Below are 56,986 nucleotides of genomic sequence, written 5' to 3' on the forward strand. Positions count from 1 at the left end.
CACCAGTTCGAACGTGGCACAGACGGCCCGAAAGTGATCGTCTCCGGCCTCGACGGCTCCGATTCCTCCATGCGTGCCGCCGCGTACGCGGCGGGCCTCGCCCGTCGGCAGGGGGCCGTGCTCGCCCTCGTCTACGTCCAGCCCGTGCTGCCTGCGGGGGCCGCGCTCGGCGCACCCGTCGCCGATGCGACCGGCGAGGTCGCGGAGGAGCTGGTGAACGAGATCCGGCAGGCGACGGAGCGGATGAAGGACATATGGGATGTGCGCTGGGAGTTCCACACCTTCCGCGGTGACCCCTACAACGGACTCGTGACGGCGGCGGACGAGCTGAAGGCCGACGCCGTCGTGGTGGGAGCGTCGGAGTCCGCCGGGCACCGGTTCATCGGTTCGGTGGCGATCCGGCTGGTGAAGGCGGGCCGCTGGCCCGTCACGGTGGTCCCGTAGCCGTCGCGGAATCGTCACCTCCGCCCGACGGCACGCCGTCTTCCGCACCGGCCCCGGCTGGGCCATCATGAGCGCCCGTCAGGGACAGCCGTCAGCGGAGAGGTGACTCATGGCTAGGCTCCGAGTGGGCGAGGGTGTACTGCGCCGCAAGCCGATCGAGCAGATCGACGAGAAGGGGCCGGCGGGGGACGTCACCACCCAGCTCACCAGAACGCTCGGGTTGTGGCAGCTCACGGCGATCGGCGTGGGCGGGATCATCGGCGCGGGCATCTTCACCCTCGCCGGCACGGTGGCGAACGGCACCGCCGGGCCCGCGGTGCTCGTCTCCTTCCTGATCGCGGGTGTGGCGAGTGCGGCGGCCGCCTTCAGTTACGCGGAGTTCGCGGGTCTGATTCCGAAGGCCGGTTCCGCGTACACCTACGGATACGCGGTGCTCGGCGAGCTGGTGGGCTGGTTCATCGGCTGGGACCTGCTGCTGGAGTACACGGCGATCGTCGCCGTGGTCGCGATCGGGATCTCCGGCTACTTCAGCTTCCTGCTCGGGGAGATGGGGCTCGACGTGCCGAAGTGGATGCTGGGCGCGCCCGGCACCGGGGACGGCCATCGGGTGGACCTGTTCGCCGCGCTGCTCTGCCTGCTCGTGGCGTACCTGCTGACCCTCGGCATCAAGAACGCGGCCCGCTTCGAAACGGTCGTGGTCGTCCTGAAGGTGCTGGTCGTGCTGCTGGTCATCGGTGTCGGCATGTTCCACATCGACACCGCCAACTACCACCCCTTCTTCCCGTTCGGGGTGAGCGGCGCGTTCACCGGTGCGGCCACCGTGTTCTTCGCGGTGTTCGGGTACGACGCCATGTCGACGGCGGCCGAGGAGTCCAAGGACGCCCAGCGGCACATGCCGAAGGCGATCCTGTACTCCCTCGGCATCTCCATGGTGCTGTATGTGGCGGCTTGTCTCGTGCTGACGGGGATGCAGAGCTACAAGGAGATCAATCCGGAGTCCGGTTTCTCCACGGCCTTCAAGTCGGTGGGGCTCAGCCGGCTCGCCGATGTGATCGCGGTGGGTGCGATCATCGGCATCCTCACCGTGATGTTCACCTTCATGCTCGGCGTGACCCGGGTGTGGTTCTCGATGAGCCGCGACGGGCTGCTGCCGAAGTGGTTCGCCAAGACCCACCCGACCCGCCACGTGCCGACCCGGGTGACCTGGATCGTCGGCGCGGCATCGGCCGTGATCGCCGGGTTCCTCCCGATCGGTGAGGCCGCCGAGCTGACGAACATCGGCATTCTGCTGGCGTTCGTGGTGGTGTGCATCGCGGTGATCGTGCTGCGCTACAAGCAGCCCGAGCTGCCGCGTACGTTCCGCACCCCCGGCATGCCGTTCGTACCGGCTCTGGGTGTGGTCTTCTCGATCTGGCTGATCACCTTCCTCCAGTGGCAGACGTGGGTGCGGTTCGTGGTGTGGTTCCTGGTCGGTCTCGTGATCTATTTCGGCTACTCGTACCGGAAGTCGGAGATGGCGAAGACACCGGAGGCGGGTACCGGAACGGGAACGGGCTGACCGGGCGCCCGCACCGGCACCGCACCGCCCGCTGCCCGCCCCGAACGGGCGACGGCCCCGGCAACCGCCCGACCGTTCACCGCACCATTCGCCGCACCGTGCGACCGCTCGTCGCACGGTGCCGCCCCCCGCCTGTTCCCCGGCTCCGCGATGCGTTCGGATACGGCAGTCGGCAGCGAAGCGGCAGGGGCCTCCGCGGAGAAGGGCGTTCACGATGACCACGACGACCGACGAGCGGACCCTCGCGGATCTCCAGCGGGAGCACGGCCCCGCGCTGTTCCACTTCTTGCTCGGGCTGACCTTCGGCGACCGGCAGCGGGCCGAGGACCTCCTCCAGGAGACGCTGGTGCGGGCCTGGCAGCATCCGGAGGCCTTCGACGCCCCGTACGAGTCGATGCGGCCCTGGCTCTTCACCGTCGCGCGGCGTCTCGCGATCGATGCGCGCCGGTCGCGGCAGGCCCGGCCGGCCGAGGTCGGCGATGCCGTGCTGGAGGCCGCCGCGAGCGAGGAGGACACCGCCGAGGCCGCGGTCTCGGCCCTCGACGTGCGTGATGCGATACGCACCCTCAGCCCGGAACACCGTGCGGTCCTCGTCCAGATGTATTTCCGCGGGCTGAGCGTGGGCGAGACGGCTCGGGCTCTCGGTATTCCGGCGGGCACGGTCAAGTCCCGGTCCTACTACGCGCTGCGTCAGCTCTCCCGCAGCCTGCCGGGCTACTCCAGCAGGTCCTGCTCGCCCAGCAGGGCGAGGAGCGAAACGGCTTCCGCGACCTCCACGTAATCGGCGGCGCAGCGGTCGCAGCCCAGCAGGTGGCGGGAGACCGCGCGGGTCTCGCCGACCGTGAGCGCGTCGAGCACATAGGCGCCGAGCAACTGCCGCACGTGCGGGCCCTCCCCGGGATCGGCCGTCATCGCATCCTCACGTCGTGGACGGATCCGGTCGTGACGGATCCTGTCCTTCTGGCCACGCGGAGCGCGCTCCCCCGGTTCAATGCTCCGTGAAGCCCGGTGCCGAGAAGAGGAAGGGGCGGGACGGGATGCGCCCGGAACGTCAGGACGGAACCAGTGGGGGCGGGCAGCTGCTGGTCCCGATGGCCTGGATGTACGCCGAGTACCTCGCCGACGAGCTGCTGCGGACGGGCGATCTGATGGAGCCCTCCACGCTGGAGTACCGCGCGGGCCGCGACGCGCTCGCGCTCACCATCTTCCTCTCCGACGACGGGGTGGACGCCGCGCTGCCCGCGGCCCGGATGGACGAGCTGCGGCTGCTGACGGCGTACGGGGCGGCCTGGCGCGGCTGGGTCTGCGAGCGGCTCGATGCGCCGGGGGCGGCGGGGCCCGCGCCCCGTAGCACGGATCCCGACCTGGCGCTGGCCCGCGCCGCCTGGCGGTGGCTGGAGGAGACCGAGCTGCTCGCGGCCGACCTCGATGCGCTGGGTCCGCCGCGCTGGGAGCCGGTGGGCGAGGGGACGGAGGCGGAGGAGGCGGCCCAGGTGTGGACGCCGGCCTGGCAGCTGGGGCTGCCGCTCGGGCATCTGGCGGTCCATCTCCACTGAGCGCCCCCGGCCGTCCGGTCAGGAACCGTGCACTCCCGCACGGTACTTCGGCAGCCGTACGGTGATCTTCATCCCGGCGCCGATGCCGGTCTCGATGACGAGCCCGTAGTCGTCCCCGTACACCTGGCGCAGCCGTTCGTCGACGTTCAGCAGCCCGATTCCGGTGGAGTGGCCGCCCTCTCCGCGCAGGATGTGGCGCAGGCGTTCCGGGTCCATCCCGGTACCGTCGTCCTCGATGACGACCTCGGCCTCGGAACCGGCGTCGAGAGCGCTGATGGTGATGCGGCTGCGGGTGACGGCTCCTTCGAGGCCGTGTTTGACGGCGTTCTCGACGAGGGGCTGGAGGCAGAGGAACGGCAGGGCGACGGGCAGCACCTCGGGGGCGACCTGGAGGGTGACGGCGAGCCGTTCGCCGAAGCGGGCCCGTACCAGTGCCAGGTACTGGTCGATGGAGTGGAGTTCGTCGGCGAGGGTGGTGAAGTCGCCGTGGCTGCGGAACGAGTAGCGGGTGAAGTCGGCGAATTCCAGCAGGAGTTCGCGGGCCTGCTCGGGGTCGGTGCGGACGAACGAGGCGATGGCGGCGAGTGAGTTGAAGATGAAGTGCGGGGAGATCTGGGCCCGCAGGGCCCTGATCTCGGCCTCGATGAGCTGCGTGCGGGAGCGGTCGAGTTCGGCGAGTTCCAACTGGACGCAGACCCAGCGGGCCACCTCTCCGGCCGCTCTGGCCAGTACGGCCGATTCGCGCGGGGCGTAGGCGATGAGGGTGCCGAGGACCCGGTGGTCGACGGTGAGGGGTACGGCCACGGCCCAGCGCAGCGGGCAGTCGAGGTCGTCGCAGTCGCTGGAGAAGGCGGTGTCGCGGCCGCTGGCGAGGAGGCCCCGCACCTGGTCCATGACATGACGGCCGTGGTGTTCGCCCGTGCCGTCCCAGACGAGCACCCGGTCGCGGTCGGTGAGGCAGAGGGCTTCGGTACCGAGCAGGGAGCGGAGCCCGCGGGCGGATTTGCGGGCGCTTTCCCCGGTGAGTCCGGCGCGCAGCGGGGGCGCCGCGAGCGAGGCCGTGTGCAGCGTCTCGAAGGTGGCGTGCTCGACGGGTGTTCCGACGTCGCTGGTGCGGACCGGGCGGACGGTGCGGCGGCCGAGCAGGAGTCCCGTGCCGAACAGCAGGACGGCGAGCAGGACGAGTACGGCGCACCCGGCCCCGGTCATCGGTGCCTCCCGGAAGTCAGGGCTTCCGGCAGGTGGAAGCGGGTCATCGCGGCGTTCGTGCCGGGCGGTATCCGGCCGGGGGTGGCGAGGGACACCAGGACCATGGCGAGGAAGCCGACCGGAACCGACCACACGGCGGGCCAGGCGAGCAGGGCGTGCGGCCAGCCGGGCGGTCGGACCGCGCCGCTGACGGTGATGGCGACGGACAGGAACGCGGAGCCGCCGCCGAGCAGCAGTCCGGCGATCGCACCGGGCGGGGTGAGCCGCCGCCACCAGATGCCGAGGACCAGCAGCGGGCAGAAGGAGGACGCGGAGACGGCGAACGCCATCCCCACCGAGTCGGCCACCGGCACCCGGCTGACCACCAGCGAACCGGCCAGCGGTACGCACATGGCGAGGACGGTGGCGAGCCGGAAGTGCCGCACCCCGCGCGACGGGAGCACGTCCTGGGTGATGACGCCGGCGACGGCCATCGTGAGCCCGGAGGCGGTCGACAGGAACGCGGCGAAGGCGCCGCCCGCGATGAGCGCGCCGAGCAGATCCCCGCCGAGCCCGCCGATCACCCGGCCGGGCAGCAGCAGCACGGCGGCGTCGGCTTCCCCGCCGTGGATGAGTTCCGGGGCATACAGCCTGCCCAGCGCGCCGTAGACCGGCGGCAGCAGGTAGAAGGCGCCGACGAGGGCAAGGACGGCGACTGTCGTGCGGCGGGCGTCGCGGCCGTTGGGGCTGGTGTAGAAGCGGACGACGACATGGGGCAGGCCCATGGTGCCGAGGAACGTCGCGACGATCAGTCCGTAGGTGGCATACAGCGGATGGTCGGCGCGGAAGGCGGAGAGCTGTTCGTCGAAGGTGACGCGGGGCTGCCCGTCGCCGTGCCAGGCGAGCACCAGGAAGACGGCGGGGACGAGGAGTGCGGTCAGCTTCAGCCAGTACTGGAAGACCTGCACAAAGGTGATGGACCGCATGCCGCCGGCGGCGACGGCGATGACGACGACGGCCGCGACGAGCACATCGCCGAGCCGGCCGGGCGCGCCGGTGAGGATCTTGAGCGTCAGTCCCGCGCCCTGGAGTTGCGGGACGAGGTAGAGCCAGCCCGCCGCGACGACGAACACGCTCACCAGTCTGCGCACCTGCCGCGATTCCAGCCGTCCCTCGGCGAAGTCGGGCAGGGTGTACGCCCCCGAGCGGCGCAGCGGTGCGGCGACGAAGACCAGCAGCACCAGGTAGCCCGCGGTGTATCCGACCGGGTACCAGAGCATGTCCGGGCCGTGCACGAGGACCAGGCCCGCGATGCCAAGGAAGGAGGCGGCGGAGAGGTATTCGCCGCTGATGGCCGCGGCGTTGAGCCGGGGCCGTACGGTGCGCGAGGCGACGTAGAAGTCGGAGGTGGTGCGGGAGATGCGCAGCCCGAAGCCACCGACGAGGACGGTCGCGACCACGACGGCGGCGACGGCCGAAACCGCGTACGTACGGCTCACTGTGCGGGGCGGCCTTCCACGAGCCGGGCGAAGTCGCGCTCGTTGCGCTCGGCTCTTCGCACGTACCACCAGGCGGTCAGGGTCAGTGGCGGATAGGCGGCGAACCCGAGGACCGCCCAGACGAGCGCGGCGCTGTGCAGGGCCTCGAAGACCAGCGGCAGCGTGCCGACGACCACGGCGAGGACGGTGAACGCGGTCAGTCCGGCCCGCAACTGACTGCGCATCAGTGAACGGACGTACGCACCGCCCAGTGCGGTCTGCTCGTCGATCTCCGACTGGGTGCGGTAGCGCGGCAGCGGGCGCACCCGCCGGGGCTCCCCCGTCACCACTTCGCGCCGGGGCGTTGGCTCTGCGGACATGGGCCCGGAGTGTACGCAGCACCGGACCACCCTGGGAAGAGGTTTCGAGCGCGGGTACTCCCTGGTCAGCGGCCGGTCCGGCGCATCAGCAGATCGCGCAGCGCGCGGGCGTGGCGACGGCTCACGGCGAGCTCGGCGGTGCCGATGCACACGCTCATGCTGCCCGCGTCGAGGCGGAGTTCGTCGATCCGGCCCAGGGCGACGAGATGGCGCCGGTGGATGCGTACGAAACCGCGCGAGCGCCAGCGTTCCTCCAGGGTGGTGAGGGGGACGCGGACGAGGTGGCTGCCGGTGGCGGTGTGCAGCCGGGCGTAGTCGCCCTGGGCCTCGGCGTAGGCGATGTCGTCGATCGGGATGAACCGGATCACCCCGCCGAGCTCCACCGGTATCTGGTCGTTCGCGGTGTCGAGTACGGGTGCGGAGCGGTCGCCGACCTGTTCGGCGACCCGGCGGACCGCTTCGGCGAGGCGTTCTCGGCGGACCGGTTTGAGGACGTAGTCCACGGCTTTGAGGTCGAAGGCCTGGACGGCGAAGCCCTCGTGCGCGGTGACGAAGACGATGAGCGGGGGTGCGGCGAATCCGGCGAGCAACTGGGCTACGTCGAGGCCGGTGAGGCCCGCCATGTGGATGTCGAGGAAGACGACGTCGATGGCCGACGGGTCGTCGGGGCCCGCCTCGACGGCGCTGCCGATCCGGCGCAGCGCCTCGGTGGCCCCGGTGGCGCCCTCGGCACTGCGGATGCGGGGATCGGCGCGCAGGAGGTAGAGGAGTTCCTCCAGGGCGGGTTCTTCGTCGTCGACGGCGAGTACGCGCAGCATGGGCCGGAGTTTAAGGTCTGCCGGGGGTGGCGGGCGGCGGTTCGCGCGGTCGGCGGCCGCGCTGCCCGTGGTGGACGGCGGCCGCTGGGGCCCACCCGCCGGACCGGGCTACTTGAGCAGTCGGGACAGGCGCCGGTCGGCCAGCAATCTGCCACCGGTCTGGCAGGTCGGGCAGTACTGGAGCGAGGAGTCGCTGAAGGACACCTCCCGGATGGTGTCCCCGCAGACCGGGCACGCCTCGCCGGTGCGTCCGTGGACCCGCATCCCGCTCTTCTTCTCCGCCTTGAGCCTTCCGGCCGCCGGTCCGCAGGAGCGTGCGACCGCGTCGCGGAGTGTCGTGCGCAGCGCGGTGTGGAGCCGGGTGATCCCGTCGTCGGTGAGGTTCGCGGTGAGCAGGTACGGCGACATCTTCGCGGCGTGCAGGATCTCGTCGCTGTAGGCGTTGCCGATGCCCGCGATCAGGGACTGGTCGCGCAGGGCTCCCTTGATCCGGCGGCGTTCCCCGGAGAGCAGTGCGGCGAAGGCGTCCCGGTCGAAGGAGTCGTCGAGGGGGTCGGGGCCGAGGCGGGCGATGCCGGGCACCTCGGCCGGGTCGTGCACCAGGTGCACGGCGAGGCGTTTGGTGGTGCCCGCCTCGGTGAGGTCGAAGCCGTCGCCGCCGGTGAGGACGGTACGCAGCGCCAGGGGTCCCTTGCCGGGACGCGGCGGCGCGGCGGGGAAGCTGTCCTTCCACCGCAGCCGGCCGGCCCGGGCGAGATGGGTGATCAGGTGCAGCGGGCCGACGCCGATGTCCAGGAACTTGCCGTGCCGGGCGATGTCCGTGACCGTTCCGCCGTGCAGGGTGGTCAGCGGTGGGTCGTACGTCTTGAGGACGCTGACGGTGAGCGGCAGGACGCGGTCGATCTCCCTGCCGACGAGATGGTCGTCGAGGAAGACCCGCAGGGCTTCGACTTCCGGCAGTTCGGGCATGGTTCCAGACTGCCGGATGCGTCGGCGGGGCGCCTGTCAGAGGCCGTACACCCGCTCGGCGGTGGCGGCGAGGACGCGGTGCCGCTCGTCCTCGGTGAGGCTGTCGGTCAGGGTGCGCGCCGTGTCGACGACCTCCGCGTACGTCGCGGCGAGCCGGCACACCGGCCAGTCCGAGCCGAACATCAGCCGGTCGGGCCCGAAGGCGTCCAGGACGGTGTCCGCGTACGGGCGCAGATCGTTCACCGTCCAGGACCGCATGTCGGCCTCGGTGACCAGACCGGAGAGCTTGCACACGGTGTTGGGGCGGGCGGCGAGGGCCCGCAGGTCGTCGGCCCAGGGGTGCAGTTCACCGGAGGCGACGGGTGGTTTGCCGGCGTGGTCGAGCACGAAGGTCAGTCCGGGCAGCAGGGCGGCGGCCTGGACGGCGGCGGGCAGCTGGTGGGCCCGGACGACGAGGTCGTAGACGAGCCCCGCGTCGGCGACGGCGCGCAGTCCGCGCCGGACGTCGGGGCGCAGCAGCCACGCCGGGTCGGGTTCGCCCTGGACCTGGTGGCGGATGCCGACGAGCCGGTCGCCGCCCGGGAGTTCGCGCAGCGCGGCGAGGGTCTCGCCGACGTCCGGCGCCGTCAGGTCGCACCAGCCGACGACGCCTGCGACGAGATCGCTGCCGTGGGCGAGGGCCAGGAATTCGGGGGTTTCACCGGGGACGGTGACGGTCTGGACGAGGACGGTGGCGCAGACCCCCGCGGCGCGGGCCTCGGGCTCCAGGTCGGCGAGGGCGAAGGTGCGCCGGAGCGGGGCGAGTTCGTCGCCGGTGATCCAGTCCTGGTCGCGTACCGACAGGTCCCACACATGGTGGTGGGCGTCGACGATCCGTTGCCGGCCGGTCATGTCACAGCTCCCAGGCGACCGGGAGACCGGCTTCGGTACCGTCGGGCGAGTAGTCGTGCGCGACATCGAGGAGCTCGGCCATCCTGGCCTGCCAGGCGACGTTGACCGGGAGTTTCTCCAGTTCGGCGAGGAGTGCGGCGTAGTCCTCGCAGTCGATGACGTGGAAGAGGTCGGTGCCGCTGCGCCAGATCGTCCAGGAGGTGGCGCCCGCCGCGCGGATCGCGGTGGTGAGCTCGTCGGGGACCTCGCGGTGCGCGGCCTCGTACTCCGCGACGCGGTCGGCGCGGACCTTGGTGTGCAGGGCGATTCTCATGTCAGTGTCCGTCCTCGGTCAGCAGGCCCTCGGCGCGCAGTTCGTCCCAGAGTTCGTCCGGGATCCCGCGGCGCAGCAGGGCGGCGGCGTCGCGCACCTCGTCCGGGGAGCGGGTGCCGACGAGCACCCCGGCGACGGCCGGGTGCGCGAGCGGGTAGTGGAGGGCGGCGGCCCGGAGCGGGACGCCATGGCCCTCGGTGACGGCCCTGATCCGCAGCGCCCGGTCCAGCAGGGCGAGCGGCGCGGCCGTGTAGTCGTACGTGGCACCGGGGCGCGGGTCGGCGAGCAGTCCGGAGTTGAAGACGCCGCCGACGACCACGCTGCGGCCGCGAGCGGCCGCCTCGGGCAGCAGCTCGGCGAGGGCGGACTGGTCGAGGAGGGTGTAGCGGCCCGCGCAGAGCACCACGTCGACGTCGGTGTCGCGCAGGAAGCGGGTGAGCATCGCGGTCTGGTTCATGCCGGCGCCGATGGCGCCGATCATCCCCTGTGCGCGCAGCTTCTCCAGCTCCGGGTAGGCGTCGCGGAACGCGGCCTCCGCGTGGTCGTCCGGATCGTGCAGATAGGCGATGTCGATGCGGTCGAGGCCCAGCCGTCGCAGGCTGTCCTCGATGCTGCGGCGTACGCCGTCGGCGCTGAAGTCCCAGCGGCGGCGGTGGGTGGCCGGCACGGCGAAGCCCTCGGAGAGCCCGTCGCACACGCTCCCCGCGGCGGTGGCGGTGTCGGCGGTCGACGGGTCCAGCACCCGTCCCACCTTGGTGGACAGGACATACGCGTCGCGGGGTCTGCCGCGCAGGGCCTCGCCCAGCCGCCGTTCGGAGAGGCCGAGTCCGTAGTGCGGCGCGGTGTCGAAGTAGCGGATGCCCTCGTCCCAGGCGGCGTCCACGGCGGCCGCCGCCTGCGCGGGGTCGACGGCGCTGAAGAGATTGCCGATGGCGGCCGCTCCGAAGGACAGCTCGGTGACCTCGACCGCACTGCTTCCCAGCCTGTTGCGCCGCATGCTTCCGCCGCCCTCCCCAGTGATCACTTCCTGCACACAGCGAATATTCATCGGATCACTTGGGCACGTCAACACTCCGGACACCACGAACTGCGGCAATTTTCCGGGGAGCTATCCGATCTATGGCCGATCGGGACGTGGACCGCTCAGCAGGTCGGCAGCAGGGCGAGCAGGTCCGCCACCTCGTCACCGGCGCAGTTCGCCAGCCGCTCCAGATCGGGCAGCGCCTTGCCGTCGGCCACCAGCCCGACCTGGACCCGGCCGCCGTACGTGGACAGGGCGACGGCCAGGGACTGGCCGCGGGCCAGCGGCGCCATCGGGTAGACGGCGCGCAGCGGGCAGCCGCCGAGCGAGAGCGCCGAGCGCGGCAGGGGCACGCTGGTGACCAGGACGTCGAAGAGCATCCTGGCCGCGTTCCCGGCGATGGGCGCGCCGAAGCGGTGGGCCAGCGAGGGCAGTTGATCGGCGAGCACGGCCACCGCCCCGGCACCCCGGAAGGGTCCCGCGGACTTGTTGCGGTCCATGGCGGTACGGACGGCGCGGAGCCGATTCCAGGCATCGGGTTCGGAGACGGGGAGTCCGAGCAGGTAGGCGGAGAGCTTGTTCCCGGTTGCGGCGGCCTGGCCCGGTCTGCGGCGGGAGACCGGCACCAGGGCGCGCGGGTCCTCGGCCGGCAGCGATTCTCCGCGCTCCAGCATCCAGCGGCGGAGCGCCCCGGCGACGACCGCGAGCAGGACGTCGTTGGTCGTCCCCCCGGCGGTGCGGCGGATCCGCTGGATCGCGTCGAGGTCCAGGTCCGCGGTGGCCAGCCGCCGGGTTCCGCTGGAGCTCGCGGTGAGCGCGGGCGCGCCGCGCAGATCGAGACGGCTGGCCCGCACCATGGAGGCACCGACGCCGAACGCCCGCCCGAGATCCTCGATCCGGCCCAGCGCGAGCCCGGCGACCTGGCGCGGGCCCGGCATCCAGGAGCGGGGCGGGACCGCGCGCGCCCGGCGGGTGGGCATGCCGCTGCGGGCACGTCCGGCGACGGAGGCGATCTCGTCGAAGATCCCGGCGCCGATGGCGACCGCGCGCATTCCGTCGGCGAGAGCGTGGTGGAGCTTGACGAGTACGGCGAAGGGGCCGCCGCCGGCGCCGCCGATCACGTACATCTGCCAGGGCGGCAGCCCCCGTTCGAGTGGCCGCTCCATCAGCTCGCCCGCGAGCCGGGTGGCCCCCGCCATGAATCCGTCGTCCCCGCCGCCCGACTCCGCCCCGGTCAGCCGCGCCCACGCGATGTGCCGCCGCACATCGAAGTCCTTGTCCGCGAACCAGGCCGCGCCGCCGACCGGCAGCAGGACGTCCCTGACCCGCATCCGCAGCCGCGGAATCACGGCAGCGCGGCTGCCCAGCAGTTCCAGCACGGTCTCCGGGCCGACGCGGTGCGCCGGGTCGGGCGCCGGGGAGAACACGGCGAGCGCACCGAGGTGCATGGGATGGGCATCGGATTCAAGGTGCCAGAAGGCCAGGTCGAGGGGGGTCAGCAGCTCAGTGCCCAACGGATCCTCATGTCATCGAAAGACAGAACTGACGGAGTCGCAGTCAATCGCTTGCGATCGGTTACGGTCAAGCACAGACATGTTACGTTCTGTTACTGTCGAGTAGTGCTCAGCCCCCGTCGGACAGCGCTCGGCATCCCGCCATCCGAGCTCGCCGTCCCGTCATTCGCGCTCGGAATCCAACGGCATTCGCGTTCGGCATCCGTCATTCGCGTTCGGGAATGACGAATTCGCACCACACGCACTTGCCGCCGCCCCGCGACTCCACACCCCAGAGATCCGCCAGCCGGTCGACCAGCATCAGCCCCCGCCCGGAGACCCCGGCCTTCCCCGCGTCCCGGCGCCGGGGCAGCGCGCTGGAGCGGTCCTCGACGTCGACCCGCAGGCGCCGCTCGGGCCCGGTGAGCGCCCGGATCGTGACGATCGCCCCGCCGTCGGTGTGCATCAGCGCATTGGTGATCAGCTCGTCGGCGGCCAGCTCGACCTCGTCGGCCCTCGTCCGGGCGCCCCAGGCCCGTACCGCCGCCCGGATCATGTGCCGCGCGGCGCTCAGCGCCTCGGGATCCCCCTGGGCGACGTGCTGCTGGAGCCTGCCGCCCGGCTGGGGTGCGTGAGCGACGTTGCGGCCCAGCAGGAGGACCGCCACGTCGTCCTCGCCGCCGCGCCCGTCGACCTCTTCGCAGAGCCGGTCGGCCAGCTTCTGGAGGTCCCGCGGGCCGTTGCGCACCATGGACGTCAGCAGGTGGATCCCCTCGTCGAGATCCGCGCCGGGCAGCTCCACCAGCCCGTCGGTGAACAGCACCAGCGTCTGACCGGGGTCCAGCTCGATCGTGCCGACCGGGTACTCCAGCCGCCCGAACTCGGCGGAGAGCCCCAGCGGCAGCCCGCCCTCCGCGAACAGCCTGCGGCAGCCGCCGTCCGCCTCGCGCATCAGCGGATCGACATGACCGGCCCGGACCAGCTGCACCACTCCGGTCGTCAGGTCCACCTCGGCATAGGTGCAGGTGGCGAAGCGGTCGGTGTCCAGCTCGTGGAGGAAGACGGAGGCACGGGCCATCACCGTGGCGGGGCTGTGCCCCTCGGCCGCGTACGCCCGCAGCACGATGCGCAGCTGTCCCATGACGGCCGCCGCGTGTGTGTCGTGTCCCTGCACATCCCCGATGACGGCTCCGACCCGGCCGCCGGGCAGCGGGATGACGTCGTACCAGTCGCCCCCGATGTCCCGGCCCAGCCGGGCCGACCGGTACCGGACGGCGACCTGGGCCCCCGGCACCTCGGGGATCCGGCGCGGCAGCATGGCCTGCTGGAGGCCCTCGGCGAGATCGTGCTCCTGCTCGTACAGCATGGCCCGCTGCAGGCTCTGGGCGATGGAGCTGCCGAGCGCGACGAGCAGATTGCGTTCGTCGCCGGTGAAGCCGTCCTTGTCGCTGTAGAGCAGCCCGAGCGCGCCTATGGGCCGGGCCTGGGCGATCAGCGGCAGATACGCGGCGGACGTGATGCCGAGGTGGCTGATGTGCGGCCAGAGAATCGGGTACGAGGCGGCGAAATCCGTGGCGGACTCGATGAAGCGGGGCGCGAGCGTGCGCACCACCTCGCTCATCGGGTACTGCTCGTCCGTCCGGGTGTACCGGGTGCCGGGGACGAACGAGCCCTCCGGCCCGTCCGCGACCAGGTGGATGCGCCCGGCCTCGATCAGCCCCACGACCAGGCTGGTCGCACCGAGATGCGCCAGGCCCCGGGAGTCCTTCAGCACCTCGATGACGTCCCCGACGGTCCGGGCGTGGGCGAGTGCGGCCGTGGTGCCCTCCACCAGGCTGGTACGGCGCTGCCGCTCCATGTCCAGTTCCCGGCGGGCCGTCGAGTCGGCCAGCTCCTGGGTGGCGTCGCGGACGATCCCGATGATGCGATGGGGGCGGCCGGTCCCGTCGCGCCGGATGAAGCCCTGGGTGTGGGTCCAGCGCAGCGTGCCGTCCCGTCTCAGGATCCTGAAGTACGCGCCGTAGTTCCGCTGCCCGCTCTTGAGCGCCTGCGCGACCATGGCATCGAGCCGGACGCCCTCGTCCGGCGGCACCCGCGGCGCGATCGACTCCGGCCGGTCGTCGTACTCCTCGGCCCGCAGGTCGAACACCTCGAGCGCGGGACGGTCCATGTGCATCAGGCCACTGTCGAGGTCCCAGTCGAAGCTGCCCATACGGTTCAGGGCGAGACTGAGATCCGGGTGGGCGGGCCAGTCGTCCGGGAGTGACAGGGCACCCACTACCCGATCATCCATGTGGGTCACTCTGCCATCATCTGTCCGATTCTTCGAGCGAACCCGGCGCCGTCGGGAGATTCCGGCGCCACGCGTTCGGGGACGCTCCACGCCCCGTGCCGGGCACCGGGCGGCGCCGCTCGGGAGCGCCCGGAGGGGCGCCCGCCCGGAGGGCGCAGGTCAGCAACGGTTACCGTGTCTCGTGGAGCACGGTAAGCCCATCCTTACTTCTACCCTGCGCCGCACTGCCCGCGTCAGCCCGTTCTAAGGACCTGCAACTCCATGACCCGCCCCGTCCGCGTCGCCATAGTCGGAGCCGGCCCCGCCGGAATCTACGCTGCGGACGCGCTGCTGAAATCCGAGGCCGCACAGGACCCGGGTGTCTCGATCGACCTGTTCGAGCGGATGCCCGCCCCCTTCGGCCTGATCCGCTACGGGGTGGCCCCCGACCACCCCCGGATCAAGGGCATCGTCCAGGCGCTGCACCAGGTGCTGGACAAGCCGCAGCTCCGGCTGTTCGGCAACGTCGACTACCCCGCCGACATCGGCCTGGACGACCTGCGGTCCTTCTACGACGCGGTGATCTTCTCCACCGGCGCCGACGCGGACCGCGCGCTCGACATCCCCGGCAGCGGCCTGGACGGCTCCCACGGCGCGGCCGACTTCGTCTCCTGGTACGACGGGCACCCGGATGTGGCACGCACCTGGCCCCTGGAGGCGGAGAAGGTCGCCGTGCTCGGAGTGGGCAATGTGGCCCTGGACGTGGCGCGCATACTCGCCAAGACGGCGGACGAACTGCTGCCGACCGAGATACCCGCGAACGTCTACGAGGGCCTGAAGGCCAACAAGGCCCTGGAGGTGCACGTCTTCGGGCGCCGCGGTCCCGCGCAGGCCAAGTTCAGCCCGATGGAGCTGCGCGAGCTGGACCACTCGCCGAACATCGAGGTCATCGTCAACCCCGAGGACATCGAGTACGACGAGGGTTCGATCCAGACCCGGCGCGGCAACAAGCAGGCCAACATGGTCGCCTCCACGCTGGAGAACTGGGCCATCCGCGACGTGGGCGACCGGCCGCACAAGCTGTTCCTGCACTTCTTCGAGTCCCCGGCGGAGATCCTCGGCGAGGACGGCCGGGTCGTCGGTCTGCGCACCGAGCGGACCGAACTGGACGGCACCGGGAACGTCAGGGGCACCGGGTGCTTCACCGACTGGGACGTCCAGAGCGTCTACCGCGCGGTCGGCTACTACTCGCAGGAGCTCCCGAAGCTCCCCTTCGACGTGGCCTCCGGCACCGTCCCGCACGCCGCGGGGCGGGTCGTCGACGGCGCGGAGCACCTGCCGTCGGTGTACGTCACGGGGTGGATCAAGCGCGGCCCGATCGGCCTGATCGGCCACACCAAGGGCGACGCCAACGAGACGGTCGCCTGCCTTCTGGAGGACCACGCCGCGGACCGGCTCCCCACCCCGGAGCGACCCGAGCCGGAGGCTGTCACCGCCTTCCTGGAGGAGCGCGGCGTCCGCTACACCACCCGCGACGGCTGGTACCGCCTGGACGCGCACGAGCGGGCGCTGGGCGCGGAGCAGGGGCGCGAACGGATCAAGGTCGTGGAGCGCAACGCCATGCTGGACGCTTCCGAGCCCCGCTCCTGACGGGACGGACCGACGGACCGACCGGCCCGCCGCCGCGGCGGCGGGCCGCAGGCGCGGCTCCGCCCGCCTCGGCGGAGCCGCCCGGCTCGCGATGCGTTCAACGGCCCTGCAACGCCTTGACGTTGTCCCCGAACGTCCACCCCTTCGACCCGTCCCAGTTGAGGGACCAGGTCATCAGGCCCTTGAGGCCGCCGTTGTAGTGGTTCCACGCCTGCGACACCTGACTCGGCGCCAGGTAGCCTCCTCCGGCCCCCGGTTGGGCCGGAAGTCCCGGCACCTGCTTGTCGTAGGGGACCTTGATGGTGGTGCCCTGGACGACGAGTCCCTTGTTGAGGCAGTCCGTCTGCGCGGTGAACCCTTCGACCGTGCCGGCGGAGTACGAGTCACCCGCGCACCCGTACATGCTGCCGTTGTAGTACTGCATGTTCAGCCACCACAGGCGGCCGTTGTCCGCGTACTTCTTCACGATCGGCAGGTAGGCGCCCCAGATCGAGCCGTACGTGATGCTCCCGCCGGTGACATAGGCCGTCTCGGGCGCCATCGTCAGACCGAAGTTCGAGGGCATCCGCGCGAGCACACCGTCGATGATGCGGATGAGGTTGGCCTGTGCGGTGGACAACTGGTTGATGTTGCCGCTGCCGGTCAGCCCGGTCTCGATGTCGATGTCGATGCCGTCGAAGTTGTACTTCTTCAGGATCGGGACCACCGTCTCGACGAACCGGTCGGCGACGGCGCTGGAGCCGAGGTCGATACCGGCGGTCGCGCCGCCGATGGACATCAGGGTGGTGAGTCCGGCACCCTTCGCCGCGCACATCTCGGCCGGGGTCGGAACCTTCACCGTCGAGTCCATCCCGTCCTCCCACTGGACGGTGCCGTCCGAGAGGATGACGGGGAAGGCCGCGTTGATCACGTTGTAGCCGTGGCCCGCGATGCGGCTGTCGGTGACCGGGATCCAACCGAGGGGCGGGTGCACGCCGTTGGACGCGCCGTCCCAGTTCTCCCAGTACCCCTGGAGCACCTTTCCCGAGGGCTTCGACTTGACCGCGCAGGTGTCCTCCTGGGCGGCGCTCGATGTCGCGCCGACCAGCATCTGCACGACACATGCCGCCGCGAGGCCGAGCCCCAGCAGGCGCGATGTCCGACCGATCATGGTCCGTTCCCTTCCGGACGAAGCGGTGAATGTCATGATCCTGACAAATTCTTCGAACATGAGGCCGCGAACGTCCGCATGCCGCGATCCGCCCAACGTAGGTTGGTCCAGACCTTTCGTCAATGGGTCTGGACCAAAGGCGGATGCCGCTCGACGGAGGCCACTCGATGGAGGCCGGCTGCGAGTGACGCCGCGGCCGGCGACGACCCCCCGGCACGGCATCCCGTCACCGACGTTCCTCCATCCCCGCCCCACGGCCTCTCTTGAACACGTTCAAGAGAGGCCGTAGAGTCATCGCCGAGCACACTTGAACGCGTTCAAGTCGGGGGAATGCCGATGTCGGTCCTTGTCAATGCCATCGTGATGCTGGGCATGCTCGTGGTGATCCCCGCGGGGCTGCGGCTGGTCGGGGCCTCCGAGCTGGACCGGATGCGCCGTCTGTGGCCGCTCTTCGCCGTGCCCGGCGCCGTCGCCCTGTGGCTGCCGCGCGGCCTGCCCGCCACCGCCCTGGCGGTCTGCTACGCGCTCGGGGCCGTGCTCCTCGCCCTGCACGCTCCGCCCCGGCTGCTCCGCAACCTCATGACGTCCGCGGTCCGCGCCGCGGCACCTGCCGAGATCGCCCTGCTCACGGCCCTGGTCGCCCCCTCGATCGCCGCCACCGCACTGGTCGCGGAACGCTCGGGGCACACACTCTTCGGCTTCGGGCTCGGCATCCTCGCGCTGACCGTGCCGCACTTCCACTTCGCCGGGTTCGCCGCCGCGCTGGTCGCGGGACTCGTCTGCCGGGTCGCCGACAGCGCCGCGGGAAGATTCGCCGCGCTGAGCGTGCCCCTGGGCACCCTGTCCGTCCTGATCGGCTACTTCGTCGGGGACTGGGCCGAACTGGCCGGAGCGGTCGTCCTGACCGCGGGAATGTGGACCGTCGCCCTCCTCACCTGGCGATCGATCCGCGGCGGACGACAGGACCGGATCACCCGGCTGCTGCTCGCCACCTCGTCCGCCGTGCTCGTGGCCACGATGGCGCTCGCGCTGAGCTGGGCCCTCGGCGAGGCCACCGGGCTCCCGCACCCCACACTGACCTGGATGGCCGCCACCCACGGCCTCGGCAACGCCCTGGGCTTCGCACTCTGCTCGGTGCTCGCCCTGCAGCGGCTCCAGAACCGTACCGATCACGAAGGCAGGACCGCATGAGCGCCCTCACCTATCCCGAGGTCGGAGCCACCCGCCTCGGCCCGCTCCCCGACGGATACCACCACCTCCACCACCGGGCCCGGGTCGGGCGCGGCCGTGCCGACTTCGAGGCGGCGGGCGCGGCGGTCACCGGCTGGCGCATGCACCGGATCAGCGGGGCTGCCGTCCGCGCGTCGGCGGCGCGCGCCGAGGCCGGGGTCCGCGTCCGGGTGTCGCTGGGCGTCGGCCCGATCCGGTTCACCGCGCCCTGCCGGGTCGTCTGGGCGGCGTACGAGCAGGACCGCATCGGTTTCGCCTACGGGACCGAGGTCCGGCACCCGGAACGCGGCGAGGAGTCCTTCGTGGTGGAGCTGGCGGACGACGGGACGGTGTGGTTCACCGTCATGGCGTTCAGCCGCCCGGCCGCGTGGTACACCCGGCTTGCGGGCCCCCTCGTACCGGTGGCTCAGCGGTGGTACGCCCGGCGGCTCGGCACCACACTGCGCCGCATCGTCGGCGAGGGCCGCACCGAGCGCGTCTGAAGGGCCGGGCCGGGCCACCGGGCCGATACTGGAAGCGATGGAGTGGTTCACCGCAGACGGGTACTGGCTCAGCCGGCTGATCTTCCAACGGGCTCTCGCCGGTGTCTATCTGTTCGCCTTCCTCACCGCCGTGCTCCAGTTCCGGGCGCTGATCGGTGACCGCGGCATGCTGCCCGTACCCGACTTCCTGCGGCGCACCGACTGGCGCAGTGCGCCCGGCCTCTTCCGGCTCCACTACTCCGACCGCTTCTTCGCGCTCGTCTGCTGGACCGGCTGCGCGCTCGCCGTCGCCCTGCTCGCGGGGTTGGACTCGTACGTTCCGCTCTGGGCCGCGATGCTGCTCTGGGCGCTGCCCTGGGCGCTCTACCTCTCGATCGTCCAGGTCGGCCAGACGTGGTACAGCTTCGGCTGGGAGTCGTTGCTGCTGGAGACCGGCTTCCTCGCCGTGTTCCTCGGCAACGCGCACACGGCCCCGCCCGTCCTGGTGCTCTGGCTGCTGCGCTGGGTGCTGTTCCGGGTGGAGTTCGGCGCCGGGATGATCAAGATCCGCGGCGACGAGTGCTGGCGCAGGCTGACGTGCCTTTACTACCACCACGAGACCCAGCCGATGCCGGGACCGCTGAGCTGGTTCTTCCACCGGCTGCCGGGGCCCGTCCACCGGGTCGAGGTGGCGGCGAACCACGTCACCCAACTCCTGGTGCCGGTGCTCCTCTTCACTCCGCAGCCGGTGGCGAGCGCGGCCGCGGGGCTGATGATCGCCACCCAGCTGTGGCTGGTCCTCTCGGGGAACTTCGCCTGGCTGAACTGGGTGACGATCACCCTCGCGCTGTCCGCCGTCGACTGGTCCCTGTTCACCCGGCCGCCGGCGCAGTCCGCACCGCCCCTCTGGTACGAGATCGTCGTCCTCGCGGTCACGGCGCTGGTGGTGTTCCTCAGCTACCGCCCGGCACGCAACCTGGTCTCCCGGCACCAGGTGATGAACCGCTCGTTCGACCCGCTGCATCTGGTCAACACCTACGGCGCGTTCGGCAGCATCAGCCGGGTCCGGCTGGAGGTCGTGGTCGAGGGCACGGACGAGCGGGTGCTCCACGACGGCACGGTGTGGCAGGAGTACGGCTTCCGCGGCAAGCCGGGCGATCCGCGCCGGCTGCCCCGTCAGTTCGCCCCGTACCATCTGCGGCTCGACTGGCTGATGTGGTTCGCGGCGCTCTCCCCCGCGTACGCGGCCCCCTGGTTCGGCCAGTTCGTGGAACGGCTGCTGGAGAACGACCGGGACACCCTGCGGCTGCTGCGGCACAACCCGTTCCCCGGCACCCCGCCCGCGCATGTCCGCGCCAGGGTGTACCGCTACCGGTACACGACCTGGCGCGAACTGCGGGCCACCGGATGCTGGTGGCACCGCACCCGTGTGCGGGACTTCATGCCCCCCGTCTCGCTCGGCCCGTCCTGGCTCAGCCCGACCGGGCGACCTTGAACACCCAGGCGTGCTGTCCGGTCCTGCGGGCCGCCGCCGGTACGTCGATCACCAGCGAGCCGCCCGTGGTGCGCCAGCTGAGCGGCCGGTCGTGACCAAGCAGGGTGACCCGGTCACCGCTGCGGATCGGCACGGGGGCCTCGACGGTGAGGGTCGCGCCCGGTCGCGCCAGCGAGTGGATGTAGAACGCCTTGCCGGGCCGTACGGTGAACCGGAGATCCTCGCCCAGCTGCGGCATCCGCGCCCAGTAGGTGGTGTCGTAGACGGCCTCCCCGTTGGTCCTCAGCCACTCCCCCGTCTCGCGCAACCTGCGCTGCATGAGGGCGGGGATCGTACCGTCGGCCTTCGGGCCGATGTCGAGCAGGAGATTGCCGTTCTTGGAGACGATGTCGACGAGCGAGTGCACGATCTCCTCGGCCGTCATGTACTTCTCGTCCGGCGTCTGGGCGTTGTAGCCGTAGCTGAACGGGTCGAGGCCGCGGCTGGACTCCCACTTCGCGGTGACGATCCGGTCGTACGTCGTGTACTCGGGCGTGGTGAAGTCGTGCGGTCCGATCCCGGAACGGTTGTTGACGGTGACGTCGATCGGGCGGGCCCGGTTCTTGGCGTGGTTGAAGTACTCGGCCAGTACCCGGTGGCTGTCGTTGTCGCCGCCGATGTCGCACCAGAGGATCTCGGGGTCGTAGCCGTGGACCAGCTCCAGCATCTGCGGGCCCTGGAACTCGGTGACGTAGTCCTTGCCCGCGGTGTGCCCGGTGTACGGGACCGGCTCCAGGGTGTACGGGTTGCGCGGCGCGTGGCCCATCCACGGGTGGTCGGGGTTGAACCACTCGGGCATCGAGAAGTACAGCCCCCGGTGGAGTTCGGGGGTGTAGCGGCGCGAGGCGTCGAACAGTTCCTTGACGAGGTCTCGCTTCGGTCCCATCTTCACCGCGTTGCGGTCGGAGAGCTTGGTGTCCCAGAGCGCGAAGCCCTCGTGGTGCTTCGAGGTGAGGACGTGGTACTGGGCGCCGGCCTCCCGGAACAGCTCCACCCAGGAGCGCGGGTCGAAGCGCTCGGCGCGGAACCGCGGAATGAAGTCGTCGTAGGCGAAGGACTCGCCGTAGGTGTCGCGGTGATGGGTGTACGTGGGGTTGTTGGGATCCTGCATCTGGTTCCAGTACCACTCGGCGTACTGCGTGCCGACGGGTGCCCAGGCGGGTACGGAGTAGACCCCCCAGTGGATGAAGATCCCGAACTTCGCGTCCTGGAACCAGTACGGCGCCTGGTGGGTGGAGAGGGAGCCGTCCGTCGGTGCGTAGTCGGGGACGCCGAGGGTGAGCGAGCGCCGGACGGCGGCGGCCCGCTGCCCGCGCCCGTGTGCGACAACGTTGCCGTCCCGGGCGGTGCCGGGTGCGGTGCCGGGCCTGTTGCGGATGCCGATGCGGACGCGGGCCTCGTCGCCGGGGGCGAGCCGGGTGATACGGGCGGGGGCGACGGTCCGCGCCCCGGGCACGTCCACGGCGAGGGTGAGGCCGTCGGCGGCGAGGATGCCGACCGTGCCCGCGTTGACGACGGTGGCCTCGACGCTCTGGGCTCCGGAGTCCAGCAGCGACGTGGTGGAGTGGGCGTCGCGCAGCGCCAAGGCCCGTCCCTGGGCAGCCGGTTGGAGGGAGAGCGCGAAGACGTGCAGGGACGGCTTGCCGGCCTCGGCGGGCTGGGTGGCGGGAAGGGTGAGCGCGACGGCTTCCCTGGACGGGTCGAGCGCGATCTCGCTGACGGCGATGGAGACCTGGTGCTGGTCCTTGCCGCCGTCGGCCGTGTAGCGGTACGCGGCGGTGACGGCGCCGCTTCCGGCGTACCAGTCCGGGCCGCCGAGGACCGGGGTCGAGGTGGTGCCGTCGGCGTAGTGGACCGTGGCCCTGCCGGACGCTTCCCCGTAGCTGCACGCGGTGAGGAAGAGTCCGGAGAGATACCGGCCCGGCGGAAGGCCGATGCGCTGGCCGAGGGCGACGATGTTGTTCTTGGCACCTGCTCCCGAGGCGGGGAAGAGGAACGCGGTGCCGTTGATCTCCCGTTCGCCGGCCGGGAGTTCCTCACCGGGAAAGGTGTAGCCGGAGCCGTCGAAGTCGCCGCCGCGGGCGTCGGCGGTGTCGATGCCGTCGTTGTCGAACCACTCGTCGAGGGGCACGGGGACGGCCGCGGGGACGGTGCCCCAGTCGCCGTCGGGAGCACCGGTCTCCGTGTGCGCTTGTACGGCTCCGGTTCGCGGAGCCGCATCGGCGGTGGCGGGGGTGAGCAGGGCGGCGCCGACTGCCGCCCCTGCCGTCATTCCGAGTACATGGCGTCTGGGAAGTTCGGTCATGACATCCGATGATTGGATCGCGTCACGAACCTGTCAATGGAATCTTCCAGACGGAACGAAACTCTTTTCCCTCAACCATCCGATGACTGGGCGGAGTTGCTGTAGGGAACGACCAATCGGCCCAAAGCCCCGGACCGGGGCCTCACTTGGATTCCTCGCGGGCCCGCAGCAGTCTGGTGACCTGTCTGACGAGCTCGTCGTCGCTGGTCACGGCCTTGCCGGGAACCAGGGCACCGAGACGCTCCGCGGTCTTCTGCAGCTCGGCGTCGGCGCGGGGGTCGGGCTCTCGTTCGCCGGGGCCGCGGTGGCGAAGGCGGTGCTCTGAGCGGCGGATGCCCCGGAACGGCCGGACTCCGGCCCGCCCCTTGCGGGAGGCGGGCCGGAGTCCGTGGGTGAAGCGCTCAGTCGATGCCGGGCAGGATGTGCGGCTCTGCGAGGTCGTCCTCGTAGCCGGCCAGCCGGATCGGTGCGGACCTGGCCCAGACTTCGATGTTCCGGAGCTTCTCGGGACCGCGGGCCCGCTCTCCGTGGCGTTCGGCCGGTCGTTTCTCTTGCTTCGTCAGTTCTGGTGTCGTCACCGCGCACTCCTTTGTGTCGCGTAACCCCGGGCGTCACCGACGCCCGGCCTCACAACCGGGGGTCGACCACCCGCGAGGGCAAGGGCAAGATCAGTTCGGTCGCGGTGGCGCCGGATACGGGGCGGGACGGCGACTCGGTTGACAAGCCTGTCCCAGGACGGCCGAGGAGGGTTTGTGGACTCCCCGGTGACGTCCGTTCGCATCAGAGTAACCAAATGAGCGCGTTCCTGCTCGATGGAACGTATGCCGTAGGTCACTTTCAGCCATCTCATACGGAAAAGACCTGGCCAGGAGCGATGCTCCGGCCAGGTCCACGGCGCCGCACGCACGGTTCGACCGGTCGACTACCAGTTCGCGGGCGCGTAGTCCTTGAGGAAGCAGCCGTACAGGTCCTCGCCCTCCTCGCCGCGCACGATCGGGTCGTAGACGCGCGCGGCGCCATCGACCAGGTCGAGCGGGGCGTGGAAGCCCTCCTCCGCGAGACGGATCTTGTCGGGGTGCGGGCGCTCGTCGGTGATCCAGCCGGTGTCCACGGCCGTCATCAGGATGCCGTCCTTCTCGAACATCTCCTGTGCGCTGGTGCGGGTGAGCATGTTCAGCGCGGCCTTGGCCATGTTGGTGTGCGGGTGGCCCGCGCCCTTGTAGCCGCGGCTGAACACCCCTTCCATCGCGGACACGTTGACCACGTAGGAGCGCTCGGCGGCGGTTGCCGCCATCGCCGGGCGGAGCCGGCTGATCAGGATGAACGGCGCGGTGGAGTTGCAGAGCTGGACTTCCAGCAGCTCGATCGGCTCGACCTCCTCGACCGTCTGGATCCAGCTGTTGGTGTCGTGCAGGTCGGGCACGAGGCCGCCCGCGTCGATCGCCGTTCCGGCGGCGATCCGCTCCAGCGAGGCCGACCCGGTGACCAGGGCGAGCTCGGTGACGTCCTGCGCGGTCAAGCCTTCCTTCCGGGCGGCCGGGAGAGCCGCGACGCGCTCGACGGTGCCACTGCCGAAGGTGCCGATGACCTCGGCGGCGGGCAGCTCCCCCGCCGGAAGTGGAGCCGACTCGGCGTTGACCAGTTCGCTGTACGCGTTCGCGGAACGCCGCACCGTCTGCGCCGCGTTGTTGATCAGGATGTCCAGCGGACCCTCGGCCGCGACCGAGTCGGCGAGCGCGACGACCTGCGCGGGATCACGCAGATCGATGCCGACGATCTTCAGCCGGTGGATCCACTCGTCGCTGTCCGGCATCGCCTTGAAGCGGCGGATGGCGTCGTTGGGAAAACGGGTGGTGATGGTGGTGTGCGCACCGTCGCGCAGCAGCCGCAGCGCGATGTACATGCCGATCTTCGCGCGGCCGCCGGTGAGGAGCGCGCGCCGGCCGGTGAGGTCGGTCCGCGCGTCGCGGCGCGAGCGGTTCTCCTTCGCGCACTGCTGGCAGAGCTGGTGGTAGAACGCGTCCACCTCGATGTACCGGGTCTTGCAGATGTAGCAGGACCGGGGGCGCTGGAGGACCCCGGCGATCTCGGCACGCGCCGAGGACGACGGCAGGACCCCCTGGGTCTCGTCGTCGATGCGGTCGGCCGAACCGGTCGCGGTGGCCTCGGTGACGGCCTTGTCGTGCGCGGTCTTGGCGGCGCGGCGCTCCTGACGGCGGCGCTGCTTCACGGTCCGGTAGATCCCGGCCGTGGCGCGGCGCACGGCAATGGCGTCGGGGTGGTCGATCTCGATGGTGTCGAGTTCGTCGAGCACGCCCAGGCAGACGGCCAGCCGCTCCGGGTCGATACCGGGACCGAACTCCTCAGTACCGGAAGCGAACTCCGGGCTGTCCTCTGTCACCGTCATTGCCGTTCCTCTGTCGCTTGTCCCTCGTGGCGCCGACCGCCGTACCTGCTCCTGCCGGGCCGAACGCCCCGGTCAAGTCTGCCATGCACGGGATGCTGCTCCGTTCGTGTGACGCCGCTCGCCGGACGGGCGCGGAACGAAGCCGTTCGCCGCGCGCGGGACAGCACGGGAGACCTCGCGGGGAGCGGGGCCGCTCCGCCCCGGCGGCCCCGCCACCGGCCGGTCACATATGCTTCTGCTTCCCTGCGATACGGCCGGGGCTGAGCCGTACCGTCCGTACGAGGGGGTGGAGAGTGGCCGAACTCCCGGCGGGCGGCTCTCCCTCCGGACCATCCGTGCGCCCGGCCGCCGTCCCCGTGCAGAACGGGCTTCTCCCGGCCGGCTCCGGCGACGGTTCGGTGTGGAAGGTCGACGCCGTGGTCCTGCTGGTCGAGGACGACGCCGGCGACGCCCTCCTCGTCGAGGAGATGCTCGCGGACGGCGAGCTGGACTCGGCACTGACCTGGTGCAGGACCCTCGCGGAGGCACGCCGGTTCCTGGCCGGCTGCCGGACCCCGTGCTGCGTACTGCTCGATCTGCACCTGCCCGACGTCCACGGCCTGGACGCGGTGACCCAGATCGTCGAGTCGGCACCCGACGCGGCCATTGTGGTGCTGACCGGCAGGGCCGAGGCCGATACGGGCCTGTCGGCCGTGGCGACCGGCGCCCAGGACTACCTCGTCAAGGGCCGGCTCGATCCGGAGGCGCTGGGCCGCTCGGTCCGTTACGCCCTCCAGCGCAAACAGGTCGAGCGGGCCGCCGCGGCACTGCGCGCCAACCGGCTGATGGCGCAGGAGAACGCCCGCCTCGAACGCGGGCTGCTGCCCGTGCCCCTGCTGCACGACGATTCCTTCGAAGCGGTGGCACGGTACGCGCCGGGCCGGGCGCACGCCCTGCTCAGCGGTGACTTCTACGACGTGGTGCAGACCTCGGACGGCACGGTGCACGCGGTGATCGGCGATGTGTCGGGGCACGGGGCCGCGGAGGCGGCCCTGGGGGTCTGCCTGCGGGTGGCCTGGCGCACGGCGGTGCTGTGCGCCACCGACCTGCTCGAACAGGTCCGGCTGCTGGAGGAGATCCTGGTCGCCGAACGCTCCGACCCGCATGTCTTCGCGACCGTCACCTCGCTGGCCTTCGCACCGGACCGGCGCCGGGTGCAGGTGGTGCGGGCCGGTCACCCCGGGCTGCTGCTGCGCAGCGGTGCCCGGGTGAGCTGGGTCGAGCCCGAGCCGGGAATGGCCCTGGGGCTGCTGCCGGGGGCGGGACGGTGGAGCGTCTCGGAACTGTCCCTGCCTGGGGACGGCCGGCTCGTCCTCTTCACGGACGGCCTCTTCGAAGGGCGTACGGGGCCGGGCTCCCGGTTGGGCGAGGACGGGCTGCTCGCCATGGCCCGCAGCCACGGGGCGCTGGCCGCCCGCCCCTTCGTGGACACCCTGGTGGACGAGGCCGCGGAGGCCGCGTCCCCGTACGGCGGTCTCGCCGACGACGTGGCCGTGCTCCATCTGGGCTGGGGACGGGGGACGCCGCGATGAGCGGCGGGGACACGCCGCCGGGGCCCCGGCGCGGCCTGGCCTCGCGGCTGTCGGTGCAGAACTGGGTCCACCTGATTCTCGCCGTGTTCGTGCTGGTCGTCTGCGCGGGCCTGACCGTCGGCGGTCTGGTCCTGTCCCGGATGTCCGACCGCACCACCGAGTTGGTGGACCGCATCCAGCCCGCCCGCTCCTCGTCCTTCCAGTTGCAGAACGCACTGCTGGACCAGGAGACCGGGGTCCGCGGATTCGCGCTCACCGGTGACTCGGTCTTCCTTCGGCCCTACGAGGCGGGGATGCGGGACGAGCAGCTGCGGATGGCCAGGGTGCGTGCGCTCGTCGGGGACGAGCAGCCCTTCGCCCGCGATCTCGACCGGATCGCCGCGGCCGCCCGGGAGTGGCGCAGCCGGCATGCCGAGCCGCTGGTCGCCGCGGTCCGCCGGGACGGTCCGGCGTCCGAGTCCTCCGCCCCGATCCGGCGGAGCAAGAACGAATTCGACACCCTGCGGCGGCTGTACACGGCGCAGCAGGCGCACCTCGACGTGGCGCGCGACCGGGCCCGCGCCGATCTGGGTAGCGCCCGTGCCACGCGCGACAGGATGCTCATCTCTCTGGTCGTGGGCTTTCTGCTCGCGGTCGGCTCGCTGAGTCTGCTGCTGCACCGGATGGTGGGCCGGCCGCTCGGCCGGCTGACCGCCGCCTCGGAGACGGTCAGCTCGGGGGCGTTCGGCAACCGGATCGCGGTCGACGGGCCGTCCGATGTGCGGGCGGTGGCGACGGCTGTGGAGGACATGCGCCGCCGCATCGTCGAGGAGCTCGCCGAGTCCCGGGACCGGGAGGTACTGCTGGCGGAACAGGCGCAGGAGCTGCGCCGGTCCAATGCCGAACTGGAGCAGTTCGCCTACGTCGCCTCGCACGATCTGCAGGAGCCGCTGCGCAAGGTCGCCTCGTTCTGCGGTCTTCTGGAGAAGCGGTACGGCGCGCAGCTCGACGACCGGGCGCGGCAGTACATCGACCACGCGGTCGACGGCGCCGGGCGGATGCAGGTGCTGATCGACGATCTGCTCACCCTCTCCCGCATGGGACGGGTGCACGACCGGTGGAAGCAGGTCGATCTCGACCGCTCTCTCGACCGGGCGCTGGCCAATCTCGCGCTGGTCGTCGAGGAGTCCGGTGCCACGGTCGTGCGGGAGGGTCCGCTGCCCGCGCTGAACGGGGACCCGACGGCGCTCTCCATGGTCTGGCAGAACCTGATCGGCAACGCGCTGAAGTTCCGCCGCCCCGACGTGCCGTGCCGGATCACGGTCGGCTGCGTCCGGGAGGGCGACGACTGGCACTTCCGGGTGGCGGACAACGGCATCGGTATCGCGCCGGAGTTCTCGCAGAAGGTGTTCGTCATCTTCCAGCGCCTGCACGGCAGGGACGAGTACGAGGGCACGGGCATCGGTCTGGCTCTCTGCCGGAAGATCGTGGAGCTGCACGGGGGCGGCATCTGGCTGGATCCGGAGACCGCCGAGGGCACCTGCATCCGCTTCACGCTGCCGGTCTCCCCCACCGCACCCGCCCGCACCGAGGCGCGACAGCTCGCCGCGGACCCCGCAGCCGGGAGTCCCGTTCATGGCTGAGATCTGCCGGGTTCTCCCCGGAGTGGGACCGTTCGTCGCGGGTAGGCGAACGTCGAGAAGTTGTCATCGAACACCCCTGCGTCGCCCTGGCTGGAGCACATGAACGAACAGGTCACCTCGCGACCGGCCGACCGGCCCACGGAGGTTCTGCACAGCGCCGAGGTGTTCGACGGCGAACCCGGCTGCATCGCGCGCGCCCGGGCCCTGGCCGACCGCTTCCTGGTCCGGCTGGCCGTCGAGTGGCTCGCCGTGCTCGGCGAGCACACCCGCGGCGATCTGATGCTGGCCGTGAGCGAACTGGTCACCAATGCGGACCGCTACAGCCAGGGCCCGTATCTGCTGGAGCTGGAGGGCACCGCGGAACGTGTCAGCGTCACGGTCTACGACAGCAGCACGGCCCTGCCGCTGTTCTACTCGCCCGACCCGACGCGCCCCGGCGGCCACGGCATGGAGATCGTCGTGGCGCTGTGCGACCGGCTGACCGCCGAGCGCGTGCCGGTGGGCAAGCGCATCCGGGCCGAGTTCGAGCTGAGCAGCTGAGCTGTGGGGCGGGCGGGACGCCGCCCGCCCCACGACCACGGTCGGCCCGGCGCGGGCGGGGCCGGGTGGAACGCTCGTCCGGGCCGACCGCGGCGACGGCTCGGAGCAGCCCTGGACTCACGACGGCCGACGGCCCGCGGAAGGGCCCGGTGCGCGGTCGAAGACGCAGTCACCGCACAGGCCGCCGGCCGGGCAGCGGTAGTACAGGCAGCAGCTGCGGCGGCGGAACGCCGGGTCGTGCGGGGCGCCGGTGTTCCGGAGGTCGGGGTGGTCGAACAGTTCGGCGGCCAGTGCGCGAGCCCGTCCGGACACGTCGGGGCGGCGGTTGCTCCGCGCCCAGGCGACCAGTTCGCGCAGGGCTCCTGCCAGCGCCGACCCGGCGTTGCCCCACAGCAGCCGGTCCGACAGGGGGCCGTCCCGGTGGATCGCCTCGGCGAGGGGCACGAGGTGGCCGAACTGGACGACCTCCCGGATCCGTCCCGCGGTGGCGGGCAGCGTTTCGGAGGCGCTCAGCCACAGGTCGTCCGGGCTGCTGCGCCTCGGGTCCCAGTGCAGGGCATCGGGCGGGAGAGCGGGGAACCGGCCGGTCAGTGCCGCCGGGCCGAGCGCGGTCGACCAGAGACGGGCGGCCAGCCCCAGATGCGCGACGGAGGCGGCGACTCTGCGCTCGGGGGCACGGAGCCGGGCGGCGACCATGTCGATCCGGGCCGTGAGCGGTGCGGTCTCCCCCGCGTACACCAGGGCCAGCGGGCGGTGCGCCCCCTCGGGCGGCGCGGTGGTGCGCAGTGCGAAGAACCCGCCCACCGAGGCCGCTGCGGGCTCCTCCATCGCGCTGCTCCTTCCCGGCTCCGGGGCCGCCACCGGTGGCTCGCGGCCGTCCGGAGTGCCGCGGGCCCCGACCCGGCGTTCACCGTACCCCCTCGGAGTGATCGCTCCGCAGTCCTCCGGCAGGAGGACTACCGTCGATAGGAGGACACCCTGACCGTTGCCGTACTACCAAGGCAGTACGGGAGATGGCCACCCCAAGGACGACGACGCGGCCGCCCGAAAGGGACATGGTGGTGTACATGAGTTCCCTTGCGCTGTCCGTGCTTCTGTCGCTGGTCTCCGCGGTCGCCTATGGGGCTGGGGCGATCGTCCAGGAGCGCGTGGCCGCGGCTGGAGACGGCCGCTCGCTCGCCCCCTTGCGCAACCGAGTCTGGTGGGGTGCCGTGGCGCTGAACGGGCTGGGCGCGGTGCTGCATGTCGTGGCGCTGGCCTACGGCCCGCTCAGTCTCGTCCAGCCGCTCGGTGCGCTGACCATCGTCTTCGCCCTGCCGATGGCGGCGCTCTTCGTAAGCCGCCGGGCGGGGGCCACCGCGTGGCGTGGCGCGATGATGGCGAGCGTCGGTCTGGCGGGCCTGCTGGCGCTCACCGGGGGCGGCGACTCACGGGCGCTGAGCGGCCCGGACCAGCTGGTGCTGGCCGGTGTGACGCTCGGCGGGGTCGCGGTGCTCTTCCTGATCTCCCGGGGTGTACACCGGCCGGTGGTGCGGAGCGTGGTCCTGGCCGGGGCGGCGGGGGTGGCTTTCGGTATCGCCTCGGTGTTCACGAAGACGGCGGCGATGCAGTGGGCGTCGGGTGCGGCGGGGGCCGGCCTGCGGGCGCTGCCGGCGATCGCCGCTTTCGCGGCGGCCGGGCTGCTGCTGTCCCAGGTCGCGTACCGGGGTGCCGGGCTGACCGCGCCGCTGGCCACGGTGACCGTGGTGAACCCGGTGGTGGCCGCGGCCGTCGGCATCACCATGTTCGATGAGAGCTTCCGGCACGGTACGTCGGGCGCCGTGCTCGCGCTGGCGTGCGCAGTGGTCGCCGCGGGCGGGCTGATCCTGCTGACGACGGAACGGCTGGGTGCGGAACACCGCGCCGGGCAGCGCGCGGGGAGCGGGCACGCGGTCGTTCCGGGGGACGGGACGGACGGCGAGGGCCTGGACGGGGTGTCCGGCACCGAGGGAATTTCCGAACCTGCGTTCGACCTACCCCAGCCGGCACGGCCGGGTGGCGCTCTTCCCGAACCCGCCGTGTCGATGCCCGCCCCGCCGGCGCCCGCGGCCTCTGCGCCCGCCGCGCCCGCTGCGGTCGTCGGAGCCGACGCGGGGGTCTTCCCGGGGGCTCCACTGCTGCCTCTGCTGAAGCCGCTGGAGTGCCGGCTCGGGCAGGCGGAGTTCGGGCCCGGCGGGTCGTCGTACACCCGCGCCGCACGGCGGGGCGGCGCGTCGGCCGCGGCCGCTGACGACGCCGGACCAGCCGTTCAGACGCTGACGCCACCCGCCCTGAGGTAGGCCAGCGGGTCGACGTCCGAGCCGTAGCCGGGGCCGGTACGGATCTCGAAGTGCAGATGCGGACCGGTGACGTTCCCGGTGGAGCCCGAGCGGCCGATCCGCTGGCCCGCCGAGACCTGTCGGCCCTCGCGCACATGGAGCGCGGACAGATGCGCGTACTGGCTGTACTTGCCGTCGCTGTGCCGGATGACGATCTGGTACCCGTACGCCCCGCCCCAGCCGGCCGAGACGACCGTGCCGGAACCGACCGCCTTCACCGAAGTGCCCGTCGGGACGGGGAAGTCGACACCCGTGTGGTAGCCGCTGGCCCAGGACCCGGACTGGTGGTACGGGGTGCCTGTACCGGCCGCCACCGGCGCGACGAGACCGGCGTGCTTCTCCACCCGCTCCGGCTTGCGGCTCTCGGTCTTCTTCGGGTGCGGCTTCGGCTTCGCGGTCTGGTGGTGGGGGTTCACGGCCTGGCGCTGCGACGCGGCCTGCTGCTGCTTCGGCTCGGCCGCCCGGCGCTGCGGCGCGTCCTTCCGTAGCGGTGCGGTCGCCGCTTTCGCCTCCGCTTTCGGCTCTGCTTTCGCCTCTGATTTCGGCTGCGATTTCGGCTTCGCTGCCTCGGCCGGGCCCGCGCCGGAACCCGTCCGCGCCGCCTGAGCCGCGTCGAGGCTCAGCCGCTGTCCGGGAAAGATGAGATCCGGGTCGTCTCCCACGACCTTGCGGTTCGCCGCGTACAGATGCTGCCAGCCGCCCCGCACCTGCTTGCTCTGCGCGATCGCGGAGAGCGAGTCACCACGGGCCACGACGTACGCCTCGCGCTTGCCGGGCACGGTGGTCGGCGTGGCGGGCGTGGACGTCCGCTTCGCCCTGGGCTTCCCGGCGGCGGCCTTCCCGGGCGCCTTCACCTGGCTGGTGTGCTCCGACTGGGTGCTGACGTCGTGGGCGTCCCCACCACTCGTCAGCCCCGCCCGTGTCGAGCAGCCCGGCCAGGCACCGGGCCCCTGTCCTTCGAGGACCTTCTCCGCAACGGCGATCTGCTCGTCCCTGGTGGCCAGATCGGCGCGCGGGGCGTAGACCGTGCCGCCGTACGCCGCCCAGGTCGACCGGGTGAACTGCAGGCCGCCGAAGTAGCCGTTGCCATTGTTGATGTGCCAGTTGCCGGTGGACTCGCAGGCGGCGACCTTCTCCCAGACATCGGCCGACGCGGCGCCGGCCGACGCCGCCGCGATGAGGGGGAGCGCGATGCCCGCGCCTCCGGCGGTGACCGTGAGCGAGGCGCGGTTGAGCCGACTGGGCTGATATCTGCGGTGCCGTCCGTTCGCGGCCATGACTTGGCTCCCCCACAGGCTGTAGGACATGTCGCAAGCGCCCAACTTATGGGCAGGCAAAGGCCGCTGACAAGAGAGCAGAGACAGCCCGTCCGTCACGGCCGGCCTGCGCCGGTGACCGCGCCGGCCTCCTGCCCGTTCAGTCGAGCAGCGCCTCCCGCAGCCGTGCGGCGAACGCGTCAGGATCCTCGGTGGAACCGGTGTGCCCACCGGGGAACTCCACGAGCCCGGCACCGGTCCTGTCCGCCAACCGGACTCCCGGAATCGCCGTGAGCAGCGTGCGGGAGTCCTGCCCGACTCCGACGACCAGCTTCTGCGCACCGCGCCCGAGGGCCTCCAGATCCGGTGCGTAATTGGTGAAGGGGCACAGCACATGCTCCAGGAAGACCGGCAGGTTGACCCGCATCCGCCGGAACGCCTCCGCCTCCCGCGGAGACGGTCCGGCCGCCGCCGCGCGCGGGGCTCCCCCGGCCGGACGATCCGCTTCGGGCCCCATGAGCCCCTCGGTCATGGTGGCCAGCGCCGCCTCCACCCCGCCGCCGCGGAACGACTCGCGTACGGCTGCGAAGAGCTTGCGCCCCTGCGCCGGATCGGGCAGCAGTTCCACCAGCGGCGGCTCGTGCGCGACCACCCGGTGCAGCCGCTCCGGATGGCGGGTGAGCAGATCCAGGGCGACGACGGCGCTCGAACTGGAACCGAGGACGGCCGCGGGCGCGCCGTCCGGCGCCAGCAGTTCGATGAGCCGGTACGCGTCCTCGCTCTGCACCTCCACCCGCTGGTCGCCGGTCCCGCCGTCGAGGACACTGCGCGAGTACCCGCGCGGGTCGTAGGCGGCGACGGTCCACCGGTCGGCCAGCAGCGCCGCCATCCGGTCGTAGATCCCCGCGTCGGCGCTCCCGCCGGGCATCAGCAGCAGCAACGGCCCCTCGCCGCGCACCTCGTAGTACAGCGTCGCCCCGGGCACCTTCAGGCGGCCCGTGCGGGTGGGTGCCGTGCGGTCGGTCATCGTTCTCCCCCTTGCTCGTACGTGCTCGTACGTGTTCATCGCTCGCTCCTGCCCGTCGCGGACGGCCAGTGCTCCAGCAGGAAGTGCAGGGCTTCGACGGACCGCTCCCAGGACGTCTGTACGTCGCGGGGCGCCCCGAAGCCGCCGCTCGCCTCCAGCGCGCAGTAGCCGTGGAAGGTGCTGCGCAGCAGCCGTACCGCGTCCGTGAGATCGGGCTCGGCCAGGCCGTAGGCGCGCAGCATCGCGCCGGTGGTCTCGATGGTGCGGTGGTACGCGGACGACCGCGCGACGATCTCGGGGTCGACCCGCATCTGCGTCGCCTCGTACCGGCCGGGCCGTTCCAGCGCGAAGGCCCGATAGGCGTCGGCGAACGCGGTCAGGGCGTCCTTCCCGGCCCGGCCCGCCACCGCGGCGTTGATCCGGTCGATGAACTCGCCCGCGGCCAGCAGTGCCACCCGGGTCCGCAGATCGTGCAGATTCCTGACGTGGGAGTACAGGCTGGCGTCCTTGACGCCGAAGCCGCGGGCCAGCGCGGAGATCGTGACCTTGTCGAAGCCGATGGAATCGGCCAGATCGGCCGCCGCTTCCACCACACGTTCGGCGGTGAGACCCGCGCGCACCATCCGCCACCTCCGCAGGAGCGATACGTAACCTAGAGGCCCTAGGTGGTTTCCTAATATACACAGGCGGCGTTCGCCGGCGGATCCATACGGCCCATGCCGAACAGCCGTCCCCGCGCCCCGTATCCATACTGGAGATCCCGGCATCCCCGACACAGATTGCAGAGCACAAGATGAGCGGCACCGCGCAGATCGGCGTCACAGGACTCGCGGTCATGGGCCGCAATCTCGCTCGCAACTTCGCCCGCAACGGCTTCACGGTCGCCGTGCACAACCGGACGACCGCGAAGACCGACGCCCTGATCGAGAAATTCGGCGGCGAGGGCTCCTTCGTGGCCGCACGGACTCCCGAAGAGTTCGTCGCGGCGCTGGAACGTCCGCGCCGACTGGTCGTCATGGTCAAGGCGGGCGGCCCGACGGACGCCGTGATCGAGGAGTTCGCGCCACTCCTGGAGGAGGGCGACGTCATCATCGACGGCGGCAACGCCCACTTCGAGGACACCCGCCGCCGCGAGAAGGACCTGCGCGAGCGCGGCATCCACTTCGTGGGCGTCGGTATCTCGGGCGGCGAAGAAGGCGCGCTCAACGGACCGAGCATCATGCCGGGCGGCAGCAAAGAGTCTTATGACTCACTTGGGCCGATGCTGGAAAAGATCTCCGCGAAGGCCAAGGACGGCGCCCCGTGCGTCACGCATATCGGTCCTGACGGCGCCGGACACTTTGTAAAAATGACGCACAACGGCATCGAATACGCGGACATGCAGCTCATCGGCGAGGCGTACCAGCTGCTCCGTGACGTGGCCGGACACTCCCCCGCGCAGATCGCGGACATCTTCCGTGCCTGGAACACCGGGCGCCTGGACTCCTACCTCATCGAGATCACCGCAGAGGTGCTCTCGCATGTCGATGCGGCGACCGGTAACCCCTTCGTGGATGTCGTGCTCGACCAGGCGGAGCAGAAGGGCACCGGCCGCTGGACCGTGCAGATCGCCCTCGACCTGGGCGTTCCCGTTTCCGGCATCGCCGAGGCCGTCTTCGCCCGCTCCGTCTCCGGCCACGCCGCCCTCCGTGATGCCTCACGCCACCTCGCCGGACCGACCGCCCGCAAGCTCGGTGAGGACGAGGCGGCTGCATTCGCCGCCCAGGTCGAGCAGGCACTGTATGCCTCGAAGATCGTCGCCTACACCCAGGGCTTCCACGAGATCGCGGCCGGCAGTGAGCAATACGCATGGAACATCGACCTCGGCAAGGTCGCCGCGATCTGGCGCGGCGGATGCATCATCCGGGCCGCGTTCCTCGACAGAATCACCAGCGCCTACGAAACCCGGCCTCAGATGCCGAGCCTCCTCTCCGACAAGGGCTTCGCCGAAGAGATCGCCGCCGCACAGAACGACTGGCGCACCGTGATCGCCACCGCCGTCGCCCAGGGGGTCCCCACCCCCGCCTTCGCCGCCACCCTCGCCTACTACGACTCCCTGCGCGCCGAACGCCTCCCCGCCGCCCTCACCCAGGGCCAGCGGGACTACTTCGGCGCGCACACCTACCACCGCGTCGACCGCGACGGCACCTTCCACACCCTCTGGGGCGGCGACAAAACCGAAGTCGAACGCTGACCGACACCCGCAATAGCTGATGACGGGGCGGATTCGCCCCCGATGCGATCGCACACGCTGAAGGGACCGGAGGTGCTGGATGGGGTCGCCCTCCCGTCCAACGCTGCGAGGTGCCGCGGGACGGGAGCGAGAGGAGCGCCCCGATCCACAAACCCGCCGGCAGCGGTGTTCTCGTGCTCGTCAAGTACCGGGAGACCGCGCGGCGGGCTCGCGGTGAACATCGTCGAGTGCTGCGGGAGTTGACCCTGACCTGCGTGTTCACATCTTTCAGCGCTGTCGGGGCCTCCCCTGCTTACGCAGCGGAAAGTCCCTGAAATCTCCTTGCGGCAGATGTGAGTCCCGCCTCTTCCCGGTGCAGGTGTTCGGCTCCACCCTGGCGGTGACGATCAACTGGTGCTGCTGCCACTTCCGCCCGCCGGAGCCCTGCCTTCGCTCCCATACCGGTCAGGCCCCGACCACGAGCCCTCACGCCGAGGAACACGCGATTCCCGACTACACGAAGTCGCCAGTTCCGGACCCCTGGCAGGCAGAGCGAGCTCAGAGTCGTGTCCCTTGGGCAGAACTGGGGCAGTTGGGCGGGTCGTGGTGGATGTGGCTGCGGATGAGGAAGTCTTGGAGCTCGCGGTGGCGGAACTGGTAGGCGATCCCGGCGGTGCGCATCAGACCCGCGTCGCAGCACCAGTCGAGGAAACGGCCGAGGCGCCAGGGCAGTGGTTGGTTGGACCACCAGCGGCGGGTGCAGAGCAGGAAAGCTGTGTAGCGGACGCCCGCAGCGCCGAGGGCTGGGCCGGAGCCGGTCCTGAACAGGGGGCCGAACGCCCGCCAGGGCCTGAACAGCGAGTCGAGCGCGCCTCGGTAACCGCATCTGAACAGGCGGTTGTAGAGGAGTGCGAGCGCTCGCCCGCCGCCGAGACCGAACAGAAGCATGTAGATGAGTACTGCCCCGAGCGCGACTACCAGGCTCCCGGCGAACCAATAGTAGGGGGCGAACCCGAGCCCGACCACGAGGCCGGTCGCGAATCCGGTCACGAGGTCGTCCCGGACCAGGCTGCGCGGCGACGCGTTTCCGTGTGACCTGCGAACTTCGGGTACGTCCGAGAGAACGCCCGCCAGTCCGACTCCGACCGTCGCTCCACCGGCGAGTCCCACCACCGATCCGTATACGAGCCCGACCACCAGCCCGACGACATTCCCCATATCGACCACGACGATGAGCCCTCCCCAGAAGAGCCCGCCCACAAGCCCGTTCACGAGCTGGTGTCTTGCCACAGGGCTTCCGGCAGTTACCGTTTCCAGCCGAGACGGTACGGGCCACGGTGGGATTCCGGTGAGGAGACTGCCCACCACCATGAGTGTCACGTTCGTTGCGTACACGTGCCAGGCGTCGAGCACGGCGGCAGGTAGGTCAACAGTGGCCCACACCGCGATGGTCAGGAGGACATGGACGGTGCGGGCGCGGCGGTGACCGGTGAGCGGCCACAGTTCATGGAGTACGAGGTCGGTGCCTGACAGGTGCCGTCCGGCCACTTCGCGGGCGCTGGTGGTGTTGGTGTGCAGGTAGCGGGCGAGGACTGCCAGCCAGGTGCGTACCTGCAGCTGGGTGTAGGGCGCTGTTGTGCCGCCTGTCGGGGCAGCGGCGAGGATGAACAGATTCAGCAGGTGGTCTCGGACCTGTTCGGGGGTTTGCGGGGTGAGTTCGAGGAGGTCCACGGGATCGCGGACCCAGCCGCCGCCGGGGTGGCGTTCGTCGTAGGCGGCGAGGGCTACGGTCAGTCGCCAGGGTGTGGACAGGCCACGAGCCAGTGGACTGGCCGGGGCGGCGTGGACTGCGTTCAGGACGGGTTCCCAGCGGGCCGGTTTGCGGGCACGGGCGGTGACGAACGCCTCGGTCGCGGCCGGGGTGACGGGGGCGATGTCGATCCGGGAGGCGTCCTCTGCCCACAGTTCCGCACCTTCGAGAGCGACGTAGGCGCTGCTGCGGCAGGTGAGGACGAGTTGGCCCTTGGTGGTGCCATGGAGGTAGCTGTTCATGGCCTCCAAAGCGGCTGCGGCGCGGGAGCCGCCCTCGGGAGTCTCACCGGCGTCCATTTCGTCGAGCCCGTCGAGCACGGGGAGGATCAGTCGGTCGGTGACAAGGGCGGCTGCCGCGGTGGGGCGTAGCTGGTAGGTACGGGTGAGCTGGTCGGCGAGCCAGTCGTCGAGCTTGTTCCGGTCGGGGTCGAAGGTGGACAACGACAGGCGTACGGGAACGGGGGCACCCGGCGCTCGGTCGGCGAGGAGGAGCAGCATGAGGTGGAGGGCGAGTACGGTCTTGCCGGCTCCGGGTGCACCGGTGATGACGAGGCGGCCCAGCTGGAGATCACGGTAGTAGGTGGCGACGTCTTCCAACGTGCCTCGGGGTGCTGCGCCTGTGGCGTGGTGGGCGGGGGAGGGCAGGAAGGCGAACTCGACGTTGATGGTGCGGTCGCTGCCGCCCAGGAATCTCTGGCGGGCTTCCTCTTCGCGTTTCCTGATGTGGCCGGCGAGGCGGTCGGCGAGTCCGGCGGTGTCGGTATCCTGCGAGGCCTGGGAGAGCGTCGCCTGGTACAGGCCCGCTGTCGCCAGCATCAGACCGACCAGCCCCAACGCCAATCCGCCTGGGTCCACATCTCCGGTTCCCGCCCGAATGGCTATGGTGACCGCCACCCCCACGGCCACCACAGTGAGCGCCAGCCATCCCCACAGCGTGTGACGTGCCGTCCCCATGTGCCCATCCCCACCATTGGCTTCGTTGTTCAGGAAACTGAACGCCGCAACGGTGTTCACGGGTCCGTTGTCACCGGCACCCCGACCCCCTCGGGGCACCTGCCCCCGAGAGGTTCACCTTTTCCTGCATCGGATATGGCTTCGGATCGCGCATCCCAGCAGCTCAGGGGCGCCTCTTACGCACTCTGCATCAGACTGCCCGGCTCGGAGGACGACACAAGGTGAGCTTCCCAGCAGGCCACCCGCAGCACCCTCTCGACGCCCGAATCAGATCCCGGGGTCTCTCTCGTCCTCGTTCGGGAACGTCAAGGTTCGCCCTGGTCACCTGTTGCGTGAGCGGAAGCGGAAGGCGGCGGCCACGGCGAGGGTGCCCAGGACAACGGTTCCCGCGACCAGCGGGATCAGACTCATGGTGCCCTGGCTGCCAGTCGTAGCCAGGCTGCCGGAGGGGCCGGCCGAACCCTCCGTGGTCGCACCCGCCCTCGCACCTCCGCTCGGGTTCTGTGACCCGGTGGTGCCGGAGGCGGCCGTATCAGGCGTCTTGGACGGGGTCGGGCCGGTCGTCGCTCTTGGTCCAGTGATGTCGAGCAATGCCACGACGTTGTTCTGCGCGGTGTCCAGCCTGCACGGCACGTCGAGTTTGACAGTCATGCCGCCACTCGCGGTGACGTGCATGATGAGGTCACCGACGGTGATTTTCGCCCTGCCCGGTTGGCTGAAGGTGAGCCTCGGCGCGACGCCGGTCATCTTGACCAAGAACGGTCCGGACTCCGGGACGTTGGTCCTGGCCGCATGGAACGTCAACCTGAGGTTGGTGTCGCCCTCCGGCGCTGTCACGCGGACCTTCACTTCCACCGTGCCCTTGATGATCTTGATACCGGCCTTGCGCAGCCCCCTCGTGTCAGCCGCGTTCACCGGCACCGCCGCACGGATGGCGAATTTCGAGGTGGGCTTGTCGACCCCAACCGACTTCGGGACATCCGAGTCGATTCTCACCGTGCCCGGCCGGTCGGAGAAGACCGGAACTGAGCATGTGTACCGCAGTTTGAGCGATACCGGGTCCGCGGCCGCGGACCCGGCTCCGAAAACTCCCACGCTTGCGCCCGCAACCCCTACAGCCATCGTCAGTCCCAGGGCCCTACGGGCCACTGGACCGCTCGGGACGGCACGGGATGTCCTGTGCCGCTCACGCAGGTTCTGGATCAGCTTGTCACTTGCCATCTTGATCCTCAGTCAGGTACATGAGCCTCTGGATAGGGCCCATGGGTTCCTCCCCCAGGTGGGACGGTTTGCGGGGCCGTCCCGCCTCAGTCGGGCGGGGACCCGCCCTGCCCTGGCGCACAGCGGATCCTGTGACAACCGTAGGGCTGGATCACGCGCCGGAAATTGCGCGTACGCGTAAGGAAGTTCTCGCAGTGCGCAACGCTTGATGCGCTGATCGTGAGGACCGACTCTGGATATGCACACTATGAGAAGGCTGCGGTGAAGGGTGTCTTCGATGGCCTTGGAAACCTACGTGGTGGATGCGTCGACAACCCGGGACGTGACGTTGCGTGAGCGCACCGACTTCTGGAGCGAGCACGTGACGTCGTATCAAGGCCGGATGGGCTACGGGTACCCGCGCACCGAGGACTTTCACGCGGGGACGATCCGCCAGTGCACGGACACCCATCAGCTCGTCATGTTCTGGTCGGACACGATCAGGTACACCCGGACCGCGGGCCAGGCGCGGCACGACCCGGACGAGGGCTACCGCTTGCTGCTACCGGTCGCCGGGGAAATAGTGCTGCGGCAGGACGACCAGGAAATACTGCTGGCGCCGGGGGCCGGGTGCCTGCTCACGTTCGCCACACCGTTCGAGATCCGGCAGGACGCCCCCATGCGGGCGCTCATCATGTCGATCGCCGCCCAGGAGGTGAACGGGCGATTGAACCGGTCATCGCCGCTCACTGCAGGCCTCGACCTGACCTCCGGCCTGGGCCGGGTGGTGGGCGACATGCTGACCGGTCTCCATGAGGAGCGCAACACCCTCACCAGCGGCCAGTTCGACGCGGTGTCGGACCGGCTGGTCGAGCTGCTGTGCATGCTCGCCGCAGGCGACGACCGCCCCACCGCCCCGGGCCATCTGGCCGATGTGGAGACGGTGGTCCGCCGGTACATCCGCGAGCACGCGGCCGACCCCGATATGACCGGCGTCACCGCGGCACAGGCGCTGGGTTGGTCGCTGCGCCAGGTGCAGCTGGCCCTGCGGCATGCCGGGACGACTCCCCGCGAGCTGATCCGCGAGGAACGGCTGCGGTTGGTACGGGACCGGCTGCGGGCACCTGCGTACCGGCATATGACGATCACCGAGCTGGCGTACGCGTCGGGATTCTCCTCCTCGAGCGCGCTCAGCACGGCATTCCGACGGCGCTTCGGGGTATGCCCCCGCGAGATGCGGCACGCGGGCCCCCGTCCGTCGGCGATACGTGCCGGAGTTGATTGACAGCCACCGGCCTTCCGGTCGAACCGGGCGCGGCAGTGAACCACCAGGTGTGCAACAGCTCGGACCCCGGTCGCCCGGTCGGGTGACTCGGGGTGCGGCCCCGCCGCAGGTGTGCGTAAGTGGCAGCGGGCCCTTGTGTCGCCCCGCCCCGCGAGCACGCCGACGTTCCGTACCGCTGATGCCCCATGCCCCATGGAGTCCCCGTATGCCCGACGCCACGCCGGAACCGGTCGCGGCCCAGGCCGTCGTCGCACCGCTGACCAGCGCCGCCCTGATCCTTGTCGCCACGATCGAACCCGGTGGTGAGCCCGTGGTCCGCGAGGTGCTGCCGGAGCTGGCGCCGACGGCCCGCGCCATCGAATTCCGGTCCCCCGGCACCGGTCTGGTCTCCGTCACCGGCTTCGGTTCCGACGCCTGGGACCGGCTGTTCGCGGGACCGCGGCCGGCGGGCCTCCACCCGTTCCGGGAACTGCGCGGTGCACGCCACCACGCCCCCGCCACCCCGGGGGATCTGCTCTTCCACATCCGGGCCGAACGGATGGACGTGTGCTACGAGTGGGCGTCCCGGCTCCTCGACCGGCTCGGCGGGGCGGTGAAGGTCGTCGACGAGACACAGGGGTTCCGCTACTTCGACCGCCGGGACCTGCTCGGCTTCGTCGACGGCACCGAGAACCCCGTGGGGGCCGACGCGCGGTCGGCGGCCCTGGTCGGCACCGAGGATCCGGATTTCGCCGGTGGCAGCTATGTCGTCGTGCAGAAGTACCTGCACGACCTGGTGTCCTGGAACGCGCTGAGCACCGAGGAGCAGGAGCGCGTCATCGGCCGCACGAAGTTCGCCGACGTCGAGTTCCCCGACGACGTCAAGCCCGCCGATTCCCATGTCGCCCTCAACACGATCACCGAACCGGACGGCACCTCGCGCGAGATCCTGCGGGCCAACATGCCGTTCGGCAGCTTCGAGCAGGGCGAGTTCGGCACGTACTTCATCGGATACGCCGCCGACCCGGGCGTGACCGAGCAGATGCTCCGCAACATGTTCCTCGGCGATCCGCCCGGCACGCACGACCGCATCCTCGACTTCTCGACGGCGGTCACCGGCACGCTCTTCCACGCCCCCCGCGCCGACTTCTTCGACGCCCCGCCGCCGTCGCCCGCCATGGCCGCGGCCGAGACCCTGCCGGAGCCGGCGTCCGCGCCTGCGGTGGCGCAGGCCCCGGCCCCGGCCCGGTCGGACGACGGTTCGCTGCACATCGGCAGCCTGCGAGAAAGTGCCCAGTGATGAACAACCTCCACCGCGAACTCGCCCCCGTCACGGAAGCCGCCTGGGCCCAGATCGAAGAAGAGGCCCGGCGCACCTTCAGCCGCCACCTGGCCGGCCGCCGGGTCGTCGATGTCACCGGGCCGGACGGCCCCGGGCTCGCGGCCATCGGCGACGGCCATCTGCGCGGAATCGACCCGCCCACACCCGACGTGATCGCCCGGGCCCGTACGTCGGTTCCCGTCATCGACTGGCGGGTGCCGTTCACGGTGACCCGGTCGGCGGTGGACGACGTCGAGCGCGGTTCCGACGACAGCGACTGGCAGCCCGTCAAGGACGCCGCCCGCACCTGTGCGTTCGCCGAGGACATGGCGATCATCGACGGGTACGCGTCGGCCGGCATCACCGGTCTCCGCGACGGCTCCTCGCACACACCGCTGCCGCTTCCGGCCGACGCCCGCGACTATCCGGCCACCGTCAGCCAGGCACTGACCCAGCTGCGGCTGGCCGGGGTCGACGGCCCGTACCGCCTGCTGCTCGGCGCGGACGCCTACACCGAGGCGACGGAGACCTCCGACCACGGATACCCGGTGGCCACCCATCTGGCCCGACTGCTCGACGACCAGATCCTGTGGGCGCCCGCCGTCACGGGCGGCGTGCTGCTGTCCACCCGCGGCGGCGACTTCGAACTGTGCCTGGGCCAGGATCTGTCGATCGGCTATCAGGACCACGACGCGACCAGCATCCGGCTCTACTTCCATCAGGCGTTCACCTTCCGGATGCTGACGCCCGAGGCCGTGATCCCGATCATCGCCTGAGAAACCGCTACCGGTGCCCGGTCGGCCTGACGCTCCAGGTGAGGGTGTCGGTGGCCAGGGCCCGGACGGCGGGGTCGCGGATGGCGTCCGTACGGTCCACGGCCTCGGCGGTCACCTTGTGGCTGCGGCCGTCCGCGTGGACTCCGAGCGAGGCCGGGGTCACGGCGGTACGTCCCCGGGCCCAGACCTTCTCGACGCCGTCGACGTACCAGCGCAGATCGGTCCTGGCGAGACCGGTGGCGGCGTCGGGCCGCCCGTGCGTAGGGTGCTTGGCGCCGACGGTGCCGAGACCCGCCGTGGTGACCGCGATACGGCGGCCGCGTCCGACGGCGGCATCCCTGTCGACGGTGCTGCTCAGCGCGTTGCCCGCGCGGTAGAACCCGGCGATCATCGCCTCGCGTCCCGGCAGGTTGAACTCGGTGTTGCTCAGCTCGCGCATGATCGACGAGGCGGTCGGGCGGTAGATGCCGAACGGGTAGTAGGCGCTGCCCTCGTACGTGCCGACCGTGCCGCCCGCCGGGTCGCTCTGCCCCAGCCAGCGGTACCACTTGGCCCGCTTCCTGGTGAGTTGCGCGGGCGTGTAGGTGGTGGAGTTGATTCCGCCCGGCTCGCCTCCGGTCCAGGTGCCGTACGCCTCGTATGTGTACTCGTCGTCCAGCAGGCCCACCGAGTGCCCGATCTCATGGGCGGCGATCAGGCTGGACGCGGCGTGGTCGGAGGAGAGCGTGGAGACTCCGTTGAAGGGGTAGCCCTCGGCCTGGAGTCCGGAGTAGCCCGCGCCGCCGTACTTGGTGGAGTTGGCGATGACGACCACGAGGTCCGCGGCCGGGGCCTTGGCGGCGTAGGCGGCCACCTTGTCGGTGTCGGTGCAGATCAGCCGCTCGGTGTCCGAGCACCAGAAGTAGCTGCCGAGCGCGGTGTCCTTGACGGTGTCCGCTCCGGGGTCTCCGCTGATGCCGGACTCGTTGGAGACGGCATCGACGGTCCAGACATTGAACAGACCCTGGTAGCTCTTGTACGGCTCCAGGCGGGTGATGTCGGCCCACTTGGCGGTGGCGTCCGCGTGGAAGTCGTCCTGCTGGCCGGCCGTGTAGCCGTCGCCGATGATCACGACGTCCAGGCGGTCGTCGGTGGGACCGGTCACCGCCTGCTCGCCCACCGTGCCGTCGAGTGCGGCCTCGGCAGCGCGCAGCGGGGCAGCGGCGCTTCTGCCCCGCTGCACGGGGGAGGTGACGGGGACCTCCACGGTCCTGCCCGGGCCGCCGGGGTCGGGGAAGTACTCGACCTCGACGCGCCGGCCGCCATCGGTGTCCGCGGGGGCGGCTGACGCGGGGGCGGTGGCGGCGGTCGCCGCCAGGAGACCGGCGAGAGCGAGTCCCGCCACCGATACTGCTGTTCGGCGCGTGTGGGGGCGTATGCGCATGGACAACTCCTTCAGGTTCCGGGGCACTTCCCGGGCACGACCATCACGTAACTCGTGAGTTAAGTAGATTTAACTTGGCGCTTAACCTAGAAGGATGCGGGTCCCCGAACAAGACCCAGGGACCACTTGGTCGAGGATTGCCATCGGGCATGGACGATGCATGGGCCGCATTTCAAGGCCGTGCGAGGCAGAAGGGGCGGCGCGATGAACGAGAAGCGCACAACGGGACGAGCTACCGGAGCGGGTTCCGGACACGGGCCGGACGGCGCGCACGGCCCGTGCGACGAGGATCCCGGAGCCGTCGGGCGACGCGTACAACGGCTGCGCTCCGCACGAGGACTGACCCAGCGACAGCTCGCCGAGCCCTCCTACACCCCCGCCTATGTCTCCACCCTGGAGGCGGGCCGGGTCCGCCCGTCGGAGGCGGCCGTGCGCCATCTCGCGGACCGGCTCGGCGTGACGTACGAGGAACTGGCGACCGGACGCCCCGCCCATCTCGCCACCGATCTGCGGCTGAAGCTCGTCGAGGCGCAACGGACACTGGCCACCGGCGCCGCCGAGGATGCCGCCGCCGCCTACACCCGACTGCTCGCCGAGGCGGAAAGGCACGGGCTCGACAGCGAACGCGCCGCAGCCCTGCTCGGGCTCGGCCAGTGCGCACTGGAGACGGGCGACCTGCCCATGGCCCGCGGCCACTTCGAGGCCGCGGAGAGACTGCTCGCCGACGCCCCGCTCCCCCGGCGCGCCCCGGCCGTCCGCGGCCGGGCCGTCGCACATCTCCTGGCGGGCGAACTCCGTTACGCCTGCTACCTGCTGGAAAGCGCCATCGACGAGCTCAACACTTCCGGCCTGCAGGACCCCGGCGCACTCCTGCTGCTGTACACGGCCGCGATCGCACCGTACATGGACATGGGCGCCCACGCACGCGCCGCCCAGGCGGGCGAGCTGGCGCTGGCCCTCGCACCGCAGGTGTCCGATCCGGAGCTGGTCGCCGGACTGCACCGGAGCGTCGCGCGAACGCTCATCGCGGCGGGCCGCACCACGGAGGCGGACGCCTCCCTCGCCAAGGCAGCCGAGATCTACCAACAGCTCCAGATCCGTACGGAGTTGGCGCACTGCCACTGGATGCGCGGCTACGTACACGCACAGGACGGCGACCTGTCCGGCGCCGAGACCGAGCTGTGCGCCGCGCGCGACATGCTGGCGTCGAAACGGGCCGCCCTGTACACGGCACAGGTCGAGGTGGAGCTGGCGGATGTGCTGCGCCGGCGTGGCAAGGCGGACCAGGCCCGGGAGTTGCTGCATCGGCTCCTGGGCGAACTGCACCCCGAGCGGGGCTCGGTGCACGCCGCCGGCGCGCACCGGCTGCTCGGCCTCATCCACGAGGATCAGGGCGATCTCGATTCCGCCGAGGAGCACTACGTCACCGCGCTGGCCCTGCTGGAGCGGGCGGGCGCCGCAGGTGATCTCGCGGACATCTGCCGACTCCTGGGCGATCTGCTGCGACGCCAGGGCCGGACCGAGGCGGCGATGGACGCGTACCGGACCGGGCTCGGGCATCGGGCCTCTCCCGGCAGCACCACGCTGGGACCGGCGCCGGTACGGCCGCCCACCGCCTGAGTTCCGTCCGGTCGAGTCAGATCGTCGGCCCGCCTCGCCCCTGGATGAGGAACGCCTCGACGGTCCGGGTGAGTCCGCCGGGGTCGTCGAGTCAGGGGTAGTGGCCCGCGTCCGGCTGGACGGCCAGTTCGGCCCGGGGGAACAACTCCGCGATGCCGGCGGCGACACGGGGAAGCGGGCCGCCGTCCACTTCGCCCGCAAGGACGAGGACCGGTACGTCCCACGCGGTCAGGGTGTGGATGCGCTGGGGGTGCCGGGCCGCGTGCAGAAGGGCGAGATCGCCGCCCGCCCACGACGGGCAGCTCGAACCCCTCTACCTGTCGAAGCTGGCCGGCACCCTGGAGACCGCCGGCCTCGTCGAGCGCACCACCGGCCCCGGCGACACCCGGGCCGTTCTCGAACGACTGCCGGCCACCACCGGAACCACGTTCCACCAGTCGGTGGCTGTACGCGGGTCTGCCGGCCGAGGACCTGGCAGCGGCAGGCCGCGTACTCGCCGAGGTCACCGCGCGGGCGAACGCCGTCCTGGCCGGGGCCCGACGCGTACCGTCCGAGAGAACAGAGCCCGCGAGGTGCGCCGGTCAGCGGTTATCCGGCCGACCGGGGTGACGGCTCCGGTGCCGGCACCGGCTCGGGTGTGGGCGGCTGCGGAATCGGATCCGGTGACGGGCCGGGCGGGACGGGGCCCGGCGGCGGAGGCGGCGGCTCCGGCAGCGGCGCCGGAGGCCCCGGCATCGGTCCCGGAGTGGGCGCCGGCGGCACGGGGTCGGGGTACGGATCGGTCATCGGTGCCTCCGAGCGGTTCGGGGTGGATCTCCTTCCACCGTCCCCCGAGGGGGCTGCCCTCGCCTGGTGAGTCCACACGTGCAGGTTCCGAATCTTCCGCGCGGACCCGGAACCCGAACGGCAGGTCAGCGCGTGGCGGCGGCCGCGGCGGCGAGACCCGGCCGGGGGCTGGAGAGCACCGGGATCCCAGTGGCCGTACGGGTGACCGCATCGGCCATGGACGCCTGCGCCAGCACGATCACCTCGGCGTCCGTCACCGCATCGGCCGCGGCCGCGATCAGGTCCAGATAGCCGTCACGGTCACCGGCCTCGAAGCACGCCCAGGCTCCGTCGACCATGACGGTACGGACCTCGACGGGCCGGTCCCCCGCCTCTTCGGCGAGCAGCGCGAGGGTCGGCTCCAGGGTGCCGGTGACCGTCGCGAGGACCACCACGCGTTTCCGTTCCGCGGCAGCGGCCGCCATCGGGCGGTCGACACGCAGCACGGGGACACCGAGCGTCGCCGCGGCCGACTCCGCGACCCCGCCGATCGTGGAACAGGTGCAGAGCACCGCGGAGGCGCCCTCGGCGACGGCGCCCGCGAGCACAGCCCGGATCTCGCCGGACACCGCTTCCGGGCCCGATTCCCTTGCCCGGGTGAGCAGGTCCTCGTACACGAGGTGACGCAGGGCGAGTCCGGGATGGTCCGTGTCCCGGAGCGCGTCGAAGACCGGAACATGGACCGGGGAGGTGTGCAGCAGGACGAGCGTCATCGGCCGAACGGTACAACCCCCGGCCGATGGGATCACTACAGCTCGGGGTGGGACTTGAGCTGGACCTTCGCCTGCTCCACCAGTTCGGCCGGGGCTTCGGGAGCCCGGTCGGGGTGGCGCTGCGCCCACTTCGCGGCGTACGAGCAGAGCGGGACGACGGGGACGCCCTCACGGCCCGCCATGGCGTAGAACTCCTGGACGAGGGCGCCGGCGATGCCCTTGCCCTCGTGGCCGGGTTCGACGACGGTGTGCACGGCCACGAGCGCGGCGGGCTCGCCGTCCATCACGAAGTACGCGATGACTCCGGCGGCCTTGCCGTTCTCGTACGCGAGCAGGTTGCCGCTCGCGCGGTCGTCGCGGATGTCGAGTTCGATCCGGTCGGTCTGTTCTGCCATGACGGGTACTCCCTCGGTGGTCGAGCCGGGTCGAGCGGGGTCAGCGCACCGCGGGGACGGCGTGCGGGCTCCGTTCGGCAGCGGTGCCGGGAACGGGCTCGGAGGCATCGGCGCCGAGCGCGACGATACGGTTGCCGGCGTCGACGTGCACGATGCGCGGCGTCAGTCCGCGGGCCTCGGCGTCGTCGACCTGGGCGTAGCTGATCAGGATGACCAGGTCACCGGGGTGGACGAGATGGGCTGCGGCACCGTTGACACCGATGACACCGGAGCCGCGTTCCCCCTCGATGACGTACGTCTCCAGGCGTGCGCCATTGTCGATATCGACGATGTGCACCAGCTCGCCGGGCAGCAGGTCCGCCGCTTCCATCAGCTCGGCATCGACGGTCACGGAACCGACGTAATGCAGGTCGGCCTGGGTCACGGTGGCCCGGTGGATCTTCGACTTGAATACTGTACGAAACATGAAGAAACTCCCGATGTGTCTGCTCCCTGCCTGCTGTGCAGGTCAAGGGCGGTGCCCGCAGCGTACAACCATTCGCATATTCGGTCAGCTGTCGCCGGGCGCCTCAGGACTCACACTGGCCCTCTGCCGACCTTTCTGATGACCGATCACGCCGAGACCGAACTGACCCATGCCCTCGGTTCCGATCGCTGCCCGAGACGTCGACCGGCACCGGCCGCCCCTGCGCCACCGACTTCTCGACTTCTCGACTTCGGTGAGGACCGCCCTGCGGTCGGCGGCGCTGTCCAGGTCCTGGCGCTCGTAGTCACTGCCGGTGGCACTGCCGACGGCGGCCTCGTTGATCCGTTCCTGCCCCTCGGACCCCATGCCGCCCCAGTTCCCGCCGCCGTCACCTTCGGTGTGCAGCCGATGCTGTTCGGCCACCAGCCGCTGCTTGAACGTGTCGGGGTCGTCCTGCTGCCCGTCGGGGCCGCCGGTGAGGTCGAGCGCCACTCGGAGCCACGGAGTCCCGTCGGCGCATGGACGGAGAACTGCCCTAGATGTACTGCCCCGCAGTGTTGTTGGCGCGGCTCATCAGTGGCCGGCCGTTGAGTGCGGTGTGGCAGCGGTGGTTGCAGGTGTGGAGGAAGTCTGCCTGGACACCGGCTCACAGTCGACGCCCGCCCGCCGCAGCTCACGCCTCGATGCCACGCCGTGCGATGTCGGCGGCGATGCCGTCCAGCACTCCGGCAAGGCCTGCGGCGAAGAGGGCGTCGAGATCCCAGGGGTTGGCGCCGGCGAGCATCGCGGGGCCGAGCCGCGGGTATGCGCCGGGCTCGTAGAGCGAATTGTGTTCGCCGTCCGGCATGGATGCCATTCGCCGACCGGTGCTTCGAGCCTGCCGTTCCGCCTCCACGTCGCTGACGTAGGTCAGGGCCACCCCCTGCACGTAGGAGGCGAACATGAACATGTAACGGAACGCGTCAGCGGGTTCGAGACCGAGTCCGTCGAATGCGGAGAAGGCGCTCTCGCTGTCCGCAGCGAGTGCCGGGCTGGAGTGTGTCCAGGCCGTCACCAGGACCTTCGACAGAATCCACGGGTGGCGGTGGTACAGCTCCCAGTCGCGGTGGGCGGCCCGTTCGAGGCCGTGTCGCCAGTTCTGCGGCAGTGTGTCGGGCAGCGGAACGCCTGTCAGCGCGGCCTCCACCATCAGGGCCACCAGGTCGTCCTTGGATGCAACGTACCTGTACAGGGCCATGGTGCTCGCGCCGAGATCCGTGGCGATGCGCCGCATCGACAGCGCGTCGAGCCCCTCCGCGTCCGCGACATCGATCCCGGCCCGCACGATGCGCTCGACGGTCAGATGGGGTGCATTGCTGCCGTCCTCCAGCTCGCCACTTCCCAGAACGCCTCCCTCCGGGAACCCGGTCGGCACTTCAGCCTTTCGCGCCCGGTAGGCCCGCGCCCGGCAGGCATGGGAGCAGTACCGTCGCGGCCGCCCCCGTTCCGCAGGTTCCAGACCTCTTCCGCAGGACGCACAGACCGGCTGCTCGGACATCACCACACTCCTTTTCGACACACGCCTGACATCGTGACGAAAGTCTAGCTCCCCGATGAAGCCAACCCCCGTGAAGTGAGGGGTTAGTAGCCCAAAACACGCTTGCAGCGAAGAGCACCTAGATGCGTATGCTGTACACGCCGTGACGCGTACTGAGTACGCACAGGGTGACGGAATCCGTTCCCGTCCACCTGCCGCAGCCAATCGAAGAGACAAGAGTGAGCGAAGGACATGACTGAAGAGAGCAAGAGAGCCGGAACACGGCAGTGGATCGGACTCGCCGTCCTGGTGTTGCCGTGCGTCCTGGCGTCCATGGACATGTCCGTCATGTTCGTCACGCTTCCGACCCTGACGGCCGACCTCCACCCGAGCAGTGCGGAACTGCTGTGGATCATGGACTCGTACGGTTTCCTGCTGGCCGGCCTGCTGATCACAATGGGCACCCTCGGGGACCGGGTCGGACGGCGGCGCGTGCTGCTGATCGGCGCCGCGGCCTTCGGCCTCGCCTCGATCCTGGCGGCCTACTCGACCGGCCCCGAGATGCTCATCGCGACCCGCGCGCTCATGGGCATCGCCGGATCCACCTTGGCACCCTCCACTCTCTCTCTGATCCGGAACATGTTCCCCGACGAACGCCAGCGGGCCACCGCCGTCGGCGTCTGGACAGCCGGTTTCGCCGGCGGTGCTGTCGTCGGCCCGATCATCGGCGGTCTGCTCCTTGAGCACTTCTGGTGGGGCTCGGTCTTCCTGATCAACGTGCCCGTGATGGTCCTGCTGTTGGTAATCGGACCGCTGCTGCTGCCCGAGTACCGCGACCCCGAGCCGGGCCGCTTCGACCTGCTCGGCGCCCTGCTGTCCCTGGTGGCCGTCCTCTCCGTGATCTACGGCGTCAAGACGACGGCGGAGCACGGCTTCGGCTGGCCCGGCGCAGTCTGCATCGCTGCCGGACTCGGCGTGGGGGCCCTGTTCGTCCGTCGTCAGCGCACGGCCGCCCATCCGATGATCGACCTCGCGTTGTTCCGCACTCGCCGGTTCAACGCGCCGCTGCTCGTCGACGCCCTGGCGACCTTCGCGATGGTCGGCTTCTCGCTGTTCAATTGGCAGTTCATGCAGCTTGTCCTGGGTATGAGTCCGTTCGAGTCGGCCCTGTGGTCACTGCCCACGTTCCTCGTCATGCCCGTGGGTATCGCCCTGGCCACCGCGATGGCACCGCGCATCGGCAAGCCGAACGTGATGGCCGCCGGGCTGGTGGTGGCGGCCGCAGGTTACGCCGCACTGGCTCTTGTCCAGACCGACTCGAGCATCGTGCACCTGGTGAGCGCTCTGGCCGTGGTCTCCATCGGCATCGGTGGCGTGTCCGCCGTGGTCACCGAGGTGATCCTTTCGGCCGCGCCACCTGAGCGGGCCGGGGCGGCCTCCGCCTTGGCAGAGACCTCCGCCGAGTTCGGTGGTGCTCTGGGCATCGCGGTCCTGGGCAGCATCGGCACAGCCGCCTATCGCTCACAAATGGAGTCCCAGGCCCCCGTCGGCCTCACCCCTGAGCAGCGGGCGGGCGCGGAGGAGACTCTCGGCGCCGCCGCCGAAACCGCTGCGGCCCTGCCGCACCAGACCGCAGAGGCTCTGCGCAGGGTGGCCTTCGACGCCTTCAGTCACGAGATGCGGATCGCTGCGGTGGCCAGCGTGGTAGTAACAATCGGCGGAGCGATCCTGATCGTCACCCTGCTCCGTGGCGCAGACAAGCGGTCCGGACCCGTGGCTGCCCCAGCAGTGGATCCGGAGCACACGGCAGGAGGCGGGCGCCTGGACGAGGCCGACGAACTGCCTGCCAGGGCGCCCGCGCCGTGAACTCTCAGGCCGGAGTCATCCCGCTCCCCCGCGTGATCCAGACGAAAGGCCCCAGGTGCTTTGACCGCACAGGTTCGCCGGGTCGGACGATCAAGGCCATGATGACAGGCCGTCGGACTGCCCATCAGATGCCTTGTCCGGCACGGGACTTGGCGCGTTCGCAGCGCCTGCACGGCAGTAGGGTGAAACGGTGACCCCGTTACCGGAAGACTCGCAGCCGCCGATCGGCGAAGACGACCGCGATACGGCCGTACAGCGCCTGCAGGACGCCTACGCCGAAGGGCTCGTCTCGCACGAGGAGTTGGACGAACGCCTCCACCACGCGCTTACCGCCAAGGCGCAGAGCGAGCTCGTGCCGGCTCTGGCCTCACTCCCGGAGGAACACCCGGGCACCACGTCAACGATCGCCGCCGCCGGCGGACGGATCCATCGGCGCGGCGTGTGGCGGGTACCTCGGATTCTCAAGGTCGAGTCCGCGTTCGGAAGGGTGCACCTGGATCTGTCCCGGGCGGTCGTCGAGCATCCGATCGTCGAAATCGAGTTGCAGCTCGGCACCGGCAGGGCCGAGATCACGGTGCCTCGCGACGCGGTCGTCGACGTCGAGGGTTTGCACACGGGGCGGAAGGACCTGCGTGACAAGGCCCGGCGGCGTTCCCGGCCCGGCGGGGCGAAGATCCGAATCTCTGGGGCCATGGGATTCGGACGATTGAAGATCCGCCACGCCCGGCGTTGAGGCTTCATCCGACAGTGGGACCACACGTCCGGAACTGCGTCCCCACCGATTGCCGGTGCCGTTTGCCGGTGCCGTTTGTCGGTGCCGTGCCGGCACAGGTTCGCCAGGCTGGTCGGGCGACGGCTTTGAGAGGGAGTCCGTTCGAGAGGAAGTCCGCCCCAGCGGATGACTTTCTCGCTGCGGATGCGGGCGCGTTCCTTGCGTTCGGCAGCCAGGACGTCGCGGTGGCGATCTCGTTGAAGCGGTGGATCACGTCGCGCACGGTGTCCTCGTCGGCCTGGACCAGCTGGGCGATCACCGGCACCCGGTTCCCGCCGACCGAGGCCGGCAGCAGCATCGCGCGCCGATGGCCCACCGAGGCGGTGCTGCCCCGGCGCACCATTGCTGCGGCTTCCGCCCCTCCTGGTCAGTCGGTCTGCGCACCCGGACAGGCTCAGCCACCGCGTCTCCATCGGTCGGATCGGATGCCACCGCGCATCCAACCGCCATGCACGCGGCCGACGGCCGAGCTGCGACGGGAGCTGATCCGCCGGCGCGCACAGGGCTAGGGGGTGCAGACGCAAGAGGGGTCCGGATCCGATGTGGATCCGGGCCCCTTTCGCACCCGTCCGTCCATCCATTCCCGGGATGTCGGGCAGGTGTCATCACGTCCCGCGCACCGCGGCACAGTGCCGCCTGGAAGTCCACCCACTCCGGCTCCCGGCACCACCCCGCCGGAGGTCCAGGTGATCGCGGCCCAATCCATCAAACAAATGCACCAAAGGGCCCCAAAAGCCGCATCTCAACGTCAGACATTTTCACCAATTTTTCAACAAAATCAAACATTCTCCATCACGCCCGTCATGTCATTAGTAAGCGCCAACATTTCCAATGAATGCCGCGATTCACGCAATCACATTCCCGCCCTCACCGGCGGGCGAGCACCCCCTTGACGGACAGCCTCACGCCAGGTGATGATCATGGAGTTCACAGAAAGCGCTTACCAGCTTTATGACCGAATCTCCTGGCGTGTGCCCTTAGCCATCCCGTCGAAATTCGGAATGAGGGAGTGTCGGCAGGGAAAGGAAAAAGTCCCTTGCAGCCCAATGGTAATCTTCTACGTCGAGGGATCACGGTCCTTTTCACCTCGATCCGGGCCGAGCCCCGAGTCTTCACGGCTGCGGCTGTTGCAAGTGGCATATATGCGCTCCTCACCGTAGCGACTGCGCGGGTACTGGGACGGGTCACGGACGATGTGGTAATACCCGCCCTTCGCAAGGGTTCCATTCCTGGTCCACAGCTGACTGAGGCATGCTTCACGCTCGCAGCGATAGCCGTTGTGTCAACGTTGGCGTTTCTCGTCAGGCGGCTCCTCGGCGGACAACTGCAGTTTCGCCTGCAGGCCACTTACCGTCGACGTGTGGCCCGCCGCTACATCGATGCGCCTTACCCGTGGCTCCAGCGGCGACCGGTCGGTGAAATGCTGGCCGTGGCTAATTCCGATGTTGAGGCTGCATGGTTGCCTATCGCCAGGCTCCCACTATTGTTCAGCGTGGTCGTTCTGCTGGTGGCATCCACCGCGGACATGGTCCTCACTGATCTTGCACTGGCGGGAGTTGGAGTTCTTCTCTTTCCCGCGATTCTATGGCTGAACCGCACGTATCAGAATCTCTCCGCGCAACACGCAATCACGTCGCAGCAGTACCGAGGAGAAGTAAGCACTATTGCCCATGAGAGTTTTGACGGATCTCTCGCGGTCAAGGTGCTCAGAATGGAGGATCGAGAGGCGGAAAGGTTCCGAGAAGCAGTTCTCCGACTTCGCAGGTCCAATATTGCTTTCGGTCGCGCCCGGTCGTTCTTTGAACCGGCATTGGAGTTGCTGCCCAGCCTCGCTGTTCTCGGTGTGATCCTGGTCGGCGCAGCACGAATCCGGAGTGGGCATATTGCTGCAGGTGACGTAGTGCATGTCGCCTACCTCGTCACAGTGATCACCTTCCCTCTGCGGATCATCGGGAACGTCTTCAAGGACCTTCCGCGCTCCGTCGCCGGATTCGACCGCGTTCAAGAGGTTCTCGCTCATGAATTTTCTCCTGAACCGGACGGAGATATTCCTGGTCGCGCGAAGGACATGAATTCGGGAACGCTTGAGCTGGAATCCGTCTCATTCGCGTACCCCGGCAGTCGTTCAAGGGCGGTGGACGGGCTCGGGCTGACAGTGGCCTCCGGGGAGGTCGTCGCACTTGTAGGGCCAACGGGGTCCGGGAAGAGCACAGTGGCTCACCTTGTGGCCGGCCTCATGGATCCGACGGGCGGAGCGGTGCGGTGGTGCGGTGCGGACCTGCGCTCCTTGCCCAGAGAGGAAGCCTGTGGCCGTATCTCTCTCGCCGCGCAGCAGAGCTTCCTCTTCGACGACACCGTGCGAGCAAATATCGCACTGCGGGGAGAGGAGGATGACGAATTGGTGTGGCAAGCGCTGAGAGCAGCCGATGCCGAGGACTTTGTCCGGGCATTGTCTGGCGGTTTGGACGCCTCGGTGGGCGAACGAGGGGGGAGGTTGTCCGGTGGGCAACGACAGCGCCTCAGTCTCGCTCGTGCATTGCTGAGGAAACCGGAACTTCTGATTCTTGACGACGCGACGTCTGCAGTGGATGCGGAGGCAGAGGCGAGAATTCTGCGAAAACTGCAGGAGTCCGGCCTTGCGTCGGCGGTTCTCGTGGTCAGTTCCCGCCGGTCGGCCATTGATATGGCTGATCGCGTCGCATATATGGAAAACGGGCGAATCCTGGATCAGGGCAGTCCGCTTGAGCTCTATCAGCGGTGCTCCCCCTACCGCACACTCATCGACTCCTACGGTGTCTCAAAATCTCCGGGTTCGCAGCAGCAGAAAACGCACACAGCAGGTGGCCTATGAGTTCCGACTTTTCCATTGGAGAAGCTGAGGGGAGCGGGCGGTCGATATTGGTCCGTGGCTTCATGGCTTCACGGCACTTCACTGACGGCATCTTCGTCACGCTGATCCTGGGTGCAATCGGGGCGGCCGGACGAGTCGTCATCCCCATGGCAATCCAAGTGGCAACCGACGACGGAATAGAGAATCCCGGTGGCGTTGATGTACAGATCGTCGCCTTGTATACCACGCTGGCCGGCATGGCGGCCCTCATTGGCGCGCTTAGTTCTGCGGCAATGAATTGGCGCCTTTCACGGCGCAGCGAGGAAGGGCTGGCCGAACTGCGTGTCGAGGCGTTCCAGAAGGTCCATCGCCTGTCTCATCTACGGCTCCAGGGTGACCAGCGTGGGGCTCTGGTTTCGCGCGTCACTGCAGACATTGATGCGGTGGCAAATTTCCTCCAGGATATGGGTCTGGCAGTGATCACCAGTGTCATGCAGATGCTGTTCGCGATCATCATCATATCCACTTACTCGTGGAAGCTTGCCGCACTCGTACTGGTTGGATTTGTCCCGCTCTTCATTCTGGTTCAATCGGTTCAGCAGTTGACGAAAAAACGATTCGATGCCGTGCGCAAGAGCTTCGGGACGATGACATCGGTGATCTCCGAAACTCTCGCCGGTGCGGGCATCATCCGCACCTACGGTATACAGGGGTCAGCCCGTGATCGAATCGACCACGCAGTAGAGAACCTGAAGCATCGGCAGTGGAAGGGACAGCTCACAACAACGCGTACTCTTATCGCTGGAGAATTGACCCCCGGCCTTACGACAGCTGGAATCATTGCGGTGGGGGTAATTCTTGGAACACGCGGGCAGATAACTGTCGGCGCGTTGATCTCGGTGCTCTTCCTTATCCCGCTGTTCGTGACTCCGGTGCAGCTGGGAGTGGAGATCATCAACCAGACCCAAGATGCCATCGCCGGCTGGCGGCGCGTGCTGGGCCTTCTCGACACACCCATCGACGTCACGGAGCCCGAGGCGTCTGCCCGTGACACTCCCCGCAAGGCGGGAGCGCTCGAGTTCCAAGGTGTCACCTTCCGCTACCCGGACGGGACACCGGCGCTGCGGGACGTCTCGGTGGCCATCGCGGGAGCAACCAAAGTAGCCGTCGTCGGACACACCGGATCCGGCAAGAGCACATTCGGGAACCTGATCGTTCGGCTCGCGGACCCCAGCTCCGGCGTCGTGACGCTCGACGGCGAGCCACTCGGGGCTATTCCTCTGCAGGAGCTCCGACGTCGCGTGGCCCTGGTTCCCCAGGATCCGTTCCTGTTCGACAGGACGATCGCCGAGAACGTGCGCTGTGGCAGCCCGGGTGCGGCGGACGACGACATTCGGGCAGCGTTCGCGGAGTTGGGTCTCACCGACTGGCTCGCGACCTTGCCGGCCGGGCTGGGCACGGCGGTCGGTGAGCGAGGCGCCGGGCTTTCCGCGGGAGAGCGCCAGTTGGTGTCACTGGCCCGGGCGCACA

48 protein-coding genes and 1 pseudogene (2 of these 49 cut by a window edge) are annotated in these 56,986 nt (G+C 70.1%); 21 read left to right on the top strand and 28 right to left on the bottom strand.

From position 1 onward, the window contains the following. From ACFVT1_RS09375 to ACFVT1_RS09385, 3 genes are all read left to right on the top strand, one after another. Positions 1–444, top strand: partial view of a universal stress protein gene (locus ACFVT1_RS09375; RefSeq protein WP_389793773.1) — the 3' portion only. Its footprint begins 18 nt before the window's first position; only the last 444 of its 462 coding nucleotides appear in the window; the start codon falls outside the window, past its left edge; the stop codon is at positions 442–444. A 109-nt stretch (positions 445–553) separates the two neighbouring features. Next, positions 554–2,002 (top strand): amino acid permease, encoded by a 1,449-nt coding sequence (locus ACFVT1_RS09380; protein WP_389793774.1) that lies wholly within the window; start codon positions 554–556, stop codon positions 2,000–2,002. A 214-nt stretch (positions 2,003–2,216) separates the two neighbouring features. Next, positions 2,217–2,783: a sigma-70 family RNA polymerase sigma factor gene (locus tag ACFVT1_RS09385; RefSeq protein WP_389793775.1), complete on the top strand. Its 567-nt coding sequence runs from the start codon at positions 2,217–2,219 to the stop codon at positions 2,781–2,783. On the opposite strand, the gene ACFVT1_RS09390 is transcribed toward ACFVT1_RS09385, so the two are convergent. Then, entirely contained in the window at positions 2,717–2,914 is a 198-nt protein-coding gene (locus ACFVT1_RS09390) for a zf-HC2 domain-containing protein (RefSeq protein WP_389793776.1), read from the bottom strand. The genes ACFVT1_RS09385 and ACFVT1_RS09390 overlap by 67 nt on opposite strands. A gap of 125 nt (positions 2,915–3,039) precedes the next feature. On the opposite strand from ACFVT1_RS09390, the gene ACFVT1_RS09395 reads away from it, so the two are divergent. After that, positions 3,040–3,558: a hypothetical protein gene (locus ACFVT1_RS09395; RefSeq protein WP_389793778.1), complete on the top strand. Its 519-nt coding sequence runs from the start codon at positions 3,040–3,042 to the stop codon at positions 3,556–3,558. An 18-nt stretch (positions 3,559–3,576) separates the two neighbouring features. Here the strand turns inward: ACFVT1_RS09395 and ACFVT1_RS09400 are convergent, their stop codons facing one another. The 10 genes from ACFVT1_RS09400 to ACFVT1_RS09445 all read right to left on the bottom strand — a co-directional run bounded on the left by ACFVT1_RS09400 (position 3,577) and on the right by ACFVT1_RS09445 (position 14,402). Then, complete coding sequence (locus tag ACFVT1_RS09400) at positions 3,577–4,767, bottom strand: sensor histidine kinase (RefSeq protein WP_389793779.1); 1,191 nt, start codon at positions 4,765–4,767, stop codon at positions 3,577–3,579. After that, positions 4,764–6,245 (bottom strand): cation acetate symporter, encoded by a 1,482-nt coding sequence (locus ACFVT1_RS09405; RefSeq protein ID WP_389793780.1) that lies wholly within the window; start codon positions 6,243–6,245, stop codon positions 4,764–4,766. The genes ACFVT1_RS09400 and ACFVT1_RS09405 overlap by 4 nt, the downstream gene beginning before the upstream one ends. Beyond that, the gene (locus tag ACFVT1_RS09410; RefSeq protein WP_389793782.1) at positions 6,242–6,604 is read right to left on the bottom strand and encodes a hypothetical protein; all 363 of its coding nucleotides are present in this window, start codon (positions 6,602–6,604) and stop codon (positions 6,242–6,244) included. Before ACFVT1_RS09410 ends, ACFVT1_RS09405 begins: the two co-directional genes overlap by 4 nt. Positions 6,605–6,669: 65 nt before the next feature. Further along, positions 6,670–7,422 carry a LytR/AlgR family response regulator transcription factor gene (locus tag ACFVT1_RS09415; RefSeq protein WP_389793783.1) on the bottom strand — a complete coding sequence of 251 codons (753 nt, stop codon included), beginning with the start codon at positions 7,420–7,422 and terminating at the stop codon, positions 6,670–6,672. Between the two features lie 108 nt (positions 7,423–7,530). Further along, positions 7,531–8,391, bottom strand: coding sequence for an Fpg/Nei family DNA glycosylase (locus tag ACFVT1_RS09420; protein WP_389793784.1), 861 nt, complete (start codon positions 8,389–8,391; stop codon positions 7,531–7,533). Positions 8,392–8,427: 36 nt separating this feature from the next. Continuing rightward, positions 8,428–9,282 (bottom strand): amidohydrolase family protein, encoded by an 855-nt coding sequence (locus tag ACFVT1_RS09425; protein ID WP_389793785.1) that lies wholly within the window; start codon positions 9,280–9,282, stop codon positions 8,428–8,430. A gap of 1 nt (position 9,283) precedes the next feature. Next, positions 9,284–9,595 (bottom strand): L-rhamnose mutarotase, encoded by a 312-nt coding sequence (locus ACFVT1_RS09430; RefSeq protein WP_362203067.1) that lies wholly within the window; start codon positions 9,593–9,595, stop codon positions 9,284–9,286. Between the two features lies 1 nt (position 9,596). After that, on the bottom strand, positions 9,597–10,592 hold the full coding sequence (locus ACFVT1_RS09435; protein WP_389793786.1) for an aldo/keto reductase: 996 nt from the start codon (positions 10,590–10,592) through the stop codon (positions 9,597–9,599). A gap of 146 nt (positions 10,593–10,738) precedes the next feature. Next, complete coding sequence (locus ACFVT1_RS09440; RefSeq protein WP_389793787.1) at positions 10,739–12,130, bottom strand: wax ester/triacylglycerol synthase family O-acyltransferase; 1,392 nt, start codon at positions 12,128–12,130, stop codon at positions 10,739–10,741. 205 nt (positions 12,131–12,335) lie between these two features. Continuing rightward, a complete protein-coding gene (locus ACFVT1_RS09445) occupies positions 12,336–14,402 on the bottom strand; it encodes a SpoIIE family protein phosphatase (RefSeq protein ID WP_389793788.1) in 2,067 nt (688 codons plus the stop codon). Between the two features lie 261 nt (positions 14,403–14,663). Between ACFVT1_RS09445 and ACFVT1_RS09450 the strand changes: the two genes are divergently transcribed. After that, positions 14,664–16,031, top strand: coding sequence for an FAD-dependent oxidoreductase (locus ACFVT1_RS09450; RefSeq protein WP_389793789.1), 1,368 nt, complete (start codon positions 14,664–14,666; stop codon positions 16,029–16,031). A 97-nt stretch (positions 16,032–16,128) separates the two neighbouring features. On the opposite strand, the gene ACFVT1_RS09455 is transcribed toward ACFVT1_RS09450, so the two are convergent. Beyond that, positions 16,129–17,181, bottom strand: a complete 1,053-nt coding sequence (locus ACFVT1_RS09455) for a chitinase (protein ID WP_389793790.1) — start codon at positions 17,179–17,181, stop codon at positions 16,129–16,131. A gap of 336 nt (positions 17,182–17,517) precedes the next feature. Between ACFVT1_RS09455 and ACFVT1_RS09460 the strand changes: the two genes are divergently transcribed. Genes ACFVT1_RS09460 through ACFVT1_RS09470 form a run of 3 tightly spaced genes read left to right on the top strand, consistent with a single transcriptional unit; the run spans position 17,518 to position 20,367 of the window. Further along, on the top strand, positions 17,518–18,372 hold the full coding sequence (locus ACFVT1_RS09460) for a YndJ family protein (protein WP_389793791.1): 855 nt from the start codon (positions 17,518–17,520) through the stop codon (positions 18,370–18,372). Then, positions 18,369–18,893: a DUF1990 family protein gene (locus ACFVT1_RS09465; protein WP_389793792.1), complete on the top strand. Its 525-nt coding sequence runs from the start codon at positions 18,369–18,371 to the stop codon at positions 18,891–18,893. The genes ACFVT1_RS09460 and ACFVT1_RS09465 overlap by 4 nt, the downstream gene beginning before the upstream one ends. A 37-nt stretch (positions 18,894–18,930) precedes the next feature. Beyond that, positions 18,931–20,367, top strand: a complete 1,437-nt coding sequence (locus ACFVT1_RS09470) for a lipase maturation factor family protein (RefSeq protein ID WP_389793793.1) — start codon at positions 18,931–18,933, stop codon at positions 20,365–20,367. Here the strand turns inward: ACFVT1_RS09470 and ACFVT1_RS09475 are convergent. From ACFVT1_RS09475 to ACFVT1_RS09485, 3 genes are all read right to left on the bottom strand, one after another. Next, positions 20,345–22,711 (bottom strand): alpha-L-fucosidase, encoded by a 2,367-nt coding sequence (locus ACFVT1_RS09475; RefSeq protein WP_389793794.1) that lies wholly within the window; start codon positions 22,709–22,711, stop codon positions 20,345–20,347. The two genes, ACFVT1_RS09470 and ACFVT1_RS09475, sit on opposite strands and share 23 nt — an antisense overlap. Positions 22,712–23,112: 401 nt before the next feature. Further along, positions 23,113–23,289 (bottom strand): hypothetical protein, encoded by a 177-nt coding sequence (locus ACFVT1_RS09480; protein ID WP_389793796.1) that lies wholly within the window; start codon positions 23,287–23,289, stop codon positions 23,113–23,115. Between the two features lie 344 nt (positions 23,290–23,633). Then, positions 23,634–25,118: an SDR family NAD(P)-dependent oxidoreductase gene (locus tag ACFVT1_RS09485; RefSeq protein WP_389793797.1), complete on the bottom strand. Its 1,485-nt coding sequence runs from the start codon at positions 25,116–25,118 to the stop codon at positions 23,634–23,636. A gap of 356 nt (positions 25,119–25,474) precedes the next feature. On the opposite strand from ACFVT1_RS09485, the gene ACFVT1_RS09490 reads away from it, so the two are divergent. The 3 genes from ACFVT1_RS09490 (at position 25,475) to ACFVT1_RS09500 (ending at position 28,851) form a co-directional block, all read left to right on the top strand. Further along, a complete protein-coding gene (locus tag ACFVT1_RS09490; protein ID WP_389794075.1) occupies positions 25,475–26,689 on the top strand; it encodes a PP2C family protein-serine/threonine phosphatase in 1,215 nt (404 codons plus the stop codon). Further along, positions 26,686–28,311 carry an ATP-binding protein gene (locus tag ACFVT1_RS09495; protein ID WP_389793798.1) on the top strand — a complete coding sequence of 542 codons (1,626 nt, stop codon included), beginning with the start codon at positions 26,686–26,688 and terminating at the stop codon, positions 28,309–28,311. Before ACFVT1_RS09490 ends, ACFVT1_RS09495 begins: the two co-directional genes overlap by 4 nt. Before the next feature lie 99 nt (positions 28,312–28,410). After that, positions 28,411–28,851, top strand: coding sequence for an ATP-binding protein (locus tag ACFVT1_RS09500; RefSeq protein WP_389794076.1), 441 nt, complete (start codon positions 28,411–28,413; stop codon positions 28,849–28,851). 117 nt (positions 28,852–28,968) lie between these two features. Here ACFVT1_RS09500 and ACFVT1_RS09505 read toward each other — a convergent pair whose 3' ends face one another. Continuing rightward, the gene (locus ACFVT1_RS09505) at positions 28,969–29,679 is read right to left on the bottom strand and encodes a (2Fe-2S)-binding protein (RefSeq protein ID WP_389793800.1); all 711 of its coding nucleotides are present in this window, start codon (positions 29,677–29,679) and stop codon (positions 28,969–28,971) included. Positions 29,680–29,909: 230 nt separating this feature from the next. On the opposite strand from ACFVT1_RS09505, the gene ACFVT1_RS09510 reads away from it, so the two are divergent. Beyond that, positions 29,910–31,169 (top strand): DMT family transporter, encoded by a 1,260-nt coding sequence (locus ACFVT1_RS09510; RefSeq protein ID WP_389794077.1) that lies wholly within the window; start codon positions 29,910–29,912, stop codon positions 31,167–31,169. On the opposite strand, the gene ACFVT1_RS09515 is transcribed toward ACFVT1_RS09510, so the two are convergent. From ACFVT1_RS09515 to ACFVT1_RS09525, 3 genes are all read right to left on the bottom strand, one after another. Next, on the bottom strand, positions 31,139–32,485 hold the full coding sequence (locus ACFVT1_RS09515) for a transglycosylase family protein (RefSeq protein WP_389793801.1): 1,347 nt from the start codon (positions 32,483–32,485) through the stop codon (positions 31,139–31,141). The genes ACFVT1_RS09510 and ACFVT1_RS09515 overlap by 31 nt on opposite strands. Positions 32,486–32,624: 139 nt before the next feature. Beyond that, complete coding sequence (locus tag ACFVT1_RS09520; RefSeq protein ID WP_389793802.1) at positions 32,625–33,491, bottom strand: alpha/beta fold hydrolase; 867 nt, start codon at positions 33,489–33,491, stop codon at positions 32,625–32,627. A 35-nt stretch (positions 33,492–33,526) separates the two neighbouring features. Then, positions 33,527–34,114 (bottom strand): TetR/AcrR family transcriptional regulator, encoded by a 588-nt coding sequence (locus ACFVT1_RS09525; RefSeq protein ID WP_389793803.1) that lies wholly within the window; start codon positions 34,112–34,114, stop codon positions 33,527–33,529. Positions 34,115–34,284: 170 nt separating this feature from the next. Here ACFVT1_RS09525 and gndA point away from each other — a divergent pair, with 170 nt between their 5' ends. Further along, positions 34,285–35,724 carry an NADP-dependent phosphogluconate dehydrogenase gene (gene gndA / locus ACFVT1_RS09530; RefSeq protein WP_389793804.1) on the top strand — a complete coding sequence of 480 codons (1,440 nt, stop codon included), beginning with the start codon at positions 34,285–34,287 and terminating at the stop codon, positions 35,722–35,724. A gap of 537 nt (positions 35,725–36,261) precedes the next feature. On the opposite strand, the gene ACFVT1_RS09535 is transcribed toward gndA, so the two are convergent. Further along, entirely contained in the window at positions 36,262–38,469 is a 2,208-nt protein-coding gene (locus ACFVT1_RS09535) for an NACHT domain-containing protein (RefSeq protein WP_389793805.1), read from the bottom strand. Between the two features lie 321 nt (positions 38,470–38,790). Then, positions 38,791–39,690 carry a DUF6801 domain-containing protein gene (locus tag ACFVT1_RS09540; protein ID WP_389793807.1) on the bottom strand — a complete coding sequence of 300 codons (900 nt, stop codon included), beginning with the start codon at positions 39,688–39,690 and terminating at the stop codon, positions 38,791–38,793. 277 nt (positions 39,691–39,967) lie between these two features. Between ACFVT1_RS09540 and ACFVT1_RS09545 the strand changes: the two genes are divergently transcribed. The 3 genes from ACFVT1_RS09545 to ACFVT1_RS09555 all read left to right on the top strand — a co-directional run bounded on the left by ACFVT1_RS09545 (position 39,968) and on the right by ACFVT1_RS09555 (position 43,030). Then, on the top strand, positions 39,968–40,954 hold the full coding sequence (locus ACFVT1_RS09545; RefSeq protein ID WP_389793809.1) for a helix-turn-helix domain-containing protein: 987 nt from the start codon (positions 39,968–39,970) through the stop codon (positions 40,952–40,954). 205 nt (positions 40,955–41,159) lie between these two features. Continuing rightward, on the top strand, positions 41,160–42,233 hold the full coding sequence (locus ACFVT1_RS09550; protein WP_389793810.1) for a Dyp-type peroxidase: 1,074 nt from the start codon (positions 41,160–41,162) through the stop codon (positions 42,231–42,233). Next, positions 42,233–43,030, top strand: coding sequence for a family 1 encapsulin nanocompartment shell protein (locus tag ACFVT1_RS09555; RefSeq protein WP_389793811.1), 798 nt, complete (start codon positions 42,233–42,235; stop codon positions 43,028–43,030). The genes ACFVT1_RS09550 and ACFVT1_RS09555 overlap by 1 nt, the downstream gene beginning before the upstream one ends. A 7-nt stretch (positions 43,031–43,037) precedes the next feature. Here ACFVT1_RS09555 and ACFVT1_RS09560 read toward each other — a convergent pair whose 3' ends face one another. After that, entirely contained in the window at positions 43,038–44,453 is a 1,416-nt protein-coding gene (locus ACFVT1_RS09560; protein WP_389793812.1) for a M64 family metallopeptidase, read from the bottom strand. Positions 44,454–44,657: 204 nt separating this feature from the next. On the opposite strand from ACFVT1_RS09560, the gene ACFVT1_RS09565 reads away from it, so the two are divergent. Beyond that, complete coding sequence (locus ACFVT1_RS09565; RefSeq protein ID WP_389793813.1) at positions 44,658–46,073, top strand: tetratricopeptide repeat protein; 1,416 nt, start codon at positions 44,658–44,660, stop codon at positions 46,071–46,073. A 911-nt stretch (positions 46,074–46,984) separates the two neighbouring features. Here ACFVT1_RS09565 and ACFVT1_RS09570 read toward each other — a convergent pair. From ACFVT1_RS09570 to ACFVT1_RS09590, 5 genes are all read right to left on the bottom strand, one after another. Next, on the bottom strand, positions 46,985–47,611 hold the full coding sequence (locus ACFVT1_RS09570; RefSeq protein ID WP_389793814.1) for an aspartate/glutamate racemase family protein: 627 nt from the start codon (positions 47,609–47,611) through the stop codon (positions 46,985–46,987). A 35-nt stretch (positions 47,612–47,646) separates the two neighbouring features. Next, the gene (locus ACFVT1_RS09575; protein WP_389793816.1) at positions 47,647–48,006 is read right to left on the bottom strand and encodes a GNAT family N-acetyltransferase; all 360 of its coding nucleotides are present in this window, start codon (positions 48,004–48,006) and stop codon (positions 47,647–47,649) included. A 40-nt stretch (positions 48,007–48,046) separates the two neighbouring features. Then, on the bottom strand, positions 48,047–48,472 hold the full coding sequence (gene panD, locus ACFVT1_RS09580) for an aspartate 1-decarboxylase (protein ID WP_389793817.1): 426 nt from the start codon (positions 48,470–48,472) through the stop codon (positions 48,047–48,049). 84 nt (positions 48,473–48,556) lie between these two features. After that, positions 48,557–48,964, bottom strand: a complete 408-nt coding sequence (locus tag ACFVT1_RS09585) for a hypothetical protein (RefSeq protein WP_389793818.1) — start codon at positions 48,962–48,964, stop codon at positions 48,557–48,559. A gap of 181 nt (positions 48,965–49,145) precedes the next feature. Beyond that, complete coding sequence (locus ACFVT1_RS09590; protein WP_389793820.1) at positions 49,146–49,886, bottom strand: TetR/AcrR family transcriptional regulator; 741 nt, start codon at positions 49,884–49,886, stop codon at positions 49,146–49,148. Between the two features lie 354 nt (positions 49,887–50,240). Here ACFVT1_RS09590 and ACFVT1_RS09595 point away from each other — a divergent pair, with 354 nt between their 5' ends. Continuing rightward, positions 50,241–51,854 carry an MFS transporter gene (locus ACFVT1_RS09595; protein WP_389793822.1) on the top strand — a complete coding sequence of 538 codons (1,614 nt, stop codon included), beginning with the start codon at positions 50,241–50,243 and terminating at the stop codon, positions 51,852–51,854. Positions 51,855–52,044: 190 nt separating this feature from the next. Further along, positions 52,045–52,587 carry a DUF1707 domain-containing protein gene (locus ACFVT1_RS09600; protein WP_389793824.1) on the top strand — a complete coding sequence of 181 codons (543 nt, stop codon included), beginning with the start codon at positions 52,045–52,047 and terminating at the stop codon, positions 52,585–52,587. Positions 52,588–52,807: 220 nt separating this feature from the next. Here the strand turns inward: ACFVT1_RS09600 and ACFVT1_RS09605 are convergent. Then, positions 52,808–53,028, bottom strand: a pseudogene (locus ACFVT1_RS09605) (IS630 family transposase); the annotation flags it as partial. 607 nt (positions 53,029–53,635) lie between these two features. Here ACFVT1_RS09605 and ACFVT1_RS09610 point away from each other — a divergent pair. Beyond that, positions 53,636–55,477: an ABC transporter ATP-binding protein gene (locus ACFVT1_RS09610; RefSeq protein ID WP_389793826.1), complete on the top strand. Its 1,842-nt coding sequence runs from the start codon at positions 53,636–53,638 to the stop codon at positions 55,475–55,477. Continuing rightward, positions 55,474–56,986 carry the 5' portion of an ABC transporter ATP-binding protein gene (locus ACFVT1_RS09615; protein ID WP_389793828.1) on the top strand. Its footprint extends 269 nt past the window's final position, so 1,513 of the gene's 1,782 nt are visible here — the first part of the coding sequence; its start codon is at positions 55,474–55,476; its stop codon lies beyond the right edge, outside the window. Before ACFVT1_RS09610 ends, ACFVT1_RS09615 begins: the two co-directional genes overlap by 4 nt.

The sequence above is a fragment of the Streptomyces sp. NPDC057963 genome, assembly GCF_042887155.1.
Taxonomy (GTDB): Bacteria; Actinomycetota; Actinomycetes; order Streptomycetales; family Streptomycetaceae; genus Streptomyces.

Coding starts and splice junctions, on each gene's coding strand:
- ACFVT1_RS09435 (WP_389793786.1), bottom strand. CDS start 10,592: ATGCGGCGCAACAGGCTGGGAAGCAGTGCGGTCGAGGTCACCGAGCTG.
- ACFVT1_RS09400 (WP_389793779.1), bottom strand. CDS start 4,767: ATGACCGGGGCCGGGTGCGCCGTACTCGTCCTGCTCGCCGTCCTGCTG.
- ACFVT1_RS09505 (WP_389793800.1), bottom strand. CDS start 29,679: ATGGAGGAGCCCGCAGCGGCCTCGGTGGGCGGGTTCTTCGCACTGCGC.
- ACFVT1_RS09545 (WP_389793809.1), top strand. CDS start 39,968: ATGGCCTTGGAAACCTACGTGGTGGATGCGTCGACAACCCGGGACGTG.
- gndA (WP_389793804.1), top strand. CDS start 34,285: ATGAGCGGCACCGCGCAGATCGGCGTCACAGGACTCGCGGTCATGGGC.
- ACFVT1_RS09540 (WP_389793807.1), bottom strand. CDS start 39,690: ATGGCAAGTGACAAGCTGATCCAGAACCTGCGTGAGCGGCACAGGACA.
- ACFVT1_RS09485 (WP_389793797.1), bottom strand. CDS start 25,118: ATGACGGTGACAGAGGACAGCCCGGAGTTCGCTTCCGGTACTGAGGAG.
- ACFVT1_RS09575 (WP_389793816.1), bottom strand. CDS start 48,006: ATGGCAGAACAGACCGACCGGATCGAACTCGACATCCGCGACGACCGC.
- ACFVT1_RS09515 (WP_389793801.1), bottom strand. CDS start 32,485: ATGGCCGCGAACGGACGGCACCGCAGATATCAGCCCAGTCGGCTCAAC.
- ACFVT1_RS09525 (WP_389793803.1), bottom strand. CDS start 34,114: ATGGTGCGCGCGGGTCTCACCGCCGAACGTGTGGTGGAAGCGGCGGCC.
- ACFVT1_RS09550 (WP_389793810.1), top strand. CDS start 41,160: ATGCCCGACGCCACGCCGGAACCGGTCGCGGCCCAGGCCGTCGTCGCA.
- panD (WP_389793817.1), bottom strand. CDS start 48,472: ATGTTTCGTACAGTATTCAAGTCGAAGATCCACCGGGCCACCGTGACC.
- ACFVT1_RS09555 (WP_389793811.1), top strand. CDS start 42,233: ATGAACAACCTCCACCGCGAACTCGCCCCCGTCACGGAAGCCGCCTGG.
- ACFVT1_RS09495 (WP_389793798.1), top strand. CDS start 26,686: ATGAGCGGCGGGGACACGCCGCCGGGGCCCCGGCGCGGCCTGGCCTCG.
- ACFVT1_RS09520 (WP_389793802.1), bottom strand. CDS start 33,491: ATGACCGACCGCACGGCACCCACCCGCACGGGCCGCCTGAAGGTGCCC.
- ACFVT1_RS09450 (WP_389793789.1), top strand. CDS start 14,664: ATGACCCGCCCCGTCCGCGTCGCCATAGTCGGAGCCGGCCCCGCCGGA.
- ACFVT1_RS09390 (WP_389793776.1), bottom strand. CDS start 2,914: ATGACGGCCGATCCCGGGGAGGGCCCGCACGTGCGGCAGTTGCTCGGC.
- ACFVT1_RS09425 (WP_389793785.1), bottom strand. CDS start 9,282: ATGACCGGCCGGCAACGGATCGTCGACGCCCACCACCATGTGTGGGAC.
- ACFVT1_RS09415 (WP_389793783.1), bottom strand. CDS start 7,422: ATGCTGCGCGTACTCGCCGTCGACGACGAAGAACCCGCCCTGGAGGAA.
- ACFVT1_RS09565 (WP_389793813.1), top strand. CDS start 44,658: ATGAACGAGAAGCGCACAACGGGACGAGCTACCGGAGCGGGTTCCGGA.
- ACFVT1_RS09465 (WP_389793792.1), top strand. CDS start 18,369: ATGAGCGCCCTCACCTATCCCGAGGTCGGAGCCACCCGCCTCGGCCCG.
- ACFVT1_RS09570 (WP_389793814.1), bottom strand. CDS start 47,611: ATGACGCTCGTCCTGCTGCACACCTCCCCGGTCCATGTTCCGGTCTTC.
- ACFVT1_RS09460 (WP_389793791.1), top strand. CDS start 17,518: ATGTCGGTCCTTGTCAATGCCATCGTGATGCTGGGCATGCTCGTGGTG.
- ACFVT1_RS09500 (WP_389794076.1), top strand. CDS start 28,411: ATGAACGAACAGGTCACCTCGCGACCGGCCGACCGGCCCACGGAGGTT.
- ACFVT1_RS09445 (WP_389793788.1), bottom strand. CDS start 14,402: ATGGATGATCGGGTAGTGGGTGCCCTGTCACTCCCGGACGACTGGCCC.
- ACFVT1_RS09455 (WP_389793790.1), bottom strand. CDS start 17,181: ATGATCGGTCGGACATCGCGCCTGCTGGGGCTCGGCCTCGCGGCGGCA.
- ACFVT1_RS09395 (WP_389793778.1), top strand. CDS start 3,040: ATGCGCCCGGAACGTCAGGACGGAACCAGTGGGGGCGGGCAGCTGCTG.
- ACFVT1_RS09380 (WP_389793774.1), top strand. CDS start 554: ATGGCTAGGCTCCGAGTGGGCGAGGGTGTACTGCGCCGCAAGCCGATC.
- ACFVT1_RS09420 (WP_389793784.1), bottom strand. CDS start 8,391: ATGCCCGAACTGCCGGAAGTCGAAGCCCTGCGGGTCTTCCTCGACGAC.
- ACFVT1_RS09430 (WP_362203067.1), bottom strand. CDS start 9,595: ATGAGAATCGCCCTGCACACCAAGGTCCGCGCCGACCGCGTCGCGGAG.
- ACFVT1_RS09560 (WP_389793812.1), bottom strand. CDS start 44,453: ATGCGCATACGCCCCCACACGCGCCGAACAGCAGTATCGGTGGCGGGA.
- ACFVT1_RS09475 (WP_389793794.1), bottom strand. CDS start 22,711: ATGACCGAACTTCCCAGACGCCATGTACTCGGAATGACGGCAGGGGCG.
- ACFVT1_RS09410 (WP_389793782.1), bottom strand. CDS start 6,604: ATGTCCGCAGAGCCAACGCCCCGGCGCGAAGTGGTGACGGGGGAGCCC.
- ACFVT1_RS09535 (WP_389793805.1), bottom strand. CDS start 38,469: ATGGGGACGGCACGTCACACGCTGTGGGGATGGCTGGCGCTCACTGTG.
- ACFVT1_RS09385 (WP_389793775.1), top strand. CDS start 2,217: ATGACCACGACGACCGACGAGCGGACCCTCGCGGATCTCCAGCGGGAG.
- ACFVT1_RS09470 (WP_389793793.1), top strand. CDS start 18,931: ATGGAGTGGTTCACCGCAGACGGGTACTGGCTCAGCCGGCTGATCTTC.
- ACFVT1_RS09595 (WP_389793822.1), top strand. CDS start 50,241: ATGACTGAAGAGAGCAAGAGAGCCGGAACACGGCAGTGGATCGGACTC.